54 protein-coding genes and 1 pseudogene (1 of these 55 running past the window's edge) are annotated in these 54,194 nt (G+C 63.7%); 34 read left to right on the top strand and 21 right to left on the bottom strand.

Features of this window, described 5'->3' with window-relative positions; genetic code table 11:
- A protein-coding gene (gene argA / locus F2P46_RS24475; protein WP_166895112.1) for an amino-acid N-acetyltransferase crosses the window boundary here: on the bottom strand, positions 1 to 1,206 show its 5' portion. The gene continues 105 nt to the left of window position 1, outside the view; only the first 1,206 of its 1,311 coding nucleotides appear in the window; the start codon lies at positions 1,204 to 1,206; the stop codon falls past the left edge of the window.
- A gap of 53 nt (positions 1,207 to 1,259) precedes the next feature.
- On the opposite strand from argA, the gene hrpA reads away from it, so the two are divergent.
- Complete coding sequence (gene hrpA / locus F2P46_RS24470) at positions 1,260 to 5,744, top strand: ATP-dependent RNA helicase HrpA (RefSeq protein ID WP_208296757.1); 4,485 nt, start codon at positions 1,260 to 1,262, stop codon at positions 5,742 to 5,744.
- Positions 5,745 to 5,947: 203 nt separating this feature from the next.
- Here the strand turns inward: hrpA and F2P46_RS24465 are convergent, their stop codons facing one another.
- Positions 5,948 to 6,442, bottom strand: coding sequence for a PRC-barrel domain-containing protein (locus tag F2P46_RS24465; protein ID WP_166895110.1), 495 nt, complete (start codon positions 6,440 to 6,442; stop codon positions 5,948 to 5,950).
- A 224-nt stretch (positions 6,443 to 6,666) separates the two neighbouring features.
- On the opposite strand from F2P46_RS24465, the gene F2P46_RS38315 reads away from it, so the two are divergent.
- From F2P46_RS38315 to F2P46_RS24455, 3 genes are read left to right on the top strand one after another with little or no spacing between them, the layout of a single operon-like run.
- Positions 6,667 to 6,789, top strand: a complete 123-nt coding sequence (locus F2P46_RS38315) for a hypothetical protein (protein WP_267875881.1) — start codon at positions 6,667 to 6,669, stop codon at positions 6,787 to 6,789.
- Positions 6,783 to 7,931, top strand: coding sequence for a PHB depolymerase family esterase (locus F2P46_RS24460; RefSeq protein WP_166895108.1), 1,149 nt, complete (start codon positions 6,783 to 6,785; stop codon positions 7,929 to 7,931). Before F2P46_RS38315 ends, F2P46_RS24460 begins: the two co-directional genes overlap by 7 nt.
- Positions 7,928 to 8,197 carry a hypothetical protein gene (locus F2P46_RS24455; protein WP_166895106.1) on the top strand — a complete coding sequence of 90 codons (270 nt, stop codon included), beginning with the start codon at positions 7,928 to 7,930 and terminating at the stop codon, positions 8,195 to 8,197. Before F2P46_RS24460 ends, F2P46_RS24455 begins: the two co-directional genes overlap by 4 nt.
- 271 nt (positions 8,198 to 8,468) lie before the next feature.
- Here F2P46_RS24455 and F2P46_RS24450 read toward each other — a convergent pair whose 3' ends face one another.
- Entirely contained in the window at positions 8,469 to 8,681 is a 213-nt protein-coding gene (locus tag F2P46_RS24450) for a hypothetical protein (RefSeq protein WP_166895104.1), read from the bottom strand.
- Positions 8,674 to 9,066, bottom strand: a complete 393-nt coding sequence (locus F2P46_RS24445; RefSeq protein WP_208296756.1) for a hypothetical protein — start codon at positions 9,064 to 9,066, stop codon at positions 8,674 to 8,676. Before F2P46_RS24445 ends, F2P46_RS24450 begins: the two co-directional genes overlap by 8 nt.
- Before the next feature lie 690 nt (positions 9,067 to 9,756).
- On the opposite strand from F2P46_RS24445, the gene F2P46_RS24440 reads away from it, so the two are divergent.
- The 7 genes from F2P46_RS24440 (at position 9,757) to F2P46_RS24410 (ending at position 15,329) form a co-directional block, all read left to right on the top strand.
- On the top strand, positions 9,757 to 10,404 hold the full coding sequence (locus F2P46_RS24440) for a PHB depolymerase family esterase (RefSeq protein ID WP_166895100.1): 648 nt from the start codon (positions 9,757 to 9,759) through the stop codon (positions 10,402 to 10,404).
- A 58-nt stretch (positions 10,405 to 10,462) separates the two neighbouring features.
- On the top strand, positions 10,463 to 11,500 hold the full coding sequence (locus F2P46_RS37100; protein WP_208296755.1) for a hypothetical protein: 1,038 nt from the start codon (positions 10,463 to 10,465) through the stop codon (positions 11,498 to 11,500).
- Between the two features lie 55 nt (positions 11,501 to 11,555).
- Complete coding sequence (locus F2P46_RS24430; RefSeq protein ID WP_166895098.1) at positions 11,556 to 11,963, top strand: hypothetical protein; 408 nt, start codon at positions 11,556 to 11,558, stop codon at positions 11,961 to 11,963.
- Positions 11,964 to 12,164: a hypothetical protein gene (locus F2P46_RS24425; RefSeq protein WP_166895097.1), complete on the top strand. Its 201-nt coding sequence runs from the start codon at positions 11,964 to 11,966 to the stop codon at positions 12,162 to 12,164. It begins immediately after the preceding gene.
- Between the two features lie 152 nt (positions 12,165 to 12,316).
- Positions 12,317 to 13,024, top strand: a complete 708-nt coding sequence (gene imuA / locus F2P46_RS24420; RefSeq protein ID WP_166895095.1) for a translesion DNA synthesis-associated protein ImuA — start codon at positions 12,317 to 12,319, stop codon at positions 13,022 to 13,024.
- Complete coding sequence (locus tag F2P46_RS24415) at positions 12,954 to 14,438, top strand: DNA polymerase Y family protein (protein WP_166895093.1); 1,485 nt, start codon at positions 12,954 to 12,956, stop codon at positions 14,436 to 14,438. The genes imuA and F2P46_RS24415 overlap by 71 nt, the downstream gene beginning before the upstream one ends.
- Before the next feature lie 129 nt (positions 14,439 to 14,567).
- Positions 14,568 to 15,329 (top strand): S9 family peptidase, encoded by a 762-nt coding sequence (locus F2P46_RS24410; RefSeq protein ID WP_166895091.1) that lies wholly within the window; start codon positions 14,568 to 14,570, stop codon positions 15,327 to 15,329.
- Between the two features lie 91 nt (positions 15,330 to 15,420).
- Here F2P46_RS24410 and F2P46_RS24405 read toward each other — a convergent pair whose 3' ends face one another.
- Positions 15,421 to 15,771 (bottom strand): hypothetical protein, encoded by a 351-nt coding sequence (locus F2P46_RS24405; RefSeq protein ID WP_166882241.1) that lies wholly within the window; start codon positions 15,769 to 15,771, stop codon positions 15,421 to 15,423.
- Between the two features lie 104 nt (positions 15,772 to 15,875).
- Positions 15,876 to 17,798, bottom strand: coding sequence for a M61 family metallopeptidase (locus tag F2P46_RS24400; protein ID WP_166895089.1), 1,923 nt, complete (start codon positions 17,796 to 17,798; stop codon positions 15,876 to 15,878).
- Between the two features lie 486 nt (positions 17,799 to 18,284).
- Between F2P46_RS24400 and F2P46_RS24395 the strand changes: the two genes are divergently transcribed.
- From F2P46_RS24395 to F2P46_RS24375, 5 genes are all read left to right on the top strand, one after another.
- Complete coding sequence (locus tag F2P46_RS24395; protein ID WP_166895087.1) at positions 18,285 to 18,845, top strand: hypothetical protein; 561 nt, start codon at positions 18,285 to 18,287, stop codon at positions 18,843 to 18,845.
- Positions 18,846 to 19,195: 350 nt separating this feature from the next.
- Positions 19,196 to 19,651 carry an Hsp20 family protein gene (locus F2P46_RS24390; protein ID WP_166895085.1) on the top strand — a complete coding sequence of 152 codons (456 nt, stop codon included), beginning with the start codon at positions 19,196 to 19,198 and terminating at the stop codon, positions 19,649 to 19,651.
- A 318-nt stretch (positions 19,652 to 19,969) separates the two neighbouring features.
- On the top strand, positions 19,970 to 21,535 hold the full coding sequence (locus tag F2P46_RS24385; protein ID WP_166895083.1) for a DegQ family serine endoprotease: 1,566 nt from the start codon (positions 19,970 to 19,972) through the stop codon (positions 21,533 to 21,535).
- Between the two features lie 41 nt (positions 21,536 to 21,576).
- Positions 21,577 to 22,239 carry a response regulator transcription factor gene (locus F2P46_RS24380; protein ID WP_166895180.1) on the top strand — a complete coding sequence of 221 codons (663 nt, stop codon included), beginning with the start codon at positions 21,577 to 21,579 and terminating at the stop codon, positions 22,237 to 22,239.
- Positions 22,236 to 23,582 (top strand): ATP-binding protein, encoded by a 1,347-nt coding sequence (locus F2P46_RS24375; protein WP_166895081.1) that lies wholly within the window; start codon positions 22,236 to 22,238, stop codon positions 23,580 to 23,582. Before F2P46_RS24380 ends, F2P46_RS24375 begins: the two co-directional genes overlap by 4 nt.
- Before the next feature lie 117 nt (positions 23,583 to 23,699).
- Here F2P46_RS24375 and F2P46_RS24370 read toward each other — a convergent pair whose 3' ends face one another.
- From F2P46_RS24370 to F2P46_RS24360, 3 genes are all read right to left on the bottom strand, one after another.
- A complete protein-coding gene (locus F2P46_RS24370; protein WP_166895079.1) occupies positions 23,700 to 24,251 on the bottom strand; it encodes a hypothetical protein in 552 nt (183 codons plus the stop codon).
- A gap of 123 nt (positions 24,252 to 24,374) precedes the next feature.
- A complete protein-coding gene (locus F2P46_RS24365; RefSeq protein WP_166895077.1) occupies positions 24,375 to 26,759 on the bottom strand; it encodes a TonB-dependent receptor in 2,385 nt (794 codons plus the stop codon).
- A 94-nt stretch (positions 26,760 to 26,853) separates the two neighbouring features.
- The gene (locus F2P46_RS24360) at positions 26,854 to 27,672 is read right to left on the bottom strand and encodes a PhzF family phenazine biosynthesis protein (RefSeq protein ID WP_166895075.1); all 819 of its coding nucleotides are present in this window, start codon (positions 27,670 to 27,672) and stop codon (positions 26,854 to 26,856) included.
- Between the two features lie 91 nt (positions 27,673 to 27,763).
- On the opposite strand from F2P46_RS24360, the gene F2P46_RS24355 reads away from it, so the two are divergent.
- Positions 27,764 to 30,928, top strand: coding sequence for an error-prone DNA polymerase (locus F2P46_RS24355; protein ID WP_166895073.1), 3,165 nt, complete (start codon positions 27,764 to 27,766; stop codon positions 30,926 to 30,928).
- A 270-nt stretch (positions 30,929 to 31,198) separates the two neighbouring features.
- Here the strand turns inward: F2P46_RS24355 and F2P46_RS24350 are convergent, their stop codons facing one another.
- Positions 31,199 to 31,600, bottom strand: coding sequence for a PRC-barrel domain-containing protein (locus tag F2P46_RS24350; protein ID WP_166895071.1), 402 nt, complete (start codon positions 31,598 to 31,600; stop codon positions 31,199 to 31,201).
- A gap of 230 nt (positions 31,601 to 31,830) precedes the next feature.
- On the opposite strand from F2P46_RS24350, the gene F2P46_RS24345 reads away from it, so the two are divergent.
- The 9 genes from F2P46_RS24345 to F2P46_RS24310 all read left to right on the top strand — a co-directional run bounded on the left by F2P46_RS24345 (position 31,831) and on the right by F2P46_RS24310 (position 40,042).
- Positions 31,831 to 33,510 carry a CTP synthase gene (locus tag F2P46_RS24345; RefSeq protein WP_166895069.1) on the top strand — a complete coding sequence of 560 codons (1,680 nt, stop codon included), beginning with the start codon at positions 31,831 to 31,833 and terminating at the stop codon, positions 33,508 to 33,510.
- On the top strand, positions 33,507 to 34,361 hold the full coding sequence (gene kdsA, locus F2P46_RS24340; protein ID WP_166895067.1) for a 3-deoxy-8-phosphooctulonate synthase: 855 nt from the start codon (positions 33,507 to 33,509) through the stop codon (positions 34,359 to 34,361). Before F2P46_RS24345 ends, kdsA begins: the two co-directional genes overlap by 4 nt.
- Positions 34,362 to 34,464: 103 nt before the next feature.
- Positions 34,465 to 35,748, top strand: a complete 1,284-nt coding sequence (gene eno / locus F2P46_RS24335; RefSeq protein WP_166895066.1) for a phosphopyruvate hydratase — start codon at positions 34,465 to 34,467, stop codon at positions 35,746 to 35,748.
- Between the two features lie 49 nt (positions 35,749 to 35,797).
- The gene (gene ftsB / locus F2P46_RS24330; RefSeq protein ID WP_166895064.1) at positions 35,798 to 36,136 is read left to right on the top strand and encodes a cell division protein FtsB; all 339 of its coding nucleotides are present in this window, start codon (positions 35,798 to 35,800) and stop codon (positions 36,134 to 36,136) included.
- 430 nt (positions 36,137 to 36,566) lie between these two features.
- The gene (locus tag F2P46_RS24325) at positions 36,567 to 37,109 is read left to right on the top strand and encodes a GbsR/MarR family transcriptional regulator (protein WP_166895178.1); all 543 of its coding nucleotides are present in this window, start codon (positions 36,567 to 36,569) and stop codon (positions 37,107 to 37,109) included.
- On the top strand, positions 37,106 to 37,525 hold the full coding sequence (locus tag F2P46_RS37910) for a DUF393 domain-containing protein (RefSeq protein ID WP_229509442.1): 420 nt from the start codon (positions 37,106 to 37,108) through the stop codon (positions 37,523 to 37,525). The genes F2P46_RS24325 and F2P46_RS37910 overlap by 4 nt, the downstream gene beginning before the upstream one ends.
- 8 nt (positions 37,526 to 37,533) lie before the next feature.
- Positions 37,534 to 37,986: a cell division protein gene (locus tag F2P46_RS37905; RefSeq protein ID WP_229509441.1), complete on the top strand. Its 453-nt coding sequence runs from the start codon at positions 37,534 to 37,536 to the stop codon at positions 37,984 to 37,986.
- Positions 37,983 to 38,600: a DUF4166 domain-containing protein gene (locus F2P46_RS24315; RefSeq protein ID WP_166895060.1), complete on the top strand. Its 618-nt coding sequence runs from the start codon at positions 37,983 to 37,985 to the stop codon at positions 38,598 to 38,600. The genes F2P46_RS37905 and F2P46_RS24315 overlap by 4 nt, the downstream gene beginning before the upstream one ends.
- Complete coding sequence (locus tag F2P46_RS24310) at positions 38,597 to 40,042, top strand: TIGR01777 family oxidoreductase (RefSeq protein ID WP_166895058.1); 1,446 nt, start codon at positions 38,597 to 38,599, stop codon at positions 40,040 to 40,042. The genes F2P46_RS24315 and F2P46_RS24310 overlap by 4 nt, the downstream gene beginning before the upstream one ends.
- Before the next feature lie 12 nt (positions 40,043 to 40,054).
- Here the strand turns inward: F2P46_RS24310 and F2P46_RS24305 are convergent, their stop codons facing one another.
- From F2P46_RS24305 to F2P46_RS24290, 4 genes are all read right to left on the bottom strand, one after another.
- Entirely contained in the window at positions 40,055 to 40,270 is a 216-nt protein-coding gene (locus tag F2P46_RS24305; protein ID WP_166895056.1) for a hypothetical protein, read from the bottom strand.
- Between the two features lie 19 nt (positions 40,271 to 40,289).
- Positions 40,290 to 41,003 (bottom strand): LytTR family transcriptional regulator DNA-binding domain-containing protein, encoded by a 714-nt coding sequence (locus F2P46_RS24300; RefSeq protein ID WP_166895054.1) that lies wholly within the window; start codon positions 41,001 to 41,003, stop codon positions 40,290 to 40,292.
- Positions 41,000 to 42,094, bottom strand: coding sequence for a sensor histidine kinase (locus F2P46_RS24295; protein WP_166895052.1), 1,095 nt, complete (start codon positions 42,092 to 42,094; stop codon positions 41,000 to 41,002). The genes F2P46_RS24300 and F2P46_RS24295 overlap by 4 nt, the downstream gene beginning before the upstream one ends.
- A gap of 94 nt (positions 42,095 to 42,188) precedes the next feature.
- The gene (locus tag F2P46_RS24290; RefSeq protein ID WP_166895050.1) at positions 42,189 to 43,196 is read right to left on the bottom strand and encodes a formylglycine-generating enzyme family protein; all 1,008 of its coding nucleotides are present in this window, start codon (positions 43,194 to 43,196) and stop codon (positions 42,189 to 42,191) included.
- Positions 43,197 to 43,478: 282 nt separating this feature from the next.
- Between F2P46_RS24290 and F2P46_RS24285 the strand changes: the two genes are divergently transcribed.
- The 3 genes from F2P46_RS24285 to F2P46_RS24275 all read left to right on the top strand — a co-directional run bounded on the left by F2P46_RS24285 (position 43,479) and on the right by F2P46_RS24275 (position 45,094).
- Positions 43,479 to 43,907 carry an RcnB family protein gene (locus F2P46_RS24285; protein ID WP_166895048.1) on the top strand — a complete coding sequence of 143 codons (429 nt, stop codon included), beginning with the start codon at positions 43,479 to 43,481 and terminating at the stop codon, positions 43,905 to 43,907.
- 62 nt (positions 43,908 to 43,969) lie between these two features.
- On the top strand, positions 43,970 to 44,500 hold the full coding sequence (locus tag F2P46_RS24280; protein ID WP_166895046.1) for a MepB family protein: 531 nt from the start codon (positions 43,970 to 43,972) through the stop codon (positions 44,498 to 44,500).
- A gap of 81 nt (positions 44,501 to 44,581) precedes the next feature.
- Positions 44,582 to 45,094: an RQC-minor-1 family DNA-binding protein gene (locus tag F2P46_RS24275; protein WP_166895044.1), complete on the top strand. Its 513-nt coding sequence runs from the start codon at positions 44,582 to 44,584 to the stop codon at positions 45,092 to 45,094.
- A gap of 37 nt (positions 45,095 to 45,131) precedes the next feature.
- Here the strand turns inward: F2P46_RS24275 and F2P46_RS24270 are convergent, their stop codons facing one another.
- The gene (locus tag F2P46_RS24270) at positions 45,132 to 45,977 is read right to left on the bottom strand and encodes a helix-turn-helix domain-containing protein (RefSeq protein WP_229509440.1); all 846 of its coding nucleotides are present in this window, start codon (positions 45,975 to 45,977) and stop codon (positions 45,132 to 45,134) included.
- A gap of 93 nt (positions 45,978 to 46,070) precedes the next feature.
- On the opposite strand from F2P46_RS24270, the gene F2P46_RS24265 reads away from it, so the two are divergent.
- Entirely contained in the window at positions 46,071 to 46,547 is a 477-nt protein-coding gene (locus F2P46_RS24265) for a DUF3224 domain-containing protein (RefSeq protein WP_166895042.1), read from the top strand.
- 6 nt (positions 46,548 to 46,553) lie between these two features.
- Here F2P46_RS24265 and F2P46_RS24260 read toward each other — a convergent pair whose 3' ends face one another.
- Complete coding sequence (locus F2P46_RS24260; RefSeq protein ID WP_166895040.1) at positions 46,554 to 47,432, bottom strand: LysR family transcriptional regulator; 879 nt, start codon at positions 47,430 to 47,432, stop codon at positions 46,554 to 46,556.
- Positions 47,433 to 47,540: 108 nt separating this feature from the next.
- On the opposite strand from F2P46_RS24260, the gene F2P46_RS24255 reads away from it, so the two are divergent.
- A complete protein-coding gene (locus F2P46_RS24255) occupies positions 47,541 to 48,539 on the top strand; it encodes an aldo/keto reductase (protein WP_166895038.1) in 999 nt (332 codons plus the stop codon).
- Between the two features lie 48 nt (positions 48,540 to 48,587).
- On the opposite strand, the gene F2P46_RS24250 is transcribed toward F2P46_RS24255, so the two are convergent.
- The 4 genes from F2P46_RS24250 to F2P46_RS24235 are packed head-to-tail and all read right to left on the bottom strand — an operon-like array spanning position 48,588 to position 51,041.
- The gene (locus F2P46_RS24250; protein ID WP_166895036.1) at positions 48,588 to 49,121 is read right to left on the bottom strand and encodes a GNAT family N-acetyltransferase; all 534 of its coding nucleotides are present in this window, start codon (positions 49,119 to 49,121) and stop codon (positions 48,588 to 48,590) included.
- Entirely contained in the window at positions 49,118 to 49,555 is a 438-nt protein-coding gene (locus F2P46_RS24245; RefSeq protein WP_166895034.1) for a thioesterase family protein, read from the bottom strand. Before F2P46_RS24245 ends, F2P46_RS24250 begins: the two co-directional genes overlap by 4 nt.
- 1 nt (position 49,556) lies before the next feature.
- The gene (gene hslO, locus F2P46_RS24240) at positions 49,557 to 50,513 is read right to left on the bottom strand and encodes an Hsp33 family molecular chaperone HslO (protein ID WP_166895032.1); all 957 of its coding nucleotides are present in this window, start codon (positions 50,511 to 50,513) and stop codon (positions 49,557 to 49,559) included.
- A 3-nt stretch (positions 50,514 to 50,516) separates the two neighbouring features.
- Positions 50,517 to 51,041, bottom strand: a complete 525-nt coding sequence (locus F2P46_RS24235) for a gamma carbonic anhydrase family protein (RefSeq protein ID WP_166895030.1) — start codon at positions 51,039 to 51,041, stop codon at positions 50,517 to 50,519.
- Between the two features lie 192 nt (positions 51,042 to 51,233).
- Between F2P46_RS24235 and F2P46_RS24230 the strand changes: the two genes are divergently transcribed.
- Positions 51,234 to 52,367, top strand: coding sequence for a hypothetical protein (locus tag F2P46_RS24230; RefSeq protein WP_166895028.1), 1,134 nt, complete (start codon positions 51,234 to 51,236; stop codon positions 52,365 to 52,367).
- Here the strand turns inward: F2P46_RS24230 and F2P46_RS24225 are convergent.
- Positions 52,364 to 52,564: a hypothetical protein gene (locus F2P46_RS24225; RefSeq protein WP_166895026.1), complete on the bottom strand. Its 201-nt coding sequence runs from the start codon at positions 52,562 to 52,564 to the stop codon at positions 52,364 to 52,366. The genes F2P46_RS24230 and F2P46_RS24225 overlap by 4 nt on opposite strands.
- 69 nt (positions 52,565 to 52,633) lie before the next feature.
- Between F2P46_RS24225 and F2P46_RS24220 the strand changes: the two are divergent.
- Together F2P46_RS24220 and F2P46_RS24215 are read left to right on the top strand one after the other, a co-directional pair.
- Positions 52,634 to 52,884: pseudogene (locus F2P46_RS24220) on the top strand (AbrB/MazE/SpoVT family DNA-binding domain-containing protein).
- 311 nt (positions 52,885 to 53,195) lie between these two features.
- Entirely contained in the window at positions 53,196 to 54,071 is an 876-nt protein-coding gene (locus F2P46_RS24215) for an alpha/beta fold hydrolase (RefSeq protein WP_166895024.1), read from the top strand.
- Positions 54,072 to 54,194: the final 123 nt, after the last annotated feature.

The raw sequence follows: 54,194 nt of genomic DNA, 5'->3' as shown, positions 1-54,194 counted from the left end.
GAACCAGTGCGAGGTGCGCGTGGTGAGCACGAACAGTTGTTTCAGGCCGGCCGCGCGGGCGCGGTTTTCCACGTGCTTGAGAATGCGCTCGCCGTCGCCCTGGGTTTGCACGTCCGGGTTGACCGTCAGGCAGGCCATCTCGCCCATTTTCGATTCCGGGAACGGGTACAGGGCGGCGCAGCCGAAGATCACGCCATCGTGCTCGATGACCGAGAACTGGTCGATTTCGCGTTCGATCAGTTCGCGCCCGCGCTTGACCAGGGTGCCGTCCGCTTCCAGGGGCTCGATCAGCTTGATGATGCCGCCCACGTCTTCGATGGTGGCGCGGCGCAGGCTTTCCAGGTTCTCGTGACTGATCATGGTGCCCACGCCATCGTGGGTGAACAGTTCGAGCAGGGCCGAGCCGTCCATCTCGAACGGCACGATGTGGGCGCGCGGCACGCCGCTGTTGCAGGCCTTGATGGCGTGCTGCAGGTAGAACGCGGCGTCGGCCGGCAAAAAGCCCGCCTGCAGCACGGCTTCGGCCTGGTGCGACGACAGTTCGCGGATTTCGGCGCCGCCTTCATCTAACATCATCGGCGTTTCGGTGATGAACACCAGTTTGTCGGCGTGCAGGGCGATCGCGGCCGACACGGCCACGTCTTCCATGGTCAGGTTGAACGCTTCGCCGGTCGGCGAAAAACCCAGCGGCGAGAGCAGCACCGGGCTGTCGGTGGCCAGGATCGCGTGGATGGTCTCGGCGGCGATCTTGCGCGGCATGCCGGTCAGTTCGAGGTCGACGCCGTCGATCACGCCAAGCGGGCGCGCCGTGACGAAGTTACCTGAGATGATGCGGATCGCGGCGTGCGCCATCGGCGTGTTGGGCAAACCCTGGCTGAAGGCGGCTTCGATATCGAGCCGCAGTTCGCCGGCCGCTTCTTTGGCGCATTCGAGGGCGGCGGTGTCGGTGATGCGGATGCCGTTGTGAAAACGGCCTTCCACGTTCCTCAGCGCGAGCTGCTCGGCGACCTGGGGACGCGAGCCGTGCACGATCACCACCCGGATATCGAGGGCGACCAGCAGCGACAGGTCCTGGGCCAGCACCGGCAGCGCGCCAGCGGTGACGAGTTCACCTGGAAAGGCGACCACGAAGGTCTTGCCACGGAACGCGTGGATGTACGGCGCGACTGAGCGCAGCCATTGGACGAATTGGTTAGGGGTTTCCATTTGGCGCATTATAATTCGCTGCGCGACTTGCGCGCTAAATTCATGTAAAAACAATGTCAGAACAGAGTAACAAGCCTTCCACACCGCCGTCGCCATCCGTCGCCACGCCCCGCAATGCCAGTGAGGCGGGTCCATCCGCCGCGCGTGCGGACCAACCGCGCACGCCGCGCCCGCCACGGGAAGGGCAGGCGGACGGCGTTCGTGCCCCGCGCGAGGGGCAGCCGGCCGGTGAACGACCGGCGCGCGCGCCACGTCCGCCGCGCGAAGGTCAGCCAGCCGCTGAACGCCCGGCGCGTACGCCGCGTCCACCACGGGACGGCCAGCCAGCCGGCGTTCGTGCCCCGGGTGAACGTGCGCCGCGTGAGGGGCAGCCAGCCGGCGAACGTCCGGCGCGCTCTCCCCGTCCCCCGCGCGAAGGCCAGCCAGCCGGCGTTCGTGCCCCGGGCGAACGTGCCCCGGGCGAACGTGCCCCGGGTGAACGTGCGCCGCGTGAGGGGCAGCCAGCCGGCGAACGTCCGGCGCGCGCTCCCCGTCCCCCGCGCGAAGGCGAGCCAGCCGGCGAACGTGCCCCGGGCGTTCGTGCCCCGGGCGAACGTGCCCCGGGCGTTCGTGCCCCGGGCGAACGTCCCGCACGCGCGCCGCGCGAAGTATTCCGCACGCCGCTGCCGCCGATTACCTTTCCCGAGGATTTGCCGGTCTCCGGACGCCGCCAGGATATCGCCAAGGCGCTGCTGGAAAACCAGGTCATCATCGTTTCCGGCGAAACCGGCTCCGGCAAGACTACCCAGCTGCCCAAGATTTGCCTGGAGCTGGGACGCGGCCAGAAAGGCCTGATCGGCCACACCCAGCCGCGCCGGATCGCCGCCTCGTCCACCGCCAAGCGCATCGCGCAGGAACTGGGCACGCCGCTGGGCGTGCACGTGGGCTTCAAGGTGCGCTTTACCGACACCCTGCAACCGGGCGCCTCGGTCAAGCTGATGACGGACGGGATCCTGCTGGCCGAAACCCAGACCGATCCGCTGCTCAAAAACTACGACACCATCATCATCGATGAAGCGCACGAGCGCAGCCTGAACATCGATTTCCTGCTCGGTTACCTGAAGCAGTTGCTGCCGCGCCGTCCGGACCTGAAAGTGATCATCACGTCGGCCACCATCGACGCCGACCGCTTCGCGCGCCACTTCGCCAACGGCGACAAGCTCGCGCCGGTGATCGAGGTCTCGGGCCGCCTGTACAAGGTGGAGGTGCGCTATCGCCCGGTCGACCGCGATCTGGTGGCGACGCCGACGCCGCCCGCGGCGGGCAAGCCGATACCCAAGGCGCAGGCCGCGCGCGACAAGCGCGACCTGATGGATGCGGTGGTCGACGGCGTCGACGAATTGTGCCGCCTCGGTTCGGGCGACGTGCTGGTGTTCCTGCCGGGCGAGCGCGAAATCCGCGATTGCGCCGAGGCCCTGCGCAAGCACCATCCGCCGCACGTCGAGATCCTGCCGCTGTTCGCCCGCCTGTCGGTCGAAGAGCAGGAGAAGGTCTTCAAGATCACCAATGCGCGCCGCATCGTGTTGGCCACCAACGTGGCCGAAACGTCGCTGACGGTGCCGGGCATCCGCTACGTGGTCGACGCGGGCCTGGCGCGCGTGAAGCGCTACAGCTTCCGCAACAAGGTCGAGCAGTTGCAGGTCGAGCCGATCGCGCAGTCGGCCGCCAACCAGCGCGCCGGCCGCTGCGGCCGCGTGGCCGACGGCGTCTGCATTCGCCTGTACGAAGAAAACGATTACCTGCAGCGGCCCAAGTTCACCGAGCCGGAAATTCTGCGCTCGTCGCTGGCGGCGGTCATCCTGCGCATGAAGTCCCTGCACCTGACCGATGTGGAGACGTTCCCGTTCATCGAGCCGCCGCAGGGCCGCGCCATCGCCGACGGTTACCAGCTGCTGCAGGAAGTTGGCGCGGTCGACGAGTCGAACGACCTGACCCCGTTGGGCCACAAGCTGGCCAAGCTGCCGCTCGATCCGAGGGTCGGGCGCATGATCCTGGCCGCGCTGGAAAACGCGTGCCTGACCGAGATGCTGATTATCGCTTCCGCGCTGTCGGTGCAGGACCCGCGCGACCGGCCGATGGAGCACCAGCAGGCGGCCGACGAGGCGCACAAGAAGTTCGCCGACGAGAAGTCCGAATTCCTCACGTATATCAAGATCTGGACGTGGTTCGAGGCGGCCATCGAGCACAAGAAAACCAACCGCCAGCTGATGGAAACCTGCCGCACCAATTTCCTGTCGCAGGTGCGCCTGCGCGAATGGCGCGACGTGCATTCGCAGTTGCTCACCATCGTCAAGGAGCAGGGCTGGCGCATGAACGAGCTGCCGGCCACGTACGAAAACCTGCATACGGCGCTGCTCACTGGCCTGTTGGGGAACATCGGCTTCAAGTCCGAGGACGAACCGGGCGCCGGCTACCTGGGTGCGCGCGGCATCAAGTATCACGTGTGGCCGGGTTCTTCGCTGCTCAAAAAACCGGGCAAGTGGATCATGGCGGCCGAACTGGTGGAGACCACGCGCCTGTACGCGCGCTGCGTGGCCAACATCGCGCCGGAGTGGATCGAGCGGGTGGGCAGCCACCTGCTGAAAAAATCCTGGGGCGAGCCGCGCTGGGAAAAGCGCGCCGCGCAGGTCACCGCATCCGAACGCGCGACCTTGCACGGGCTGGTGATCTACAGCCAGCGCCGTATCAACTACGGCCAGTTCAACCCGGCCGAAGCGCGCGAGATTTTTATCCGCGATGCGCTGGTGGCGGGCGACTACGACACACGCGCGCCGTTTTTCGCGCATAACCACAAGCTGGTGAAAGAGATCGAAAACCTCGAGCACAAGTCGCGCCGTCTCGACGTGCTGGTGGACGATCACCTGATCGCCGCCTTCTACGACAAGCTCATTCCGACGGATGTGGTCAACGGCGCCGGTTTCGAAAAGTGGCACAAGGACGCCACCTTCAAGGAACCGAAACTGCTGTTCCTGAACCGCGACGAGTTGATGCGGCACGAGGCGGCCGGCGTGACCACTGAGTTGTTCCCGAAGGCGATGTCGGTGACCGGCATCGAGATGCAACTGACCTACCACTTCGAGCCGGGCAGCCTGCGCGATGGGGTTACCCTGGCGGTGCCGCTGTTCGCGCTCAACCAGTTGCCGCGCGAGCGGGCCGACTGGCTGGTGCCGGGCATGCTGAAGGAAAAAGTGCATCTGCTTCTCAAATCGCTGCCGCAGAAGTTGCGCCGCCATTGCGTACCGCTGCCCGATTTCGCGGCGCGCTTTTGCGAGCGCGTGCACGAGGCGGGCAAGTTCGGGCGTGGTGACCTGATCGACGCGATCATCGCGGACATCCGTTCGCAAACGAGCCTGATGGTGATGAGCACCGACTTCAAGCCCGAAACCTTGCCGGCGCATCACTTCATGAACTTCAAGGTGATCGACGAGCACGGACGCCAGCTCGACATGGGACGCAACCTGGCCACCCTGCAGGCCGAATTCGGCGGGCAGGCGCGCCAGAGCTTCCAGAAGCTGGCGGAAGTGTCGATTCCGGCCGCGCCGGGCAAGGTGCAGGCGACGGCGACGAGCTCGGCATCGTCAGCATCATCGGCGGCGTCATCGAAGAGCGCGGACCCGGGCACGCAGCCGAACGCGCCCAAGGTCAGCCAGCATACCGGCCTGACCTCGTGGACCTTCGGCGAACTGCCGGAGCTGCTCGAAATCGTGCAGGGCAAGCTGACCCTGATCGGCTTTCCGGCCCTGGTCGACAAGCAGACCCACTGCGACCTGGAAGTGTTCGACGACCCGACCGTGGCCACGGCCACCCACCGCGTGGGCCTGCGTCGCCTGTTTGCGCTGCAGTTCAAGGAGCAGATCAAGTTCATCGAGAAGAATATTCCCGGATTGCAGCAGATGGGCATGCAGTTCATGGCCATGGGTTCGCAGGAAGAGTTGCGCGACCAGATCATCCAGAAGGCGATCGATATCGCCTGCCTGCAAGATCCGCTGCCGACCGACGCGGCCTCGTTCAACAAGCGCAAGGATGAAGGTAAATCGCGCCTGACCTTGCTGGTGAACGAGATTGCACGGCTGGTGTCGCAGGTGCTGACCGAGTTCCATGGCTTGCCCAAGAAGCTGCAGGGCGTGCAGGCGCAGGCCGCGGCCGACATGCAGTCGCAGTTGCAGGGGCTGGTGCACAAGCGCTTCCTGATCGACAACGATTACACGCAGCTGGCGCATTTTCCGCGCTACCTGAAGGCGATCAATGTGCGGCTGGAGAAGCTGCGCGCCGATCCCGCGCGCGACGCCAAGCTGATGGCCGAGTGGACCCAGTCCGCCAGCCACTTCATGCGCGCCGCACGCGACCGCTTGGCGGGGAAGAACACCGATCCGAAGATGGTGGAATTCCGCTGGATGCTCGAAGAACTGCGCGTGTCGCTGTATGCCCAGGAATTGCGCACGCCAATGCCGGTCTCGGCCAAGCGCCTGCAGAAGGTGTGGGAGTCGATGCAGCGCTGATGCCGCTAACTTAAGCTCCGTCATTCCCGCCTGCGCGCTAACCTAGGCCACATTTTTGAAATTCGCTTTTAAATCAAGCACTTAGTATGCAGTTGCATTGTTGAAAGCTGCTGTAAGTGTTTGATTTTATTGAATGTTTCAAATATGTGGGCATTGTGTAGCGCCTGCGCGGGAATGACGGAGTGTGGTTTTTGGGCGGATGCTTAACTCAGCGCAGTGCCGCCACTCATGCCGCTGCTGCCCATGCCGCCAGTCGCTGCGCCGCTGCCGCCCATGCCCGCTTGCGCCCCCGCACCCATGCCGCCGCTGGCGTCGGTGCCGTAGAACCCGTGCACCTGGTTGGCCCAGCCGATGTCGCTCATGTCCGGCCAGGCGTCCGGGTCGAAGCCGGGGGCGTTTTTCAGGCGCTCTTTTTCCACATTGAGTACGAAACGCTTGTTGACCGTATCGAGGTGCAGTGCCTGCCACGGCACCGCGAACAGTTTTTCGCCCAGTCCCAGCATGCCGCCGAAGGCCAGCACCGCGTAGGCGACTTGCCCGCTGCGCATGTCGAGCATGATTTCCTTGATTTCGCCCAGGTCGTCCTGCTGGGAATTGACCACGTTGTCGCCGATCAGGGTGTCGGCGCCCATCAGGGCCGGGCCGGGGCCGGCGCTGCCTTTGTACATGCCGTATTTGTCGCGCTCTGTGTAGTTCATGTCGTTCTCCTGGGGTTGTTGGGTGTGCGGACCGCGCCGATTGCGGACCTTATGCAAACAGACTAGGTTTTCGCGCAAGCCGTTCTTTGATCTGGCTCAATGGTGCCCGGGCGCGCGCCACGTCCGCCAATGTTGCTTTTTTGTTCATCGGGCCGGCTAAGCGGCGCAACGCACGGAGCGGTGCCGCGCGCGCACGCTATGCTGGTTGAAAGGAGACTTTCGCCATGGATCTCAACGCACGCTGCACCCCCGCCGGCCCGCCCGGCCAGCCGATTCCCACGCCTTCGCTCGGCGCGTTCCTGTGGGCCCGCCTGCACCGGCGCGTGATGGTGCGCTTGCGATGGTAAAGTCGAGCGCCCCCTTGCTGCGCAGCTTGATGCGCGTGGGCAAAAAGCAGCAACGTTCGGCGGCACGCCTGCTCACGGCCTTGTTTGCGCCGCCCAAGCCGGCGCCCAAGGTGCGCGCCAAGCCCAAGCCAAAACCGGCGGCCACGGCCACGCCCAAGCCGGCGCCGAAACCCCGAAGCGCTTGCGCACCCAAACCCAAGCCGGCAGCGCGCGCCGCACCGGCAAGCCTGGCCAAGGATGCGCCGGCGCCTGGCAAATGGCTCACCGCGCGCTACGCCGGCCAGGCCGGGCACGTGTTGCGACAGATGAGTTACTGGCTGTATCTGCCCGATGGCGCGGCGCCGCCCTCGGGCTGGCCGCTGATCGTCATGCTGCACGGCTGCGAGCAAAGCGCCACCCAGTTCGCCCAGGGCACGCGCATGAACCAGACGGCGCAGAAGGCCGGCTATGCCGTGCTGTATCCGCAGCAATCACTGGGCGCCCATCCACATCGTTGCTGGAAGTGGTACGACCGCGCCACCCAGCAGGGCGGCGGCGATGTGCCGGTGATTGTGGGCATGATCAGCCAGGTGCTGGCCGCCTACGGCCTCGACCGCTCGCGGGTGTTTATCGGCGGTATGTCGGCCGGGGCGGGCATGGCCAACATCGTCGCGCTCAATCATCCGGAACTGTTTGCCGGGCTGGGGCTGCATTCGGGGCCGCTGTACGGAGCGGGGCACAGCACGGTCGGGGCGCTTGGGGTTATGCAACATGGCAACGGCGCGCGGGTCGACAGCGCGATTGCCGAGGTGCTCGAACGGCGTCCGGGGTTTCCGTCGATGCCGACCATCCTGATCCAGGGCGAGGACGATCGCGTGGTGCGTCTGGTCAACCAGGCGCACTTGCGGCGCCAGGCGATGCTGGTCAATGACTTGCCGCCGGCCACGCCGGTGCGGGTGGCGCAGAAGGCCGGGGGGCGCAGTGGCTTGCCGTACCAGCTGCATGACGTGTACCGGGGCCGCAAGCTGATCCTGCGGGTGGCCCAGATCGCCCAGCTGCAACATGCCTGGAGCGGGGGCGACGCGCGCCTGTCGTTCAACTCGGCGGCGGGGCCGGACGCGAGCAAGATGCTGGTCGATTTCTTCGGAAAACACCGGCGTTGACGCTGGTTTCTTTCTGGGCAATGATGCGCACAAGTCATTCATGCGCCCAGGAGCTTGCATGTTGTTCGATAAGAAAAAGTTGGAAAGACATTTGCCAAGGCTTCATGGTGCGCGACTGTACCATTGGCTTTGCCGATGGACGCATCGGCCTGATGCTGGTGGAAATGTCGGACGAGCTGCTTCGGCGTCTGCACGATGCTCGCGTCGACCATCTGACCGCCACGCGCAACTACAGAGATGCATCAATTCAACCAAGCCGGCCATAAAACTACACCTTGGGGCCTTGCCCCAAACCCCACTAAGCGCTTGGTCGTCAGGGGGCAGGATTAAAAACCATATCCTGCCCCGTGACGACCAGTTTTCTTATTCATTCGGCATCAGGCAATCGCTACGGTGAACATACTCACCCGTTCGTTTTTGAAGATAAATCTGTTAACATACGCTGCGGTTTCCGTTTTTCCTTGACACTGCAACGTCTCTTGCAGTTTTATATCAATAAAAATATAAAATTAATCAATGCAATAATAAAAATAATTATTATATTGTTTTATTAATACTTTCTTCAAATTGGCTCTTGAAATCGGGTATCATGCGCTGTAGCCGTTCAAGGTCATCATACATCTCGCATTGTTGGTCTTCATCTTCAATTGTTTTGACCACTGCAGTCAGGTGCTTCATATGTTCTTCTAAAGCAGTAAGCACTACTCGCCATTCTCCTACCGTTGCTTTAATACTCGTTAGATCAGCCATTTTTAATCTCCAATGGATTAAGTTTTACAGATTTATTTGGATCGATTCCGAATTCTTCAAGAAGGCCAATATACTTCAGAAATGGCATATCTCGCTCAGGCGCCAACATAAAATGACCTTTATGATTCGGGCGCATATCCTTGACTACACGAATGCCGTCCGGCAGTATTGCGTTCTTCTTAATTTTCCATATATTTTTACCCTTTTCTTTCATGAGCGGCGTTATGCTATCAAAAGCAGAGAAGCCGTTTCCATTAGCACGTATTACAAGGATTCCATTCACTTCCACAACTAAACAATCCTTTAAACCTCGCGTCTCAGAAAAAGATGGCGACTCAGAATTTCCCATTCTAAACAAATTTAGGTGGAGGGATGCGAGATCCATGATGAATAAGTTTTCAAGAGTTACCAATTTTTTTCTCCAAAATTAACACAGGAAAAAATATAGTAAAAACTTAACTGCAAAAGGTCATGCGAAATAGCAGGCACTGAACCAATAAATCATTCAGTAAGTAGGCTGGAACGGCAATCAAGCAAAGCCCCAGGGTAGTCAATCATAGAAACCCCGTTTGAGCAGTATTAAAACTGTGAATTCTCAAAGCGGAAAGCTTAATAAATTTCCGATTGGCGTTATGTTATTAGCCTGACAGTAAAGACCTAAGTTTGAAATTTAATAAATTTGTTTTCAGGATATGTTTTTGATGGAACCGTGTGGTAGCATGATAAACAGCTAAGTTAAAAAAACCACAAGGTTTGTATACAAAGATTTTAATGCGTTATCATCTATTATTATGAGTAAGTTAGCACATTTCAAAGATAATCATGCAGTGAAAGAGTGTTCATAAAGTAAATATAATTGAAAGCCAGGAAATTGCTCTTTTTGTTGATTTTTTAACATTATCTGAAAATTTACCATGTTTTTTCGGTTCTGTCGCGTTGGCGAACTTCGGCGTGGCAATCATGTAAACTGCGGCGCCCGAACCCACGACGAATCGACATGCTTAACTTCAAAGCACTTCGTTATACATAAGGGCACCTCGAATTACCGGCAAATTTCGCGTGACCGCCGGTCGCGATGCCGGCAGTTGCTTTTTTTGATGTCAGGCCGAGCTGCTTCCCGCCCGTTTCATGGGCGCTGAACCTCGTTTTGTGCAGTCCGGACGGACTGCGGGCGTCAGAACGCCTCGACCCTGGCCTCCTTCAAGTGGGGGCGGGCATGGCCAATATCGTGGCGCTCAACCATCCCGAGCTGTTCGCCGGGCTGGGCCTGCATTCGGGGCCGCTGTACGGAGCCGGGCCCAGCACGGTCGGCGCACTGGGCGTCATGCAGCACCGTAACGGCGCCCGGGTCGACAGCTCGATTGCCGAGGTGCTCGAGCGGCGTCCGGGGTTTCCGTCGCTGCCGACCATCCTGATCCAGGGTGACGATGACCGGGTGGTGCGTCCGGTCAACCAAGTGCATCTGCGGCGCCAGGCGATGCTGGTCAATGATTTGCCGGCGGCCACGCCGGTGCGGGTGGCGCACAAGGCCGCTGGACGAGGCGGCTTGCCGTATCAGCTGCACGACGTGTACCGGGGCCGCACATTGATACTACGGGTGGCCCAGATCGCCCAGTTGCAGCATGCCTGGAGCGGGGGCGACGCGCGCCTGTCGTTCAACTCGGCGGCGGGGCCGGATGCGAGCAAGATGCTGGTCGATTTTTTCGGAAAACACCGGCGTTGACGCTGGTTTCTTTCTGGGCAATGATGCACACAAGTCATCCATGCGCCCAGGAGCTTGCATGTTGTTCGATAAGAAAAGTTGGAAAGACATTTGCCAGGGCTTCATGGTGCGCGACTGCACCATTGGCTTTGCCGATGGACGCATCGGCCTGATGCTGGTGGAAATGTCGGACGGGCGCGACGTCGGCTGGCGAACACGTTTCGTGAGCGTGCGCATGGATGCGCCGATGAGCGAGCGTTTTTTCGTTCTTGAAACCAGCGATTTGTCCTTTGCCAGCCTGGCGTCGGCCTGGGCGCCATCGCAGGAGGAATTCCTGGTGGTCGACCTGGCCCGCCAGGTCTGGGCGTACAAGCCGAAAACCTATCGCGATTTTGAAGAGGCGATTGCTTTCGATGGCCGTGGCTACGGTTATGCTGCGGCCGGTAAGGTGGGGTCGGCAATCAATAAACTGGTGCGGGTGCACAGTAAATTGTATGCGCTCGGAAGCCCGCTGCGCATCTTTGAACGCCTTCCCCGGCAAACCTGGACGGAGCACGCCGGCATCCCCATTCCCTCCGAATTAAAGAGCAGGAGCGATAAGCTTATCACCAAGGCCATTGGCAATAGCGGATTCAATGATCTGAGCGGCTTTTCCGAGAATGACTTGTATGTCGTCGGCGACGCGGGGGCGGTATGGCATTTCAACGGGACCGCGTGGGAGAAATTGCCGTTCCCCTCGGACCGGAAGCTGTACACAGTCACCTGCGGTGGCGACGACTGCGTGTATATCACCGATATCACGGGCACGGTATGGGAAGGGCGCAATGGCGCCTGGGAATTGATCGAGCAAGGCCATCAAACCCTTCCGTACGCCGATGCGGCCTGGTTCCAGGGCACGCTGTGGTGCGCCAACGATGACGGCATGCGCGCCCTTGAAAATAATCGGATGGTGGCTGCGCATCTATTGGGAAAACATGCGGTTCCCGATGCGGTGGCGCGCATCAGCCACTGTATCGATGTCTCGCCGGATGGCCAGAAAATGCTCGTGTGCGGCGGGCAGGGCGCCGCCTTGCATGATAGCGTTGCGTGGCAATTGCTCTTTTCCGGCGACCAGTGAGCTCCCTTTCTCGGCTCCGCTCTGGGCAGGGAAGGAATATGATTCAAAGTAATCTTTGAGCGATTTCAAGATGACACTGCGCGCGGTGCGCCAGGATCGGCTGGATAGGGCACTGCGGCCCTTCCATCCTCATCCGCCACGAGTGACATCGATGCCCTCTCTTTCTTCCCATGAAGCTATTTCAGCGCTCACTTACCCACAGCCGGTCTGGCGGTATCTGCTGCTGTTTCAATCCTGGTCGCAACTGGGATCATGGTTGATCATCGTGCTGGCGAGTACCTTGCCGCTGCACGCGTTCCTGATGGGGCAGGAAGGGGCGCCGCCACTTGCCGGGCTTCTGTGCGGCACGGCGTTGGGATCGCTGGTGTCGGTATGCATGGTCCTGCCGGTGCAGTTTTCCGTGGCGCCCGTTGGCGCGGCAAGCATGCGCAATCTGCTCGATACGCTTGAACGTTTGGGATAGGTGCAAAACCAGCTCACTGGTACCAGCATTGTTTACCGCCAAAAACTGCCGCGTATCTTGCGCTGGAACGAGGGCGCCGTAATGATCGCACAGCTTCACGGCACGATCTTGGTCAGCGGCCCGCGCTTTATTGTCGGATGGCTGCGCAAGGACTTGGTGAAGGCCGCGCCCACATGCGTTATTGAAAATGTTTCTAGTTAAAGCTCTGACCCCGGTTGTAGGAAATTGCTGCAGTTTTGCGTCGGAATGTCAGTCTTCCATAGGGTGAGGGGGAGAGGCTGCGCACGATAGACCTTGCCAAATTGGCAGCCAGCGAGTACTGTATAAACATACAGTACTTTGTTGATTCCATCATGAACTCCCCAGATCTTCTTGCCGCGCCCGAGACTTTGCATCCCGCCTTGTGGCGCGCTTCCCAGCTGGCCCACGCGGGTACGCGCTGCGTCGACAGCGGCCATCCCACGCTCTCGCCCCAGTTGCCCGGCGGCGGCTGGCCCAGCGGCTGCCTGGTCGAGTTGCTGCTGCAACAAAGTGGCATCGGCGAATTGCGCCTGCTGCGCCCGGCCCTGGCCAAGGTGGCCGAACGCCGCATCGTGCTGCTGCAGCCGCCCCATCCACCGCAGGCGCTGGCGCTGGCCGCGCTCGGCTTGTCTCCCTCCCAGCTGATCTGGGTGCGCAGCGCGCGCAATGCCGATGCCTTGTGGGCGGCCGAACAGGTGTTGCGCAGCGGTAGTTGTGGCGCGCTGCTGTTCTGGGCCAGCCATGCACGGCCCGAGTCCCTGCGCCGCCTGCATCTGGCGGCGCAAGGCGGCGAAGCCCTGTTCTTCCTGCTGCGCCCGCTCGCGGCGGCCCAGGATGCCTCGCCCGCGCCGCTGCGCCTGAGCTTGCGTCCGGCCCTCGGCGGGCTCGACATCGGTTTCGTCAAACGCCGGGGGCCGCAGCGCGACGCGCCCCTGTTTCTTCCCCTGACTCCTTGTTTACTTCAACGCCATGCGACTCTGGATCGGCCTCTACTTGCCCCGGCTACCGCTCGACGTGTTCAGCCCGCACTGGTCGGCTGAGGCCGCCATCGTCGTACTCGAGAGCGAGCGCGTGCTGGCCGCGTCGGCGCTGGCGCTGGCGGGCGGGGTGCGCGCGGGCATGCGCCGCGGCGGCGTGCTCATGCTGCTGCCCGCCGCCCGCCTGCACGAGCGCGCGCCGGCGCGCGAGGCCGCCGCCCTGCAGGCGGTGGCCATGGCGCTGCTGCAGTACACGCCGCAGGTCACCCTGGCCGAAGAAGCGAGCTTGCTGATGGACGTGGGCGCCAGCCTGCGCCTGTTCGGCGGGGTGCGCGCACTGTGCCGGCGCATTCGCGCCAGCCTGCGCGCGCTCGGGTTCGTGGTTCAGCTGAGCTGCGCGCCGACCGCGCGCGGCGCCTGGCTGCTGGCGCGCGGCGGGGCCGGGCACGCGCTCGGCATGGCGTCACTCAAGCGCCGCCTCGACCGCCTGCCGGCTGCCTTGCCGCTGCCGGCGCGTCCGTTTGCCACCTGGTTCGACGGCATTGGCTGCGTGTCGCTGGGCCAGTTGCGGCGGCTGCCGCGTCCGGGCTTGCAGCGCCGTTGCGGCGCCGCCTTGCTGGCCGTGCTCGATGCGGCCTACGGCATGACGGCCGAGCTGTTCGACTGGATCGCCGCGCCCACCACTTTCCAGGCCCGGCTGGAATTGTTCGACCGGGTCGAACAGGCCGACGCCCTGCTGGCCGGCGCCCACAGCCTGCTGCTGCAAATGACGGGCTGGCTGTGCGCGCACCAACTGGCGGTGGGGCGCATCGTGCTGCTGCTCGAACACGAGCGCGGGCGGGTGGCGCGCGCGCCCACCGTGCTCGACATCATCCTGGCCGAGCCCACCTGGCGCGACGAGCATCTGGTGCGCCTGCTGCGCGAGCGCCTGGGCAGCCTGACGCTGGAGGCGCACGTGATCGGCCTGGTGCTCGAAGCGCCCGAGGTGCAGGCCATGGCCATGCCGAGCGAGTCGCTGTTTCCCGAGCCCGGCGGCAACGAGCAAGACCAGTGGCGCATGCTCGAACTGCTGGTGGCGCGCCTGGGTCCCGACAATGTGCTGCAGGCGGCCCCGCGCGCCGATTACCGGCCCGAGCTGGCCAACCGCTGGGTGCCGGTGCGGCGGGCGCGCGGCAAGGCGCAGCAGGCGCAGATGCAGTTGCCGCCGGACGTGCTCAGCTTGCCGCGCCCGGCCTGGTTGCTGGCCAAGCCGGTGGCGCTGCTGATGCGCGATCACCGGCCGTTTTACGGCTCGCCGCTGCGCATGGCGTCCACCCCCGAGCGGATCGAGGCCGGCTGGTGGAGCCAGGCGCAGACGCGCGATTACTTCATCGCACAGGGGCAGGACCATGCCCATTACTGGGTCTATCGCGAACGCATCGCCGGGGCCGATGGCGATAGCGCGCCGCGCTGGTTTCTGCATGGCTTGTTTGGTTAGGGAATCGGCAGCGGCTCCTGGTAGCGGCGCCCGGTAACGGCGCCCGGTAACGGCGTCCGGTAACGGCGCCCGGTAACGGCGTCCATCCCGGGTTAAGATGCTCGGATTCATTATTCACCAGGAGCAGGGATGCACAGCGAAAAACAAGAGTTTCCCGGCGCTGATGGCCACAAGCTGGCGGCCCGTCTCGATGCCCCCGACGGGCCGGCGCGCGCGTATGCGCTGTTTGCCCATTGTTTTACCTGTGGCAAAGACGTGTTCGCCGCCAGCCGCATCGCCCAGGCCCTGACCGAGCATGGCATCGCCGTGCTGCGCTTCGATTTCACGGGGTTGGGCGCGAGCGAAGGCGATTTTGCGAACACCAATTTTTCATCGAATGTGCAGGACCTGGTGGCCGCCGCCGCCTTCATGCGCACCTCGCTGAAGGCGCCCGAGATCCTGATCGGACACAGCCTGGGCGGGGCCGCCGTGCTGGCCGCCGCCGCCGGCATTGACGAGGTGCGCGCGGTCGTGACCGTGGGCGCGCCGAGCGATCCATCGCATGTCAACAACCTGTTCGGCGAGCAGCTCGGCGTGATCGAAGCCGAGGGCGAGGCGCTGGTGCAACTGGCCGGGCGGCCGTTCACCATCAAGCGCCAGTTTTTGCTCGATGCCGCCGAGCAGAACTTGAACGTCAGCACGGCCGCGCTCAAGCGCCCTTTGATGGTTATGCACTCGCCGCACGACCGCACCGTGGGGATCGATAATGCGCTGCATATTTTCCAGGCGGCCAAGCATCCGAAGAGTTTTGTGTCGCTCGATGATGCGGATCATTTGCTCACGCGCAGGGAAGATGCGGTGTGGGTGGCCGGCATGATTGCGGCATGGAGCGCGCGCTATGTGAGCGCTTGAGGAGGCGGAACGAGAAGGCGGTACGAGGAGGCAGGCTGCCGCTGTTAAAAAGCGGCAGTAAAACGTTGCTGCATGAAAGGAAGGACGCGGTTTATTCGTCGTCGAATTCTTCGGCCAGGTTCTTCCAGCCCTTGAGCTTGGCGAAGGCGCTGAATTCCTCGGGCGCTTCGAGCACGATCAGCTTGCGGTCTTGCAGGCCAGGGTCGCTGTGCGAAAAATTCGGCCCTACGTAGCCCAGCGCGCGCAGGCGGTCGATGATGTTGCCGACGAGGACTTTGTCCTTGTACAGCCCACCCTCGATCGGTGCGGCGAAGTCCACGTACACGTCAATAATCCCGTAACCCTCGTCGAAAATGCGGATCGCCTTGACGTCGTGGGAACGGCTGCTGCTGTCGCTGGCCTTGAACGGGCCGCTCAGCTGGATGTCGGTATCGGTAGTCATAAACGCAGCATAGCACCATCGGCGTGAACCGGTAGTGCGTCGCCGCGGATCGTCACGCGCCGCCGGCATCAGGCGTTGGCCTCAGCGCCGGTGGCGGGCCTTGCTCAGTGGCGCGGCTGCAGGATCGCGTCGAGCCGGTCCTTGCTGCCGGGAATGCGTTCCAGGCGCGGATAGCGCAAGCCGCCATGGTAATCGAGCGCCACCGTGCGGAAATTGCCGCCTTTGCGCACCAGCAGTTCGATCGGCGCCTTGCCGTCGCGCGCCGCCTTCACGGCCGCTTTCAGCACCTCGGGTTTGTAGGCGCGGTTGTGGACGGCCACGATGCTGCTGTTGCCCGACAAGCCGGCGCGAAAGCCAATGCCATCCCATTCGATCGCCTCGATCGCGCCATCGTTCTTGACGGAAAAACCAAGCGAATAACTGAAGTCGCTCATCTTGTTGCGCTCTTCCTGGCCTTTGATCACCTCGGTCGGCGTGTCCGTGTAGACCAGCTTCCAGCCGGCGCGCGCCAGACCGTCGAGCGGTGCGCCGGGGGCATTGCCGTCCAGCTTGGCGCGCAGGAAAGGCGCCCAGTCGAACGCCTGCACCGATGCCAGGGTGCGCACCACGTCGTCGAACTGGTAGTAGACCGGGCCGATGCTGCCATTGTCGACGCCATAAAAGGTGCGCGCGAAATCATCGAGCGAACGCTTCTCGCCGGACAGTTCGCGGATGCGGGTATCGACGTCCAGCCAGATCAGCATGCCTTCTACATAATAATCTTCGCTGCGCTGCCAGTTGCTCCAGCCCAGCGCGCGGCGGGCTTGCACGATCGGATCGTTGACCGTGTCCTGCAAGGCACGCCAAGAGCGGCCCTGCACGTGGTCGTAGCGCGCGGCATAGGCGGCGATGGCGTCGCGGATGCCGCCGGCCGACACCAGCCCCGAGCGCGCCGCCAGCACATTGCCCCAGTACTGGGTCTGGCCTTCGTACACCCACAGCAGGCTGTTCTGCAACGGCACGTTGAAGTTCGGCACATCCTGGTCGGCCGGGCGGCGGAACTTACCGTTCCACGAGTGCGTGTATTCGTGCGGCAGCAGGTCGCGCCCGAGTTCGGTCTTGGCCCAGTCGGTAAAGTAACCGGGCTTGACGCCGTTCTCGCTCGACTGGTGATGTTCGCGCCCGATGCCGCCGAATTCGTCCGACAGCGAAAACAGGAAATCGTAATGCTTGTAATGATGCGAGGCGAACAGCTTGCCGGCCTGCTGCACCAGCGCGCGGTGCAGGGCGATCTGTTCCGGCTTCGCTTCCAGGCTCTCCGGATTGTCGGCCACCATGTTCAGGTGCACCGGCACCTTGGCGCCGGGATCGAGGTCGATGCGGCGGAAGTGGCGGCCCGCGAATACGGGCGAATCGATCAGCGTTTCCAGGTCGAGCGGCTTGAAGCGGATGTCGTTGCCCTGGCGCGCGGCCGTTTCCAGCGCGGTGCCGTACTGCCAGCCATCGGGCAGGGTGAGCGAGGCCTGGACCGGGATGCGGCGGCTGAAGTAGCCGGCCGGATACAGGGTCATCGCTTGCCATTGCACGCCGACAATTTCGCTGGTCATCGTGATGCGGCCCTGGGCCGGCTCGACTGGCGAGAGGAACTGGTATTCGGCCTCGACCGAGGTGGCGCCCTCGGGCACGGTGAGGTGGAAGGCATGCACGTGGACCGGGTCGCGCGTCCACGCCAGCGCCTTGCCACCGGCCGACAGGCGCAGGCCGGCCAGCTGGTTCAGCGGTCCGCTGGGGCCGTGGTTGCCGGGCACCCACTGCGGATAGAGCAGGGTCAGCGGGCCTGGCGCGGCCGGGATGGTGGCGCGGACGCGGAAAATCTGCTGTCCCACGTTGGTGGCGTCGACCTTGAGCACGATGGTGCCTGGGTAGGGCAGGTCGCGCGGCGCGGGCACGTCGGCGCGGGCGGGCAGGGCCAGCGTGGCGAGCAGGGCCAGGGAGCAAAGGGATGAGCAGGCGGACGGAAGAGGGCGACGGCGAAGCGGAAGGGGCATGGGATTGTCAATACGGTAAAGATCAGCAATGTCTGCGGGTATTCGCAGGGGAACACGATTCTACCGAAAAGCCTTGCGTACACGGGGCCTGGCGCGTCTGCCAGGAAAGGAATCGCATTCCGGCGCCTGCGGCCCCGACCGCGAAAGCGAAAGCGGCGAAGGGCCCGAGACTTTCCAGGGGCGCTGGAAAGCCGGCATTGTGTACCTGCTGCAAGAGCCCGCGCTGCGCAGACAAGCTGTGAACAGCAAGTCATGACGCACACGGGGGAGGGTTGTGTGTGTTGCTGGCCAGCCTCCTGCGGCAAAGTGTCTTGTTTCGCTGTCTCGTTTTGTCTCATTTTGTCTCGTTTGAACGAAGACGCGGGACCGCTGTCCAAATGAGACAGAATGAGACAAAACGGGACAAAAATGGACACGCAAACGAGACACTTTGCCGCAGGAGGCTCGCCGGCAACAGGTACAACACTGGCGCGTTTGGTTGCCCACTTGCATGCACGCGGCGACCAGTTGTCGATCGATGACGCCCTGGGCATGGCCATTGATGCCTGGCTGGCCGCCGACACCTTGCGTGCTGCAGGCGGTGAAGCGAACGGTTATCAGTGGAAATGCCTGCTGTTGCCGGACGGGACCCATATCCGCATGACCGTGGACGGGCGCACCGAGTATGCCAGCGTCGTGGGCGACGCCATCATGTATCAAGGGCGCAGCGTGTCGCCGCGCGGCATGACGCTTGCCATTGCGGGCGAGGGGCGCAACGCGTGGCGCGAACTGGTGATTCGACGCCCGGGTGACGCAGGGTGGGTGCGCGCGTCGGTCTTGCGCAGCCGCATCGAGCGCGCCGCCCGCCAGCCGCAGCCGCAGCCGCAGCCAACGACGCCCGCCGACAGCATGGCCGCCGCCGCACGTTGCATGTCGGATGCCTTGCGCAGCGCGATGGTGCTTGTGGAACACGTCAACGCGCAGACGGCGCGGCAGCAGGAGGAGCGGCGGCGCGGAGCTTGCCGCCGCGAGACCGACAAGCTGGGTGACGATTGCGCCTTCGAATGATGTTGCCGGCGCGCGGGCTGGCGGCGACGAGCGCATCGGCCAGTTGCTTGCGCTTGCCGCAGCGATAAGTGTGGGCGCCGTCCGCACTTGTCGATCACCTTCCGCCGTTCGCCGTTCGCCGATTGCAGCTTGCGCTTGCCGCCCGCGCCTGCGTCGCTTCACGGCACCGATCTGTCGCTGAATTGTCTTTGCTCCAGCCAATTTTTTTCAAAATATTTTTCGGTGCATTGGGCAAAAAATCGTCTTTTTCAAGGCCTTGAAAACTGTCGCATCCGCCTTTAGATTGGATTCAACGGATGCTCCACGGAGGTCCGTCAACCTATCGCTTAACTTCTAAAAGGATACTTATCATGCGCACATTCGACCTTGCTCCTCTCTATCGTTCCGCTATCGGCTTCGACCGCCTGGCCAACCTGCTGGAATCGCAGCGCACTGAAGCGCAGCCCAGCTATCCACCGTATAACATCGAACTGGTCAGCGAAGACAAGTACCGCATCGTGATGGCGCTGGCCGGCTTCGACCGTTCGGAAGTGGAAATTATCACCGAACGCGACAGCCTGCACATCACCGGTCGCAAGCAGAAAGAGGACACCCAGCGCACCTACCTGCACCGCGGCATTGCGGCACGTGACTTCGAGCAGCGCTTCCAGCTGGCGAACCACGTCAAGGTCACCACGGCCTCGTTCGACAACGGCATGCTGACCATCGAGCTGGTGCGTGAAGTGCCCGAGGCTCTCAAGCCGCGCCGCATCGTCATCGACGGTGGCGAGAACGTGCAGGCGCTTGAGCAGCGCCAGGCTGCCTGACCAGGACCAGCCGGCACGCGATCCGCAGCAAGCTGAGATAGCGAGCTGAGCTGAAACACCGGGGCGCCCGCAGCAAGGGGCGCCCCGTTCCACGTGCTGGCCGGCTTGTCGTTAGCGCCGGCAAGGCCATTACCGGCAAGGCCATTAAGACAACCCTAAGTATGATGCCGCATCATTCCACCATCGGCCAGGCGTCAAGTGGTCACGATGCTGCAAAACCAAAGAAGCAAACAAGAAGCAAACAAGAAGCACAGCAACACAGCAAACAACAACAAGCGTGCCTTACAGAACATATCCTTTCAAACCAGGAGTACGTCCATGCATAACGAAGGTGCCATCACTGTCATCACCGCTAAGCGTCTCACGCTAGCCCTTGCCGCCGCGGGCGCCATTGGCGGAGCGGTTGGTGCGATCGCGGTCAACCATAACAACGCAGTCGCCTCCGCTCCTGTTGCGCTCGCCGCGCAGACACCGTCCGCCGCGCCATCGGCCGCACCGGCGGCCGCCCCCGTCAATCCAGGCGCCCCCGCGCCGCTGGCGGCCGGCGTGGTGCTGCCCGATTTCACCCAGATTGTTTCGCGCAACGGCCCGGCCGTGGTCAATATCCGCGTCATGGGCAGCACCAAGACGGCCATGGGCCAGCAGCGCGGCCGCGGCATGCCTCCGCAGTTCGACGAGGACGACCCGTTTTTCGAATTTTTCCGTCGCTTCCAGGGGCCGCAGATGCCCCGTGGACAACAACGCGACACGCCCGTTTTTGGCGCCGGTTCCGGGTTCATTATCAGCCCGGACGGTGTCATCCTGACCAATGCGCACGTGGTGCGCGACGCCAAGGAAGTCACGGTCAAGCTCAACGACCGGCGCGAATTCCGCGCCAAGGTGCTCGGCTCCGACCCCAAGACCGATGTGGCGGTGCTCAAGATTGACGCCAAGAACCTGCCGGTGGTGCCAATCGGCAAATCTAATGATCTCAAGGTCGGTGAATGGGTGCTGGCGATCGGCTCGCCGTTCGGACTGGAAAGCACGGTCACGGCCGGCGTGGTCAGCGCCAAGGGGCGCACGCTGCAGGACGACAGCCAGGTGCCGTTCATCCAGACCGACGTGGCGGTCAATCCCGGCAACTCGGGCGGCCCGCTGTTCAATACCAAGGGCGAAGTGATCGGCATCAATTCGCAGATCTACAGCCAGACCGGCGGCTACATGGGCTTGTCGTTCGCCATTCCAATCGATGTGGCTTACCGCATCAAGGATCAGATTGTGACCACCGGCAAGGTGCAGCATGCCAAGCTGGGCGTGTCGATCCAGGAAGTGAACCAGGGTTTCGCCGATTCCTTCAAGCTCGACTCGCCCGAGGGCGCGCTGGTGTCGAACGTGGAAAAAGGCGGCGCGGCCGACAAGGCGGGCCTCAAGTCCGGCGACGTCATCCGCAAGCTGAACGGCCAGCCGATCGTGGCCTCGGGCGACTTGCCGGCCATGCTCAGCGTGGCCCAGCCGGGCGACAAGGTCAGTCTCGACGTCTGGCGCGACGGCAAGATCGTGCGCATCGACGCGCGCCTGGCCAACGCCAGCGACAAGGTGGCGCAGGACGAGCGCGAACCGGCCGCCGGCGCCGACCAGGGTGCGAAACTGGGCCTGGCCCTGCGTCCGCTCGACCCCAACGAGAAGCGCCAGTCGGGCATCGCCTCGGGCCTGGTGATCGAAGATGCGGCCGGGGCGGCGTCCACGGCCGGGGTCCAGCCGGGTGACGTTTTGCTGTCCGTCAATGGCCGCCCTGTCAATTCGGTCGAGCAGGTGCGCGATGTGGTGGGCAAGGCCAGCAAGTCGGTGGCCTTGCTGATTCAGCGCGGTAATGACAGAATCTTCATTCCGGTGCGGATCGGGTAATCCTGCCCTTCCGCCCGCAGGGTACGAGAAAGTAGGATGTGATGCGCTTGCTGCTGGTGGAAGACGATACGATGATCGGCGAAGTGGTGCTCGACCTGCTCAGGGCCGAACACTACGCGGTCGATTGGGTCAAGGATGGCGAAATGGCCGACACGGCCCTGCGCCAGTCGCAAAGCTACGACCTGGTCCTGCTCGACCTGGGCTTGCCGCGCAAGGATGGCCTGGAAGTGCTGCGCGCCATGCGCACGCGCAAGGACCGCACCCCGGTGCTGGTGGCGACCGCGCGCGACGCGGTCGAGCAGCGCATCGCCGGGCTCGACGCCGGGGCCGACGATTATGTCCTCAAACCCTACGACCTCGACGAGCTGCTGGCGCGCATCCGCGCCTTGCTGCGGCGCGCCGCCGGGCGCGGCGAACCGATCTTCGAATACAATGCCATCAGCATCAATCCGGCCACCCGCGAAGTGCAGGTCGACGGCGTTCCGGTCACCCTGTCGGCGCGCGAATGGGCCGTGCTCGAAGCCTTGATCGCCCGTCCCGGCGTGGTGCTCTCTCGCGCCCAGCTGGAAGAAAAGCTCTACAGCTGGCGCGATGAAGTGAGCAGCAACGCGGTGGAAGTGTATATCCACGGCTTGCGCAAGAAACTCGGCAGCGATCTGATCCAGAACGTGCGCGGGGTCGGTTACATGGTGCCCAAACTATGAACCTGGCGCACTCGCTGCGCGGCCGTCTGTTGTGGTTTTTGCTCGCGGCCATCAGTATCGCCGCCGTGGCGCAAGCGTCGATCGCCTATCGCACGGCGCTGTCCGACGCCGACCAGATTTTCGATTACCACATGCAACAAATGGCGCTGTCGCTGCGTTCCAGCGCGCCGCTGTCGAACAACACCGACACCGCAGCGAGCGTGGAAGCGGACGCCGAAAACAACGAGTTGATGGTGCAGGTCTGGACCCCGGACGGGGTGCGCGTGTTCCGCACCGTCTCGCGCACCACCCTGCCGCAGCACGCGGTGCTGGGCTTTTCCAACATCAAGGCCAACAACACCACCTACCGCGTGTTCTCGGTGCAAAGCAGCACCCAGACCCTGCAGATTGCCCAGGACATGGCGGTGCGGCGCAATATGGCCGGCAACCTGGCCTTGCGCACGGTCGGTCCGATTGCGGTGATGATGCCGATCCTGATGCTGGTCGTGTGGTGGGTCGTGAGCGGTTCGCTGCAACCGGTCTCGCGCGTGCGCACCCAGGTGGCGGCGCGCCAGGCCGACGACCTCTCGCCCGTGTCGGAAGCGGACTTGCCGGACGAAGTATTGCCGCTGGTGCAGGAATTGAATCTCTTGTTCGGCAGGGTGAAGACCGCCTTCGACGCCCAGCAGCATTTCGTGGCCGACGCCGCGCATGAACTGCGCACGCCGCTGCAAGCGCTGAAACTGCAGGTGCTGAGCCTGGAGCGGGCCGACAGCCCGGAAGCGCGCGGGGTGGCGGTGGGACGGTTGACGGCCGGCATCGAGCGTGCCACCAGGCTGGTGGAGCAATTGCTGGTGCTGGCCCGCCAGGAAGCGAGCGCGGCGGGCGGAGTAAAAACCCAGCCGGTCGAGTTGGCCGACCTGGCCAAGCGGGCGCTGGCCGACCTGGCGGGTGCGGCGCAGGCGCGCGGCATCGACCTGGGCCTCACGCGTGCCGATCCGGTGCAGGTGGCGGGCCAGCCGGACGCCCTGATGATCATGCTGCGCAACCTGATCGACAACGCCTTGAAATATACCCCGGCCGGCGGCACGGTGGACCTGAGCGTGACGGAAGAAGGCAAGGGTACGGCGCTGGTGGTGGAGGATAGCGGGCCGGGCATACCGGCGGAGGAAAGGGAGCGGGTATTCAACCGTTTCTACCGCATCGCCGGCAGCGAGGCCAGCGGCAGCGGACTGGGGCTGGCGATCATCAAAGCGATCGCCGAGCGGCACGGAGCCAAGTTAAGTCTGGGCGAATCGGCCAAGCTGGGTGGTTTAAGCGTGCGCATCGACTTCCCTGCGGCAAGCAAAGCCGACCTCGCATAGGGGTCAGACCCCGGTTTTTCAGTTGGGGGGTCTGACCCCGGTGTTACCGGAGTCGATAGGGGGCTGACCCCGGAGTCGATAGGGGTCTGACCCCGGTGTTACCGGGCCTAGAACGGCCTACTTCTTAATAATCGCCTGCAACAGCGCAAACGCCTCATGCCGGATCGTGGCATCGGCGGCGGCCAGTTCCTTACGCGCCTGCACCAGCGCCGGTTTCTTGAGCATCTTCTTCTCGGCCGCGTTCGGCACCGGCGGTTCCGGCGGGAACATGCTGGCCCGGCTGTTATAAGTCTGCTGCAACAAGCGCTTGCCATAATCGGACGCATAAAACGCGCTCAGCTCATTGGCCGCCTCGACCCCGATCACGCGCGCCACCGGCAGCGCCAGGCGCTTGTAGATTTCCTGCGGCGGCACCTTGTCGAGCTTGGCGAACACGCTGGCGCGCTGTTCCTCATTCACATACCGGCTCGCACCGGCCACCGAGCGCATCATTTTTTCCGACTGCATGGCTTCGAGCATGGCTTGCACCGCCTGGACCCGGGCGGCATCGGGCGTGGCCACCGTGGTGGACGCTGCCACCGTGGCGGCGGGCGCGGCGGCGGGCGCTGCCTGCGTCAACGGCGCGCCGGCCAGCAGTGCGGCCATTGTCAGCGCGTAAATTGGTTTCATTCTTCATCCTTTTTCAACAGTCACAGGGCTGCCCATCAACGGGCCAGCCGACACAATAATGCAAAAGGGCAGGCCAGGTCTACGCGACCCGGCCTGCCCCCTACCAGCTAGCGTCCCCCGCGCTTAAAACTTATGCCACAGGCGGGCGAAATACGATGCGCCGTTCATGCCGAACTGCACCGACTCATACTTGAAGCCGTTGTCGGTCTGGTCCGGATCCTGCTCGGTCGGCTTGACATTGAAAATATTCGCGCCGCCCACGGTCAGCTTGGTCTTGTCGCTGAAATTATACGTAAAACTCAGGTCGGCCGAGGTTTTTGGCTTGTACACCTGGTTCGGGGTTGGCGCGCCGGACCAGGTACCCAGGGTTTGCTTGCCGAAGTGGATCACCTTGAAGTCGGTGCCGATCTTGCCCAGCGCGTATTCGAAGCCCAAAGTCGCCTTGCGCCGCGGTCCACCCTGTTCCAGGAACAGGCGCTCGCGCTGGGACAGCAGCACGTCTTCATAGCCCTTGAACGCGGCCGGCGCATTCACCCCGGTCACTTCGGTCTTGCTGATGTTCATGGCCAGGAAGGTATTGAGCTTGCCGCCGGCCAGTTCGCTGCGGTTCGACACCGTCAGGTCCAGGCCCTGCGTCTTGGTATCGATCGAATTGACGAAGAACTGGGCGGCGCCCACGCCCAGGGTGCTCAGCAGCGGCACGATGGGCGCGTAGTTGCTGGCGTCGAAACGGCCCGAAAACACGATACGGTCGTCGATCGCGATGCGGTACAGGTCGGCCGTGATCGAGGTGGTCGGGGTCGGCGTCCAGGTGCCGCCCAGGGTGAAGCTGACCGACTCTTCTTCCTTCAACTTCGGAATGCCGATCGCATTGGCCACATTGCCGCCGTTCGGCGCGAACACCGAATCGACCGGATTGCCGTTGACGAACTCGGTGAAGGTCGACGAAAAGAACGCTTGCTGCAGCGACGGCGCGCGGAAACCCGTGCTGGCCGAACCGCGCAGCAGGAACGCATCGCTGATCTTGTAGGCTGCGGCCAGTTTGCCGGTCACGCTGTTGCCGAAGTCGCTGAATTTTTCGTAACGCACGGCCGACAGCACTTTCAGGCGCTCGGTGACGTCGGTCTCGACATCGATGTAGGCCGCCACGCTATGGCGGCTGTTGTCGGTCGCGTCGCCCGGGCGAAAGCCCGGAAAACCCTGGCTGCCCGGGTCGCCGCCGAAGCCGGGACCGTCGACATCATTGTAGGAGCCGGCTTCGCCGGCGAAGATTTCGTAGTTTTCCTTGCGGAACTCGGCGCCGAAGGCCAGGTTCAAGCCGCTTAAGATGTTCGGAAAGAAACGGCTGGCGTCGGCGTTGGTGGTCAGCTGCATGGCGGCAAAACCGCCGGCGTCGAATTGCGAGGCCGACACACCCCTGCCGCCCTTGAGCAGGTCGGCGTTGGCGATCGAGGCATTGAGCGTATTGCTGATGTTGTAAAGCATCTTGTTGTAGCCGTAGGTCTGCGAAAAGTCCGCATTCCACTCGCCCAGCTTGGCGCGATAGCCGACCGTGCCGTAATGATCGTCGATGTCGGCATTGATGTACGGCGCAAAACCGTTCGGATACATGGCTTGCGCATTGCGTACCGGAATCTGGTCCGCACCGCGGCCGAACGCGGCCGAGGAAGCATCGCGCTTCTGGGTGCCGGCCGTGAAATACAGCTTGCCGTCGACCATGGGAATCTCGCCGTTCAGGTACAGGGTCTGGTTGTTCACCTTGCTGTCGCCGATGGTGCGCAGGCTGCCCGCGTCGGCCCGGTTTGAGCGGCCACGGTCCAGATATTCAGCGGTGATGCCGACCGCGCCGCCGGCCACTGCCACGCCGCAATAGGCCGAGGCCAGGTAGTTCTCGCCGTCGCCGGCCGAATACTGGCCCGCGCCGAGCACGCTCTCGCAGCCGAGCGTTTTTTTCAGGTCGATATTGATGACGCCGGCGATCGCATCCGAGCCGTACTGGGCGGCGGCGCCATCGCGCAGCACCTGGATGTTCTTCACCGCCAGCAGCGGAATCGCATTCATGTCGGTGCCGGTGTTGCCGCGGTTGCGCGCGCCGAAAATGTTCACCAGCGAAGTGCTGTGCCGGCGCTTGCCGTTCATCAACACCAGGGTTTGATCCGAGCCCAGGCCGCGCAGGGCGGCCGAGTCGACCAGGTCGGCGCCGTCGGCCCCGCTCTGGCGCGTCGAATTGAACGATGGCGAAATGTAGGTGAGCGTCTGGGCCAGGTCGAACTGGCCGCCCTGCTCGGCCAGGCGGGTCATGGGAATCAGGTCGACCGGGACCGCCGTATCGGTGGCGGAGTTGGCCGAGACGCGGCGTGAACCAACCACGCTGACGCTGGGAATGACTTCTTCCTTGGCGGCTGGCTGGCCCGACTGGGCGAAACTGGCGGGGGCATACACGGCGAGAGCGGCACTGCCGTACAAAGCGAGCAAGACGGACCTACGTAAAGTGGTGGGGGTGAACACGCGACGGTCTCCGGGTTTTTATTAGAAAGGAGATTGATTCTAATGTAATTTCCATGGCCGCCGTCCAGCACGTTGTGGCGCAATGACAACGTTGTCAATACTCGTTGACGGCCTCGGCCCGTCCGCCCACCAGGATCAGATTTCCTTCGAAGCGGATGCGGATCAGGCAGGGCGCGCCCAGTGCAGCACCCTGATGCACCGTGATGGTGCAGCCCAGATGGGCCGCCAGCGCGCCCGCCGCCACGCCGGTGGCGCGGTCTTCCATGGCCGGATCGAGATGGTTGAAGTTGCGCCCTTCGTACGTGCGCGCGCCGCTGCGCCACAGCACGTAGCAGCCGTTGACCCCGTGTTCGCGGCCCCAGTCGACGATGCGCTCCAGCGGCGGACGCAGGGCGTGCAGGGTGGCGCGCTCAGGCACCTCGATCAGCAGCTTGGGACTGCCGACCGAGGCCAGCACCGGCGCGCTGGCCAGGGTCAAACCGGGCTGGCCCAGCAGCCAGGCGGCCAGCGCGGTATCGACCTCGACCGCGACCGCGACGGCGGGGACAGGCTGGGCTTGCAGCGCGACAAAATAGTCCTCTCCCTCGCGCCTCAGGAGCAGGGCTTGCGCATGCATCGCCGTGCTCAGCACAATATCCGACGGCGCCTGCAGCGCCTGCCCGGCGCGCCCGAACAGCACCTGCGCCGCGCCCAGGGTAGCGTGCAGGCACAGGGGACTCCTGGCATGCGGGTAGTAATAGTCGGCGATGACACCCTGGTCAGGGCCGGCGTCGAGAAACACGCAGGCCGGATGCAGCTGCGCGCGCGCGAACGCCTGGCGCGCGTCGGGCGTGGCCGGACCGCCCTCGATCACCATCGCCATGTTGCCGTGACCGGGCAATGCACCAAAACAGCGCACCAGATGAGTCTGCATAGTTATTCCCAATTGGTAAGAAAATGGCGGGAGGTATACTGTGTTTCCATACAGTAGTTTCTTTCATACATTTGATTGTAATATTTTTTCCATGAGTACCGCCGCTGCCGCCCCCCGCCTGCCCGATTACGCCGAGTTGTATTGTTTGACCAACTTTTCCTTCCTTCACGGCGCTTCCCACGCAGAAGAACTGGTGGCCCGCGCCGTCCAGCTCGGTTACTCGGCGCTGGCGATTACCGACGAATGTTCGCTGGCGGGGGTGGTGCGGGCCCACGCCGAAGCCAAAAAGGCGGCGCTGCCCCTGATCATCGGCGCCCACTTTCACCTGTGCAACGCTGATGGCAGCGCGGCCCTGTCGCTGATCCTGCTGGCGCAGAACCGCAATGGCTACGGCAACCTGGCCGAGCTGATCACCCTGGCGCGCACGCGCAGCGCCAAGGGGACTTATCTGCTCACACCCACCGACCTGGCCGCGCCCGCCGCCGCCTACGCCCACCTGGCCGGCATGCCCGACTGCCTGGCGATCTTGCTGCCCGCCTATCCCGGCCACGATGCGGCCGACCTCGACCGCCTGCACCCCCAGGCCGCCTGGATCGCCGCCACCTTTCCCGCGCGCGCCTGGCTGGGCCTGAACCTGCTGCACCGCGCCTTTGACGAAGCGCACCGCGCCACGGTTGACGAAGTGGCCTGGCAGCATGGCCTGGCCGTGGTCGCGCTGGGCCACGTCTGCATGCACGTGCGCTCGCGCAAACCGCTGCACGACACCCTGTGCGCGATCCGCCTCAACACGCCCGTGGCCGAGTGCGGCTACGAACTGGCGCAAAACGCCGAACAGCACCTGCGCGCGCGCCTGCGCCTGGCCAACCTGTACAGCCCCGAGGCGCTGGCCGAAACGCTGCGTATCGCGCGCCTGTGCACGTTTTCGCTCGACCAGCTGCGCTACGAATACCCGGACGAACTGGTGCCGCCCGGACAAACGGCAGCGGGCTACCTGCGCGCCGAAACCTACATTGGCGCGCACCACCGCTTTCCGCTCGGCATACCGGCCAAGGTGCAGGAACAGCTCGAAACCGAGCTCGGGCTGATCGGCGAACTGCGCTACGAACCCTATTTTTTGACCGTGTACGACATCGTGCGCCATGCGCGCTCGATCGGCATCCTGTGCCAGGGGCGCGGCTCGGCCGCCAACTCGGCCGTGTGCTACTGCCTGGGGATTACCGAAGTCGACCCCGCGCGCGGCAATCTGCTGTTCGGACGCTTCATTTCCAAGGAGCGCGACGAGCCGCCCGACATCGACGTCGACTTCGAACACCAGCGGCGCGAAGAAGTGATCCAGTACATTTACAACAAGTACGGGCGCGCGCGCGCCGCCCTGGCCGCCGTGGTGATCAGCTACCGCCCCAAGAGCGCCCTGCGCGACAGCGGCAAAGCGCTCGGGGTCGACGTGGCCATCGTCGAAAAAGTCGCCAAGACGCACCATTGGTTCGACAGCAAGGACGACCTGGTCCAGCGCCTGGCCGAATGCGGGCTCGACCCGGATTCCCCGCTGGCCCAGCAATGGGCCACCCTGGCCCAGCGCCTGCTTGGCTTTCCGCGCCACCTGTCGCAGCACCCGGGCGGTTTTGTCATCGCCGCCGGCAAGCTCTCGCGCCTGGTGCCGATCGAAAACGCCAGCATGGCGGACCGCAGCGTGATCCAGTGGGACAAGGACGACCTGGAAGAACTGGGTTTGCTGAAAGTCGATGTGCTGGCGCTCGGCATGCTCACGGCGCTGCGGCGCGCGCTCGAGCTGGTGGGCGAGCTGCGCGGCACGGTGTTTTCCCTGCAAGACATCCCGGCCGAGGACCGCGCGACCTACGACATGATTTGCGCGGCCGACACGGTGGGCGTGTTCCAGATCGAATCGCGCGCGCAGATGAGCATGCTCCCGCGCATGCTGCCGCGCACCTTTTACGATCTGGTGATCGAAGTGGCGGTGGTGCGGCCGGGGCCGATCCAGGGCGGCATGGTCCATCCCTATTTGCGCCGGCGCCAGGGGCTGGAAAAGCCCGACTACCCCAAGGAAGAATTGAAGGAAGCGCTGGAACGCACCCTGGGCGTGCCGATTTTCCAGGAGCAGGTGATGCAGGTGGCCATGATCGCGGCCGATTTCACGGCGGGCGAGGCCGACCAGTTGCGCCGTGCCATGGCCGCCTGGAAACGCAAGGGGGGACTGGAAAAATACTACGGCAAGATCGTCGACGGCATGCTGAAGAAAGGCTACACGCTCGACTTTGCCGAATCGATCTTCAAGCAGATCAAGGGCTTCGGCGAATACGGCTTTCCCGAATCGCACGCCGCCAGTTTCGCGCTGCTGGCCTACGCCAGTTCCTGGCTCAAGTGCCACGAACCGGCGGCTTTCCTGTGCGCCTTGCTCAACAGCCAGCCGATGGGCTTCTACAGCCCCTCGCAACTGGTGCAGGACGCGCGCCGCCACGGCATCGAGGTGCGCGCGGTGGACGTGGCCATCAGCGGCTGGGATTGCAGCCTGGAGGTGGGGGAGGGCAGCCAGCCCGCGGTGCGGCTGGGTTTGTCGCTGCAGCGCGGCATGCGGCCCGAGGCGGCGGCGCGGATCGAAGAAGCGCGCGCCGTGAAGGCCTTCGGGAGCGTGGCCGACCTCGCGCGCCGGGCCGCGCTGGACCGGCATGACCTGCAGGTGCTGGCTGGCGCCAATGCGCTGGCCGGCTTGTCCGGCAACCGGCGCCAGGCCTTGTGGCAAGCGCTGGGCGCGGTGCCCGACAAGGACTTGCTGCGCCCCACCACGCCGCAGGAAGAGGTCCCGTTGCTGGAGGCTCCGAGCGAAGGCGAAGACATTGTCGGCGACTACCGCGCGCAGGGCTTGACCCTGGGACGGCACCCGCTGGCGCTGCTGCGCGCGCGCCTGCTCGCGCAGCGTTTTTTACCGGCGTCGCAACTGAACGGGTTCAAGCAGGGACAACTGGCGCGCGCCTGCGGCATCGTCACGGTGCGGCAACGTCCGGCGACGGCCAAGGGCGTCCTGTTCGTCACCATCGAAGACGAGACGGGCAATGTGAACGTGATTGTCTGGCCGAGTCTGGTGGAACAACAGCGGCGCGAAGTGCTGGGAGCGAGTTTGCTGGGGGTGTACGGGGTGTGGCAGCGGGAGGGGGAAGTGCGGCACCTGGTGGCCAAGCGGCTGGTCGACATGAGTCACCTGATGGGCCGGCTCGACACCAACAGCCGTGATTTTTGCTAGTCCTGCAACCGGGGTCAGAGCTTTAACTTGAAACATTTCATAACCGGGGGGGGGAGAGCCCGATGCTCCGATGCTCCGATGCTCCGACGTCCCGACGCCCACTAAAGCCTATGAACACGCAGGACCGTTAACCTCAAAACCGTCATTCCCGCGAAGGCGGGAATGACGGTCTTGAGGGTAGCGGAAGGGGCAGCGTCTGCCGAGAGTCAGCATCCGCCGAGAGTCAGCGTCCGCCGTCGAGAGTCAGCATCCGCCGCTTTTCCGCGCAACTTACTGCGTGTTGGTGCCGTAATAGCTGTGAATCTGGCTCGACCATTGCTGGTTGGCCATGTCCGGCCAGTGATCGGTGTCGAAACCTGGCGCATTGTCGATGCGCTCTTTCTCGATATCGAGCGTGAAACGCTTGTTGGCGGTGTCGAGCGTCAAGGCAGCCCAAGGCACCGCAAACAATTTCTCGCCAATGGTCAGCACGCCGCCGCTCGACATGACTGCATACGCAATCTTGCCAGTACGCATGTCCAGCATGATTTCCTTGATTTCACCAAGGTGCTCGTTTCTCAGGTTATGCACATGGTCGCCGATCAGCGTATCGGCGCCCATCAGTTCCGGACCCGGGCCTTTCGAGCCCTTGTCGACATACATGCCATAAGCATCGCGTTCTTCGTAGGACATTTTGACCTCCTGTGGTAAAAGTTCAATCCTGAGGCTTGAGCAAGATCACGTCTGTTCGCTGGCGCACACCAAATGAATAATTGGCAATCTTTCAAATTGATTAATAAGGCATCCCCGACGTAGCCGTCGGCTCGGCCGTCGTTGCTGTTTTTTACCTTGTTTTGCGGAAGCATTGGCCGGTTTAAGGTATAATTTCAATTTCCCGCACGTGCCGTTCGGCACCATCTGCAATGACCAAATTTGTCTTCGTCACCGGTGGCGTTGTGTCTTCCCTTGGAAAAGGGATTGCCGCCGCCTCCCTCGCCGCGATCCTCGAATCGCGCGGCCTTAAAGTCACCATGCTCAAGCTCGACCCGTACATCAACGTCGATCCCGGCACGATGAGCCCGATGCAGCATGGTGAAGTCTTCGTCACCGACGACGGCGCCGAAACCGACCTCGACCTGGGCCACTACGAGCGCTTCATCAGCACCCGCATGCGCAAGGTGAACAACTTCACCACCGGCCAGATCTACGAATCGGTGATCCGCAAGGAACGCCGCGGCGAATACCTCGGCAAGACCGTGCAGGTGATCCCGCACATCACCAACGAGATCCAGGATTACATCTACCGCGGCGCCGAAGGCGTGGACGTGGCGCTGGTCGAAATCGGCGGCACCGTGGGCGACATCGAATCGCTGCCCTTCCTCGAAGCGGCGCGCCAGCTGTCGCTGCGCGCCGGGCGCAAGTCGGCCGCGTTTGTCCACCTGACCCTGGTGCCGTACATCGCTTCGGCGGGCGAACTGAAAACCAAACCGACCCAGCACAGCGTGCAAAAGCTGCGTGAAATCGGCATCACCCCGACCGCGCTGCTGTGCCGCGCCGACCGCCCGATTCCCGACGACGAACGCGCCAAGATCTCGCTGTTCTCGAACGTCGAAGAGCAGGCCGTCATCTCCGTGTGGGACGCCGACACCATTTACAAAGTACCGCAGATGCTGCACGACCAGGGCCTCGACGCCATTATCCTCGAAGCCCTCGGCCTGGAAGCGCCGCCGGCCGACCTGTCGATGTGGACCAAGCTGATCCACGCGCTGGAAAACCCGAAAGCGGACGTCACCATCGGCATGGTCGGCAAATACGTCGACCTGACCGAGTCCTACAAGTCGCTCACCGAAGCGCTGCGCCACGCCGGCATCCACACCGAAAGCCGGGTCAACATCGAATACCTGGACTCGGAAGACATCGAGACCAAGGGTTGCGAACACCTGGCCAAGTACGACGCCATCCTGGTGCCGGGCGGCTTCGGCAAGCGCGGCGTGGAAGGCAAGATCATGGCGGCGCGCTACGCCCGCGAAAACCAGATTCCCTACCTCGGCATCTGCCTCGGCATGCAAGTGGCCCTGATCGAATACGCGCGCCACAAGGCCGGCCTGGTCAACGCCAACTCGACCGAATTCGACACCGACACCGACCAGCCGGTGGTGGCCCTCATCAACGAGTGGCAAAACCATGACGGCAAGGTCGAAAAGCGCGACGAAAAATCCGACCTGGGCGGCACCATGCGCCTCGGCGCGCAAACCTGCGCGGTCAATCCGGGCACCCTGGCCTTCGACATCTACGGCAGCGTCGTCACCGAGCGCCACCGCCACCGCTATGAGGCGAACAATCACTACCTGGCGCGCGTCGAAGCGGCCGGCATGATCGTCTCGGCGCGCACCCCGACCGAAGACTTGTGCGAGATCATGGAACTGCCGCGCACCGGAGAAAATGCGCACCCGTGGTACATGGGCGTGCAGTACCATCCCGAGTTCAAGTCGACCCCGCGTACCGGCCACCCGCTGTTTACGTCGTTCATCAAGGCCGCGCTGGCGCACAAGGCAGCCAACGGCCAGGCAGCGCCGGTCGCACCAACAGGAGAAGCAGCATGAAGCTTTGCGGTTTTGACGTCGGCCTCGAGCACCCGATTTTTCTCATCGCCGGCACCTGCGTGATCGAATCGCGCCAGATGGCGATGGACACCGCCGGTACCTTGAAAGAGATCACCTCGGCGCTTGGCATCCCGTTCATCTACAAGTCTTCTTTTGATAAGGCCAACCGCTCCTCGGGCACCTCGTTCCGTGGTCCCGGCATGGACAAGGGCCTCGAGATCCTGGCCGACGTGCGCCGCGAAATCGGCGTGCCGGTCCTCACCGACATCCACACGATCGAAGAAATCGCCGCCGTCTCAAGCGTGGTCGACGTGCTGCAAACGCCGGCCTTTTTGTGCCGCCAGACCGACTTCATCATCGCCTGCGCCCAGTCGGGCAAACCGGTCAACATCAAGAAGGGCCAGTTCCTCGCGCCCGGCGACATGAAGAACGTGATCGACAAGGCGCGCCTTGCGGCCAAAGAAGCGGGCCTCAATGAAGACAACTTCATGGCCTGCGAACGCGGCGCCTCGTTCGGCTACAACAACCTCGTCTCCGACATGCGCTCGCTGGCGATCATGCGCGAATCGAACTGCCCGGTCGTATTCGACGCGACCCACTCGGTACAACTGCCGGGCGGACAGGGCACCTCATCCGGTGGCCAGCGCGAGCACATTCCCGTGCTCTCGCGCGCAGCCGTGGCGGCCGGTATCGCCGGCCTGTTCATGGAAACGCACCCGAATCCCGCCCAGGCGCTGTCGGACGGCCCCAACGCCGTGCCGCTCGGCCGCATGAAGGAACTGCTCACGACCCTCGTCGAACTCGACCGCGTGGTCAAGAAAGCCGGCTTCCTCGAATCGCACTTTGCGTAAGTTTGTGTAGTGCGGCACTTGCTGCCATCCCGATCGCCCTGACAGATGCAGGCGGACCGCCAACGGTCCGCCCACCTTTTTCTTACCCTTTGGAGATTGAAATATGAGTGCTATCGTTGACATTATCGGCCGCGAAATTATCGATTCACGCGGCAATCCGACCGTCGAATGCGACGTGCTGCTCGAGTCGGGCGTGATGGGCCGCGCGGCGGTGCCGTCGGGCGCGTCAACCGGTTCGCGCGAAGCGATCGAACTGCGCGACGGCGACATGAAGCGTTACTTCGGCAAAGGCGTGCTGCAAGCCTGCGAAAACATCAATACCGAAATCTCCGAAGCCATCATGGGCCTGGACGCGAACGAACAAGCCTTCCTCGACCGCACCCTGATCGACCTCGACGGCACCGAAAACAAGAGCCGCCTGGGCGCCAACGCCATGCTGGCCGTCTCGATGGCGGTCGCCAAGGCCGCCGCCGAAGAAGCCGGCCTGCCCCTGTACCGATATTTTGGCGGTTCGGGCGCGATGCAAATGCCGGTGCCGATGATGAACGTCATCAACGGCGGCGCGCACGCCGACAACAACCTGGACATCCAGGAATTCATGATCATCCCGGTGGGTGCACCGAGTTTCAAGGAAGCGATCCGCTACGGCGCCGAGATCTTCCACACGCTCAAAAAGATCCTGCACGAGAAAAAGCTGGCCACCTCGGTCGGCGACGAAGGCGGCTTCGCGCCGAACGTGGCCAACCACGAAGAAGCCATCAAGCTGATCATGCAAGCGATCGAGCAGGCTGGCTACGAGCCGGGCACGCAGATCTGCCTGGGCCTGGACTGCGCCGCGTCCGAATTCTACAAGGATGGCAAATACCACCTTGAAGGCGAAGGCATGCAGCTCACCGCCACCGAGTTCACCAACATGCTTGCGACCTGGTGCGACAAGTACCCGATCATCTCGATCGAAGACGCGATGGCGGAAAACGACTGGGAAGGCTGGAAGATCCTGACCGAAGCGCTGGGCAAGAAGGTACAACTGGTGGGCGACGACCTGTACGTCACCAACACCAAGATCCTGAAAGAAGGCATCGAAAAAGGCATCGCCAACTCGATCCTGATCAAGATCAACCAGATCGGCACCCTGACCGAAACGTTCGCGGCGATCGAAATGGCCAAGCGTGCCGGTTACACTGCCGTCATCTCGCACCGTTCGGGCGAGACCGAAGACTCGACGATCGCCGACATCGCCGTTGGCACGAATGCCTTGCAGATCAAGACCGGCTCGATGTCGCGTTCGGACCGCATGGCCAAGTACAACCAGCTGCTGCGCATCGAAGAAGACCTGGGCGACATTGCCAGCTATCCTGGCCGTAGCGCTTTTTACAACCTGAAGTAAGCTGACCGCACCGGCCGGCCACGCGTCGGCCGGTGCCACCCTCCCTTTCATGCGCCTCATTACGCTCGTTCTAGCGACCCTCCTGATCCTGATCCAACTGCCGCTGTGGCTGGGCAAGGGCGGCTGGCTGCGCGTGGGCGAACTGGAAAACCAGGTGATGGTTGCGCAGCGCAAGACGGTGGAACTAAAAGCGCGCAACGCCAAGCTCGACTCCGAAGTGCACGACCTGACGAATGGGACGGGCGCGGTGGAAGAGCGTGCGCGCTTCGAGCTCGGCATGATCAAGAAAAACGAAATCTTCATCCAGATTTTGGATGCCAACGGCCATCCGAAAGAATCGGCCACCCCGCTCCCGCCGCCCAAGCCCGACGCCAAGACCACCCCCTGAAGCAAACTCCTAGCACCGGGGTCAGAGCTCTAATTCGAAATAAGTTAGCCACTGGCACGGCTAGATCCAACCGGGGTCAGAGCTTTAAATTGAAATAGTTTTCTCTTAGGTAACTTATTCGATCTGAATTGCTTCCCACCATGCGCAAATTTCATCACTGCTAATCGATTCCTCCTATGGGACGATTGATTGCTCGTAGAACGTTGGGCGCATTCGTTTTTACAGTAAGTACCAACTCGCGTTGCCGGATAGGCCGAAATTGCTAATTAAAGCTCTGACCCCGGTTGTAGGTGGGCGGCTCGTCAGCTTATCGGCAGTGATACCTAATCATCGGAAAAATCCTCTGCCTTTTCTATCATTTGCGTTGACAAATACTTGCAATCGGTATTTAATTTCTGTAACGACAGAAGTGAATGAAATTGGAGAAAACATGGCGCTGGGACCGACCGAACAGAAATTCGTGCTGCATTGGGGCGAGATGGGCACGCGCTGGGGCGTGAACCGTACCGTGGCGCAGATTCACGCGCTGCTGTTCCTGGCCAACCGCCCGCTGGCGGCCGAGGATATCGCCGAGGCCTTGTCGGTCGCGCGCTCGAACGTGAGCAATAGCCTCAAGGAGCTGCAAAGCTGGAACCTGATCCGCGTCACCCACTTGATGGGCGACCGCCGCGATCATTTCGTCGCCCTCCAGGATGTGTGGGAGATCTTCCGCGTCATCGTCGAGGAGCGCAAACGGCGCGAGATCGATCCGACCCTGACCGTGCTGCGCGAATGCGCCATCGAGGGCAATACCGACAGCGCGCTCGAACCAGCCTCGCTGGCGCGCATGAACGAGGTGCTCGCTTTCCTGGACATGCTCGGCACCACCTACGACGACTACAAGCACCTGCCGCCGGCGACCCTGCAGCGCTTCCTGAAAATGGGCGGCAAGGTCGCGCGCTTCCTCGGACCGGACGACAAGGCCCCATCATGAGCGGCGCCGAACTGACTCTCTACTTCGACGGCAAATGCCCGTTCTGCCGCGCCGGCATGGACAAGCTGGCGCGCTGGGACCGCGCCGGGCGCCTGGCCTTTGTCGATATCGCCGCCCCCGGTTTCGATCCCGCCCACCTGGGCGTCGACATGGCCGCCCTGAACCGCGAGCTGCACAGCCAGGCGCGCGACGGCCGCGTGCTGGTCGGCGTGGACAGCTTGCTGCGCTCCTACACCCTGGCCGGCCAGGCCTGGCGCGTGCTGCCACTGCGCGTGCCCGGCCTGCGCGCCGTGTGCAGCTGGTCGTACCGCCTGTTCGCGCGTCACCGCTACCTGATGTCGCGCGTGCTCGGTTATCGCGCCCCCGGCTGCGTCGATGGCGTGTGCGAGCGTCCCAATCCCTTCTTCAAACAATGAAAGCGCGTATGCACTCACCATCCCTGCGCCAGTGGGCCATTGGCTGGATGTTCGCCACCATCGTCACGCACCTGGTGGTCGGCATGCTGCTGCCATGGTTCGCCGACGCCGCTGTTTTTCGCGATTACCATCGCGGTATCGAAACCGCCTTCTGGGGCGCCAGCGTGCCGGCCCAGGCCCACGCGCAGCAGATCTGGTGGATCTCGCTGTTCGGTCCCACCGTGCAAAGCGCGGCGCTGTGGATGGGCGCCCTGGCGTATATTGGCGCGCGCCAGCGCAGCGCCTTTGCCTGGGGCGCGCTGATCGCCGGCATGCTGTTGTGGGCGCCGCAGGACATGCTGGTGTCGCTGCGCGCCGGCTGCATGGACAATATCTGGATCGATACCTTCGCGCTGGTGACGATGCTGCCGCCGCTGGTGTACCTGTTCTGCGTCGACCGCAAGCAAACGGTGCGCACATGATCGCGTCCGAAGGCGAGTTATTCAAAAAGATCCTCGGTCCCGCGTGGCGCGGCCTGCATCCCGACATCCAGGCGCGCTTCGACCATAACCCCATGCCCGGCAAGCCGCTGCGCTACAAGGGCCAAATGACGGAGCTGACCTGCTCGAAAGTCGGCCGCTTGCTCGGCTACCTGACCATGCCGCTGATCCAGGGCGCGCTGATGCCGTATAACGATGCCGACTTCCCGGTCGATATCGAGGTGTATTCGAAAGAGGGCAGCGCGGCCATTTTCAAGCAGCGCATCTATCGCCTCAACGGGCGCAAGCCGGTGCAGTTCACGTCCTACATGTTGGAGAGCGCGCGCGGCGAAGTGCTCGAATACGTCGGCATGGGCATGGGGATGAAGCTGGTGCTGGCGGTGCGCGACGGGAACCTGCATTTCGAGAGCGACGGCTATTTCTGGCAAGTGATGGGTGTGCGCATTCCGATGCCGGCCTGGCTCACGCCGGGCAAGACCTATCTGTGTCACCGCAATAACGACAGCGCGCAGTTCGATATCCGAATCGAGATCCGCCACGCGCTGTTCGGTGCAACCTTCACGCAGGCGGGCGTGTTTCGCGAGGTGCGACCATGAATACCCACTTATTGGCATTACAGTTGATGGCGTGCCAAGGCTGCCTGGGCGCTTTCGACACGCTGTATCACCATGAACTGACCGAGGCGCTGCCCGGCCGCGCCAGCGCCAGGCTGGAACTGTCGATCCACGCGGTGCGCGCCCTCATTTACAGCGCCATGTTCATCGGCCTGTCGTACTGGCGTTTCAATGGATTGTGGGCGGTGCTGTTGCTGGTGGTGTTCGCGGTCGAAATCGTACTGACCTTGTGGGACTTCGTGGTCGAGGACCGTACCCGCCTGCTGCCGGCCACCGAACGCGTCACGCATACGGTGCTGGCGATGAACGGCGGCGCCTTCATCGCCTTGCTGGCCCTGAACGCGGGCGAAGCGCTGGCGCAGCCGACCGCGCTGGCGTGGGAGTCGCACGGCGCCTTGAGCGCCTTCCTGTTCCTCTGCGGCGTGGGCGTCGGCTTGTCCGGCCTGCGCGATGCGTTGGCGGCGCGCGCGCTTGCCCGCCAGGCGGCGCAGGAGCGCGCTCCCGCCTTGCGCTTCGGCGAGCGTGAGTGCGCGGTGCTGGTGACCGGCGCCACGGGCTTCATCGGCCAGAAACTGGTGCGCGCACTGCTCGCCGACGGCCATCGCGTCACCTTGCTCACGCGCCAGCCGCGCGCCGCGGCCTGGATGTTCGACGCCCGCGTGGAGTGCATCGCCGACATGGCAGCCTTGCCGCCGGCGCGCCGCATCGACGTGGTGGTCAACCTGGCCGGCGCCCGCATCCTGGGCTGGCGCTGGAGCGAAGCGCGCCGCGCGGCCTTGCGCGCCAGCCGCATCGGCACCACGCGCAAGGTGGTGGCCTGGATCGCGGCGGCCCATCACAAGCCGGCGTTGATGCTGTCGGCGTCCGCCATCGGTTACTACGGCATCCAGGCGCAGGGCGACAACACGGTGCTCACCGAGCGCGATGGACCGCAGGCGATGTTCATGTCGGACCTGTGCCGCGAGTGGGAAGAAGCGGCCGGCGCCGCCGCGGCGTATGGCGTGCGCGTGGCGTGCATGCGTTTCGGCCTGGTGCTCGGCACCCAGGGCGCACTGCCGATGATGCTGTTGCCGGTCAAGCTGGGCATGGGCGGCCCGCTCGGGGGCGGGCGCCAGTGGCTGTCGTGGATCCATGTGGATGACCTGATCGCCGGCATGTCCCACCTGTGGAGCGGGGACGAGGGCGGGGCCTTGAACTTCACCGCGCCCGAAGTGCTTTCGCAGGCGGACTTCAACAAGGTGGCGGCCAAGGTGTTGAAGCGCCCTTACTGGCTGCCGACGCCCGGCTGGCCGATGCGCCTGGCGCTGGGCGAACAGGCCGATTTGCTGCTCGAAGGCCAGCGCGTGGTGCCGGCCAGGTTGCAGGCCGGCGGTTTTGTCTTCCGCCATCCGACCCTGGCCGGCGCGTTGGCGAATCTGTCCTGAGGGCTTAGTCGATCACGACCTTGACGGCGACCTTGCCTTCGCCGCCGGGCCGTCCTGGCGTACCAGCAATCGATCATGCCGCCGGGACCTGCAACGCTGGCCGATCCGGTCGCCTTGAACAGCTTGCAGGGCGGCGCCCACGTCGACGCTGGTGGCGGCGGCGTAGCTGCGAGGGGCAAGGGCGCCCGTCATCGTCAAGGCGAGCAATGCAGGTCGGGGTGTACGCATATCGCATTGCTCCTGTGCGTCAAAAACTCAACAGGTCTTTCAATTCCTGGGCATTGCGGCGCGAGATTTCCAGTACTTTGCCGTCGCTCATGGTCACCTCGTAACCCATCGAGATCGATTCTTCGATGGCGCGGATTTCCTGCAGGTTGATGATGCACTGGCGGTTGGCGCGGAAGAAGAACTTGTCCGGCAAGCGCTCCTCGATGCTGTTCAACGATTTTTTGACGTAGGCTTTTTCGCTGCCAAAAAAGATGCGCACGTAGTTTTTGCAGCTCTCGATATAGCGGATCGTCTCCAGGCTCACCAGGTGGCAGCGCTCGCCGTCCTTGACGAAGATTTTGCTGTTGATGTCGAGCGGCGGCCTTGCTACCACTGCCGGTGCGGCGTCGGCGGCGGCCAGCTTGGCGATGGCGGTGGCCAGCCGTTCGTGACTGACCGGTTTGAGCAGGTAGTCGACGGTGTTGTAGTCGAACGAGCGGATCGCGTATTCGGAGTACGCCGTCGTGAAGACGATGCGCGGCAGGTAGTCGAGCATCTCCAGCAGGTCGAAGCCGCTGGCGCCGGGCATGTGGATGTCGAGGAACAGCACGTCCGGCCGCAGTTCGGCGATCAGCGGCGCGGCCGTTGCGGGATGGTCCGCCTGGCCGATTACCTCGACCCCGTCGAACTGGCCGAGCATGCGCACCAGGCCCTCGCGCGCCAGGCGCGAGTCTTCAATGACCATCACCCTCATGTTGGGCGCTCCAGCGGCAGCGTGATAGCGACCTTGAAGACGCCATCGGCGTGCGCCGCGTCCAAGGTGGCCAGCTCGCCATACAGCAGATGCAGGCGCTGTTCGATATTGAGCAGGCCGATGCCGGTGCAGCCGGGCGTTGCCACCTGCGCATCCGGGGCGTCGTTGCGCACTTCCAGTTGCAGGCATTGGCCCAGCTGGCGCGCGTCGACGTTGAGGGTGCCGCCGCCCTGGAGCTGGTCGAGGCCATGCTTGACGGCGTTCTCCACCAGCATCTGCAAGACCATCGGCGGCATCAGCGCGTCATCGAGGCCGGGCGCGATCCGAAGGGAGAAGTCGAGCCGTTCTTCCAGCTGCGTCTTGACGATGGCGAGGTACTTGGTAATGATGCCCACTTCATGATGCAGGCTGACTTTTTCGTGCCGGCTGCTTTCGAGCGAATAACGCAGGATGTCGGAAAACGAGGTAATCATGGCGTCGGCGCGCTGCGCATCTTCGTGGATCATGAAGCGGATGTTATTGAGTGAGTTGAACAGGAAGTGTGGATTGAGCTGGTTCGACAGGCTGCTCAATTGGGCTTCCTTGAGGTTGTTTTGCAGGCGCAGGTTGAACAGTTCGGCGTTCTTGATGCGCCGGCTGCTGCTCACGCTGATGTAGATGAAGCCCCATATTGCCACGAACAGCTGGCTCTTGGGCGCTTCGTCCATGAATTTGTTCATGATGAGTTCGGACGGGATCACCGGTATCTTGAGCGCTTTGTATTTGGCGCTGATGGTTTTCAAGAACATCGGCGTGACCACGGCGGTGACGCAGGCGCCGATCACCATGCCGGCCAATGCGCTGTAGATTACCACGATGGCAATGAGCCGGGCGATCGGCACGGCGTCGCCGCCGCGCCGCTTGTACAGCCAGCGCAGCAGCAGTACCGCCAGCGTATAGAACGGAATCCACACCAGGCTGGTGTAGACCTGCAACCTGACCATGAAGCCCCACACGACGGCGATGGCGATGCTGGCCATCAGGCCGACCGCCACCGCGCTGAAGTGGTAGAGCCAGAAGTCGCGCTCGCGCGGGAAGAAGTGAAGTGGCATGCGGTCGGCTTATCCAGTCGATGATCGGAGAGCGCATTCTAACAAGACGGCCGGTGCGCCTTGCTTGCCGCTTGGTTGCCCGCTTGGTTGCTGCTTACTTGCCCGCTTTGCGCCGTTCGCGTTCGGCCGCGCGCGCCGTCACCAGTTCCGCCTCGAAGCGGGCGGCCGATGCAGCTTGCGCCTGCACCGGTCCGCCCAGCGCCAGGCGGAAGCCCTCGCCGATGCTGCTCGGGTTATCGTCCCCCGCATGACCGCGCACCACCGTGCGCACGTCGCGCGACGAGAAGCTGCCGCCGCGGTGCATCATCATTGGCGACTCGCGCTTGCTGCAGTTGGTGGTCCATGCCGAGCCGTCCGCCGGCGCGCCATCGTAGTTCAGGTGTTCGCAATCGGCCACGTATTCACCCACATTGCCGATCATGTCGTACAGGCCGAAGGCGTTCGGCTCGTACATGCCGACCACGGTGGTAAACGCGGCGCCGTCTTCGCAGGTGGCGGGTTTGCCGCTGCGGCCGATGATGGCGGCGATCGCCTTGCTGCCGGTGAAATCGCGGATGTTCGCATGGCGGCACACCTGGGTGGCATCGTTGCCGAAGTAATAGTCGCCCTTGCTGCCGGCGCGCGCGGCGTATTCCCATTCGGCTTCCGACGGCAGGCGGTATGGCTTGCCGGTTTGGGCCGACAGCCAGGCGGCGTAGGCGGTGGCGTCTTTCCAGGTGACGCACATGACCGGATGGTAGTCACCCGGCGCGTAAGCGGGCGTGTTCCACGCGCCCGGGCCCATGTCCATGCCCCACTCGGTGCTGGCGAACTTCCAGCATTGGTTCTCGGTCTTGTGGCCGGTCGCTTCGACGAACTGGCGGAACTGGCCGACGGTCACTTCATATTTCGCCATCTGGAAGGCGGGCACGCGCACCTCGTGCACCGGCTGGTCGGTCGGATAGTCCTTGTTCGGGCCAGGCACCGGGCCGCCCATCGCGAACGTGCCGCCTTTGATGGCGGCCATCGGCGGTTCGGTGACGTTTCCAGTGCCACTGCCGGCGGCGGCTGCCGCGCCGTTTGACGCCATCAGGGCCAGTGAGAACAGGAGAGTGTTTTGCATGTCGTGCCTTCATCAAGTGGGGTGGTGAGAATGAAGCGCATTCTGGGCGAGCGTGCTGCCGTTTTGGCAAAAAGGTGCCGACCGGCGCTATGCGGGGATGAGCGGCGATGCGCTTCGACAGACACGTCCGGTAACACTTCTTACCGGTGCATGCTGGTTGCAAGGAGCCAATCGCGGTGTAATGGCTGCATGGACGACACGCAGTAGTCGCCCTGGTCCCCGAAGAGACGGTATTTTCAGGCGGCCCATTTGCTGCAGGCAGTATTGACGACAGGAGTTCATATGCATAAGAAAGCCCTCATCATCGCCCTCATGGCTGTTTGCATGGGCACCGGCAGCGCCGCCTTTGCTCAATCGCGCGACTACCGCGGCGAGCATGATCAGCGCAGCGAACGCAATGAACGTTACGAGCGCAGCGACCGCGATGGCCGCCGTGACAACGACCGTTACGATCATCGCCGCGGCGACCGTTACGACGGCCCGCGTGGCGGCTACCAGGGCCATGATCGTCGCCGGTCGGAGCGTCAGCACTACCGCCGGGGCGCGTACCTGGAGCACCAGCATCGCGGCAGCGGCTATGTGGTCAGCGACTGGCGCAGCCGCCGCCTGAGCGCGCCGCCGCGCGGTTCGCACTGGGTGCAGGCCAACGGCGACTATCTTCTGGTGGCGATCGCCACGGGACTGATCACGCAGGTGCTGTTGAATCAATAGCGGTCATGCCGGGGCGGCGGCTACAATGCCGCTTTTGCCCCGGCCGCGCCGCCCGACCCGCCATGACCCTGAACCACGACACGTTTCATCCCGACCTGCGCATGCTCCAGCGCGCGTACGACACGCACGGCCTGGCATGGAGCGCGCCACGGCATGAGGCGGAAAGCGCCGACTATGCGGCCGCCAGCTTCGAGGTCGACGCCCTGCGGGTGCGTTTTCGCGTCGCCAAAATCACGCCGACCAAGGTGGGGCAGTTCGTCACGCTGTGGAAGCGCATCGGCAACGGGCCGATCCAGCCGTTCGACGACACCGATGCGGTCGACCTGTTCGTGGTCAGCACCCGCGATGGCGAGCGGTTCGGACAGTTCGTCTTCCCGACAGCGGTGCTGGCCGCGCGCGATGTGGTGGCGCGCGGCGGGCAGGGCGGCAAGCGTGCGATCCGCGTGTATCCGCCATGGGTTGTCACGACCAGCAAACAGGCGCAGGCCACGCAGCGCTGGCAGCTTCCGTATTTTGTCGCCGCCGGCGCCGATGCCATCCGCATGGGCACGCTGTACGGCCGGGCCGCGTCACCAGGCGCACTCCAGGCGTGACACGCTTGCCATGTACCTGCCATCGGGTGCACAATCTGTCATTACCAAGCACCGCAGCCATTTTCATTCACGTGCACTGCCATGAGCCGCCGACAAAACCGAACCAGGCTGGTTTTTGATACATCCCTGAGTACATTGCCGGAGCCGGATATCCGCACCATCCTGCGTGCTGCCGACCCGCTGATCACCACTGCCGGACGCGCCATGCTGATCAAAGTCCTGCGGGGTTCGCGCGCGCAGGAGGTCCTCAAGCACGGGATGGATGACAATCCCTGCTACGGCGCTTATCAGGGCCGCAGCGAGGCCGAGGTCCTGACCATGGTCGACTGGATGATTCTGAACGATTACCTGGGCCTCGATTTTGACGGTGACTTGCCGCTGCTGTTCTATTCCCAACATGGATGGCGCATCGAACGCGAGATTGTCGCCAACGAGCTGATAGACGGCTTCGACAAGTTGCTGGCGCAGTCCGCGCCGCCGTATGACATGCTGTATCTGAAGGACCGCAGCCGTGACCTGATATTGCTGCTGCTCGGGATCCTGCATGAACGTTCCGATCCGAAGTATGTGCCCATCCTCGAGGCGTGGGCATAGGTCGACTATGCCAAGGTGCGCAAGGAGATCGCCCGCGTCATCGGGCATCTGAGCGCGTCGGCGTCTGCGTCCCATTCTGCTGCGACTTCCAGTACTCCAGCGGCGACGTCCCCACCAGTTTCGTGAAGTCGCGCGTGAAGTGGGCCTGGTCGAAAAAGCCCAGCTCACTTGCCAGGCCCGCCAGGTCCACCGGCCCCGGCCTGGCCAGGCGCCAGCTCGCTTCCTGCAACCGGTAGCGCTGGATCACCCACTTGGGCGACACGCCCACATAATTACTGAACAGCCTTTGCAGCGCGCGTTCTTCGATCCCCATTTGCGCGCACAGGGCGGCCACGCTGGCCGGGCCATCGACGGCGGCGGCGGCGGCCACCGCCTGTTCGGCGACCAGCGCGCGCGCGTCGGGCGCCGGCAGCACGGCGAGCAGCATCGCTTCGGCCGCGCCGACCATCTCGGCGTCGCCGGCGCCCCCTAACACGCGCTGTTCGGCCTCCATCGTCGGTACGCGCAGGACATCGTCGAATGACATGGTGCGGTCGGCCAGGCGCGCGACCGGATGGCCGATGAAGGGACGCAGCGCGCCCGGCCTGAAGCGCACCCCGAGCACCCGGCCCGCGCCGGCCACGCTGCGCTCGAACGCGCCGCGCACCACGCCGTGGATGGCGCTCTGGCCCCGGTCGAACACCAGGTGCGCGTTCGGATACGGCAGCACGCGCTGGATCTCGGGCGCGCGCTCGCCCATGTTCCATTCGACGATCCAGTAGTAATCGACAAAGCTCGCCAGCGGCGCCGCCGGCGGGTAGGTGGCCAGGCGAATGCGGCGCGCCATGCCGAGCGGATCGACGATGCCTTTCGGCGTTGCCGGGGTGGTGTCGGGTTTATCCAAGATGTTTGTCGTCCTTGCGCTTACTGTGGTGGTTTCCGCGAGCGAGCACGCGTTTGCATGCGGCGCCGCCCATCCTCTAGCCGAAAGCTTGCCATGTCCTTGTTCCGCTCCAGCGCAGCCGCGCTGTCCCTGTTGGCCGTCCTGCCACTCGCCAGCGCCCAGGCGGCGCCCGTCATTGCGCGCGCCAGCGGACCGTTCGAGATCACGATCATACCCGCCGGCGCCCCCGAAAAAGAAGGCCGCACCGCCACCGCCCGCATGGCGCTCGAGAAGCGCTACGCGGGCGCGCTGGCCGCCAGCGGCAAGGGCGCCATGCTCACGGCGGTGAGCGACACCAAGGGATCGGCGGCCTACGTCGCCATCGAGCGGGTCAGCGGGACGCTGGCGGGGCGCAAGGGCGGTTTCGTGCTCCAGCATGCGGGTACGATGCGCGCCGGGACGAGCCAGGCGACGATCACCATCGTTCCCGATTCGGGCACGGAGGAGTTAACTGGCATCAGCGGCGCCATGGCGCTCACCGTCGTCGACGGCAAGCACTTTTACGCGCTCGACTACGCGCTGCCCGACTAGCAGCCTCTAGCCGCGCACGGCGTCGACAAAGGCGCGCAGCGCGGGCGGCATCTGGCGGCGGCTGGGGTAGTAAAGGAAGTACTGGGACGGCGCGGGCTCGCACTCGGCCAGCAGCACCTGCAGCCGGCCGGCGGCGATGTGGGCCGCCGCATCGGCGTGATAGGCATAGGCGACGCCGGCGCCGTCGAGGGCCGCGCGGATAATCAGTTCGTCATCGTCGAACAGCAGCGCGCCGGTGACGGCGACCGAGAAGCTGCGCCCGCCCTGCGCGAACTCCCAGGCGTAGCGGCTGCCGCTGGGGAAGCGCCGGCCGATGCAGTTGTGCCGTTCCAGCTCGCGCGGCGTGCCTGGGATGCCATGTGCGGCCAGATAGGCGGGGGCGGCGACGACCACGAAGCGTTGCGGCGGGCCGAAGGGAATGGCGATCATGTCGGCGGCCAGCCGCTCGCCGAAGCGCACGCCGGCGTCGAAGCCGGCGCCGACGATGTCGAGCAGGCCGTCGTCGGTGACCGCCTCGAGCTGCACGCGCGGGTAAGCGGCTGCGAAGCGGCCCAGCATGGGGGCGAGCAGCAGGCGGGCGGCGGAGCGCGGCAGGTTGATGCGCAGGGCGCCGGCCGGCACGTCCTGCAGGCTGTCCAGTTCGACCAGGGCGTCGGCGATTTCGCCGAGCGCGGGCGCCAGCCGGGCCAGCAGGCGCGCGCCGGCCTCGGTCGGCGTCACGCTGCGCGTGGTGCGATTGAGCAGGCGCACGCCAAGGCGCTCCTCCAGCGCGCGCAGGCTGTGGCTCAGCGCCGAAGCGGACAAGCCGCGTTCGACGGCGGCCTGGCGGAAGCTGCGCAGGCGGGCCACGGCGGCAAAGGCGTCGAGTTCGTGCAGGTCGGTCATGGATTGATGAATCTCTCTCAGTAGTGCATGCGCAATAAGGCATCTTATCCGATCAAACGAGGCCGCGCATACTGGCCGCTCCATTCAATACACGAGGAGTTAGCTGTGATGAAAACGCGCACATTGGGTTCGACCGGTTTGTCGGTGTCGGCCATCGGCATCGGTTGCATGGGAATGAGCTTCGCCTACGGCGGCGCCGACGAGGCGGAATCGATCCGCACCTTGCACCGCGCCGTGGAACTGGGCGTGACGATGTTCGATACGGCGGAAGTCTACGGACCTTACGCCAACGAGGAGCTGCTGGCGCGCGCCTTGCGCGAGCTGCGCGGCAGGGTGACGATCGCCACCAAGTTTGGTTTCCGGATCGGTGAGCAGGGACAGGGCATGGGCCGGGTGACGGGGGTGGACAGCCGCCCGGAACATGTGCGCGCGGCGGTCGAGGGCTCGCTGGCGCGGCTCGGTGTGGAGACGATCGATCTGCTGTACCAGCATCGGGTCGATCCGGCGGTGCCGATCGAGGAGGTGGTTGGCGTGATGGCCGATCTGGTGCGCGAGGGCAAGGTGCTGCATCTGGGCTTGTCGGAGGCGTCGGCCGAGACCTTGCGGCGCGCCTGCGCGGTGCATCCGATCGCCGCGCTGCAGTCGGAGTATTCGCTGTGGAGCCGCGAGGTGGAGGACGAGGTGCTGCCGGCCTGCCGCGAACTGGGCGTGGGCTTCGTGCCATACAGCCCGCTGGGACGGGGCTTTCTTACCGGGCAGCTGGGGTCGACCGAGGGACTGGCGGCGGACGATTACCGGCGCGGCCTGCCGCGCTTCCAGGACGCGGCGCTGCGCGCCAATGCGGCGATGGTGGCGCGCTTGGAACAACTGGCCGCCGCGCGCGGGGCCAGCGCGGCCCAGCTGGCGCTGGCGTGGCTGCTGGCGCAGGGTGATCACATCGTGCCGATTCCGGGCGTGCGCCGGCTGGCCAACCTGGAGCAAAACGTGGCGGCTGCGGAACTGGTGCTGAGCGCGGCCGACGTGGCGGCGATTGGCGCCGCCGTGCCGCGCGGCGCGGTGCATGGCGCGCGCTACAACGAGAAGGAAATGGGCATGGTCGGGCTGTAAGGCGCGCCGGCTTGCGGCATGCTTGCCGGCGGCGCCCAGGCAAGGGCGTCAGGCCGGCGCCAGATCGAGCAAATACAGCGCGCCGTCCACCGGCGCGCCGTCAACAATGGCAAGCTGCGGCAAGTCGCGCGCGTGGACGAAGCCGCATTTGCGCAGCACCGCCGCCGAACCCTGGTTGGCCTGCGTGACTTCGGCCCGCAGTTCTTTCAGCTGCCAGCTGGCGCGCGCCAGCTTGACCAGGCTTTGCAGCGCGAACGTGGCCAGGCCCTTGCCGGTCTGGTCGTGCGCGATGCGGTAGCCCACTTCGGCCGAACCCTCGGCGCGGTCGATGCCCTTCAGGTTGGCGCGTCCGACGATGCGGCCTTCGCCATCGAGCAGCACGCAAGGATGCCAGGCGCCGGTCGCGTGCCCATCGAGGTACTGCGCGATGTGGCGCGCCACGCCTTCGGGCGAATAGAACGCCGGCTCGCGCGCTTGCACATGGCGTTCGAACCAGGCGCGGTTGGCCAGTTCGAACGCCAGCAGGGCGTCGGCGTCACCCTGCGCCAGGGTGCGCAGGGTATGCTTCGACAGCGCCGTCATGCCGGCTGCGCGCTGGCGATGCTGGCCAGCACGGCGCGCACGGGGTCCGGCACGCTCACCGAACGATTGGTTTCACGGTCGACGTAGACGTGCACGAAATGGCCCGCCGCAGCCGGCAGCGCTTCGTCGTTGCGGTACAGCGCCAGCTCGTAGCGCACGCTCGAGTTGCCCAGCTTGGCCACGCGCACGCCCACATGCACCGTGTCCGGAAAGGCGATCGAGCTAAAGTACGAGCAGCCCGTGTCGACCACCAGAGCGACCACGGTGTCGGCGTGGATATCGAGCACGCCGCGCGCGATCAGGAACTCGTTGACGGCGGTGTCGAAGAAGCTGTAGTAGACCACGTTGTTGACGTGCCGGTAGGCGTCGTTGTCCATCCAGCGCGTCGGAATCGCCAGAAAATGCGGGAACGCGGAGCGGGGCGAGTCGCGCATGTCAGTGCTTCACGTCGCTGGCGGGTATGAGCACTTCGACCGGCGTGTCACCGACGAACAGTTGCGTGCAATCGACCTTGTCGAACGAGTAGTGCTTGCCGCAGAAGTCGCAGTCGATCGCCAGCTGGCCGAGTTCCTCGAGGGCGCCGTCGACTTCGTCGCGTCCCAGCATCTTGAGCATGTTGCCGACTTTTTCGCGCGTGCAGCCGCAATGGAACTGGGGATGGGCCGGGTCGAACACGCGGATCGTCTCTTCCCAGAACAGGCGGTTCATCAGGGTCTGGATGTCGGTCGAGAGCAGTTCTTCCTGCTTCAGGGTCGAGGCCAGCATGACGGCGCGGTTCCAGGTTTCGAGTTCGTCGGCTTCGCTGCTTTGCTTGATCTGGTCTTCCTTGCCGCTGTGGCGCGGCAGCTTTTGCAGCAGCAGGCCGCGCGAGACGGTGTCGTCGGCCGCCAGCCACAGGCGCGTGTCGAGCTGCTCGGAACGCAGCATGTAGTTTTCGATGACGGTCGCCATGTCGTCGCCGTCGAGCGGCACGATGCCCTGGTAGGGCTGCTGCCCCGGCATCTTGTCGACCGGGTCGAGCGTGATGACGAAGCGCGCCTTGCCGCCCGGGTTGAGCAGCTCGGTCAGGCTGGCGTCGTCGGCCACGGTGGCGCCTTCGGTCACCTTGGCGGTGGCGCGCATGCGCAGATCGGAATCGCATTCGACCACCAGCAGGCGCACCGGCCCGTCGCCGTGGATCTGCATGATGATGGCGCCGTTGAACTTCAGGTTGGCCGACAGCAGGGCCGCCGCCGCGACCATTTCGCCTAGCACCGTCTTGACGGCCGGCGGGTAGCTGTGGCGCTGCAGGATCTCGCTCCAGGTGGCCGAAATGTCGACGAATTCGCCGCGTACGGCGGCGTTGTCGAAGATGAATTTTTGCAGGGTGTCGTTGTTATTGTTTGTAGTCATTGTTTATCCAATCTTTTTCAGTTGCGTCTTGAACAGCTGGGCGCGCGCCACGTAGCTGGCGGCGCTGCCTTCGAGGCGCGCGATGTCTTCTTCACTCAGGGTGCGCACGGCCTTGGCCGGGGCGCCGATGATGAGCGAGTAATCCGGAAATTCCTTGCCTTCGGTCACCAGCGCACCGGCGCCGACCAGGCAACCCTTGCCGATCTTCGCGCCATTGAGGATCACGGCCTGGATGCCGATCAGCGAGCCGTCGCCCACCGTGCAGCCGTGCAGCATGGCCTGGTGGCCGACGGTCACCTTGCTGCCGATGGTGAGCGGAAAGCCCATGTCGGTGTGCATGACCGTGCCTTCCTGCACATTGCTGTCGGCGCCGATCGTGATGCGCTCGTTGTCGCCGCGAAGCGTGACGCCGGACCAGACCGAGGTATTGGCCGCCAGCGTCACTTTGCCGATCAGGCTGGCCGAATCGGCAACGTAGGCGGACTCGTGAATCTCGGGCGCGTGCTCGCCCAGTTGGTAGATAGCCATGTTGGTGTCAGGAAGCGTTGGAATGGCGCTATTTTACGCCGCCCCCGCGCTTTCGACGCGGCATGGCCGTTTCTTGCCGTATCGAGAGGAGGATGTTGGGCGTTTTCTTCTAATCACAAGACGGGACGGTACAAGCACGTTTGTTTCGCGTAGGATAGATTTATTTTCTGACACGATTATCTTGGAGGTATCATGCGATTGTTCCCTGTTGCGCTGGCGCTGTGCGGCGCCCTGGTGGTCCCGGCGGCGGGAGCGGCCGATTTCACCACGACCGCCGGCTACGCCGAAGCGTGCCGTGACCCAGCGCGCAGCGGCGCGCCGCGCGACGACGATGCGCGGGTGGCGGCTGTCATCTGCCGCGATACGGCGCTGGTGCGCCAGATCGTCACCTGGGGCACGCAGGGCTTCGCGCGGATGGAGACGCAACGCATGCCGCGCGAGGCGATCGTGGTCGAGGTGCGCAAGGAAATCGACTACGTGATCGGCGAACTCGGCGCCACCCGCAAGCTGCTGGCCCAGGTCAAGCTCGGCAAGCGCAAGTCGCTGCGGCTCGCGCCCGCGCAATGGGAACTCGACATCGACGGCGATGGCGCCGTCAAGCCGTGGGAGAAATACCTGTTCGCCCTGCCAAAACGCGGGCACCAGGCGTTCCGCTTCAGCGGCCCGAGCGACGACCTGGCCTATTACGAGCGCGAATACAATCTGGGCGCCGTGATCCACGTCGACCAGAGCGATATTTTATGGTCGCTCGCGTACCATCATTTCATCGAAGGCTTGCTGACCAATCTGCGCGCGTTCGAGCTGACCGACAAATTCGATGGCGTGATCCTGGCGCGGCCAGCCTTGATGAAAGCGGCGCACCAGTTGATCGGCAATGGCTTTGTGATTTCGGGCAAGATGCGCCAGGAAGTCTTGGCCGAGACCGATGACGATGAGGAATGGATCGGCCATCCAGGGCAGGTCAACAGCGTGTTCCCGGTGCCGCTCGACACGGCCGATTTTGCCAGTTGGGGGATGATGGTCAAGGAAATGTCGGCGCTGTGGCAGGGGCGCACCTTGTTGCCCACGACGCAGGGCGGGGGCGGGATGCTGGCGGCGATGGCGCCTTTGTGTCCGCAGGGGAGCGGGTTGAATGTGGCCAGCCTGTATCTGAAGCCGCCGGCGGCCGGGACGGTGTACGCGTTTCGCAATACCAAGTTGCCGACCAACAGTTGCCAGCGCATCGACAAGGCGCACCGGCTGTCGCCGTTGTCGCAGATGGCCGAGCAGGCGCAGAAATCCGATACGGGCATGGGCTTCTTGCGATATCTGTACTGGACAAACTAAGAGACGACGAAACGGGCCTCGCGCTCATCCTGATCGACGGCGTTGACATAGCGGCCATGAATTGTCTTTGGCATGGGAGCGCTGGCGGCGCAGGCCGCGCCATCGGATCGGCGTTCGAGCCGCGTTTTTCCTGCTTGTTCGATGACGGCGAGTATGTCGAACGGGAATCGGATATTCAATGCTGTTGCTTGCAGCATGCGCGCATGCGTCGGCCTTGGCTATTCCAATTTGGTATCTACAATGTAGATACAACTTGGGAGTCGAAGATGGAACTGTCCGTTCAAAAATGGGGCAATAGCGCGGCAGTGCGTTTGCCCACCGAGTTCTGAGCATGCTCAAGGCCACGCTGGGTGACAAGCTGATCGTTAAAGTGCAAGACAATGGTGTGTTGCTGACAGTGAAACGTCCGGTCTATGCCTTGGCCGACCTGGTGGCGCAATGCCACCCCTGCGCCCCCAAGCCGGTCGATCTTGCCGCATGGGGCAAGATGACGCCAGCAGGGCGCGAGATGTGGTAAGGCGCGTCAAATTCGAGCGCGGCGGCGGCGTTGTCATTGTTAATCTCAACCGACCGAAGGCCATGATCAAAAAGGGAAGCGACCTGCGCTTGTGCTGTCGGCCATCAGGTGCGCATGCTCGATCTGAGGCGCACGGCGCCAAACGGGGCGAAACAGCGCCGGAGTGCGTTGTTGAAGATGCCCTGGCACGCCTGCGGGCGATCACCGACTGACGCCCACCATCAACCCGGACTGATCCTGCGGTAACGGCAACGCATAAAACTTCTCCGGTATAATTCGAACGGTCGTTCTTTTTTATTGCCGAGTCTCTCATGAAACCTTCCCGTTCCGAATTTTTGACCGTGCGCGGCTTGCGCACCCATGTGCGCCACTGGGGCAGGGAGGGCGCGCCCAAGCTGTTCATGGTGCATGGCTGGATGGATGTGTCGGCCTCGTTCCAGTTTGTGGTCGATTGCCTTGAGCAAGACTGGCACGTGATCTCGCCCGACTGGCGCGGCTTCGGGCTGACCGAGCGCAGCCACTCGGACACGTACTGGTTCCCCGACTACGTGGCCGATCTCGACGCCATGCTCGACCATTACGCGCCGGGCGAGGCGGTCAACCTGCTCGGCCACAGCATGGGCGGCAACGTGGTCGGTATTTACGCCGGCGCCCGGCCCGACCGGGTGCGCCGCCTGATCAACCTGGAAGGCTTCGGGATGCCCGCGTCCAACCCGGAAAAGGCGCCGCGGCGCTATGCCAAGTGGCTCGACGAGATGCGCACGCCGCCCGCGCTGCGCACTTATCCGAGCCAGGCGGCGGTGGTGGCGCGCCTGCAAAAGACCAATCCGCGCCTGATTGATACGCGCGCGCAGTTCCTGGCGCAGCACTGGTCGGCGCAGAACGACGCCGGCGAATGGGAAATTTTGGGCGACCCGAACCACAAGAAGCCGACCCCGCTCGGCTATCAGGTGGAAGAGGTGATGGCGTGCTGGTCGGCCATTACCGCGCCGGTGCTGTGGGTCGAGGCCGAGGATACCAATATGTGGCAGTGGATGGGGCCGCGCGAGGAAGCGCGCATCGAGGTCGACCGCCGCCTGGGGCATCTGAAGACGGTCACCTCGCGCATGATGGCCGATGCGGGGCATATGCTGCATCACGACCAGCCGGAGCAACTGGCCAGGATGGTGGAAGCGTTTTTGGCCTAGCAGCCTGTCGGACTTGGAGAGTCGAAGCGAAAAAATAGCTGGGCGAGGCCAGATTTTGACGATTTCGCAGTGCCAATAGCGAGCTATTGGCCGAGAAAGCGGCGAAATATGGGCCGTCCCAGG

The sequence above is a fragment of the Massilia sp. CCM 8734 genome, from assembly GCF_011682155.1.
Lineage (GTDB): Bacteria > Pseudomonadota > Gammaproteobacteria > Burkholderiales > Burkholderiaceae_D > Telluria_A > Telluria_A rubra.
The sequence above is the reverse complement of the archived record's forward strand: the minus strand, read 5'-3'. Positions and strand labels throughout refer to the sequence as shown.

What these genes read in the sequence shown, in the direction of transcription:
- hrpA (WP_208296757.1), top strand. Translation starts at nt 1,260, where the DNA reads ATGTCAGAACAGAGTAACAAGCCTTCCACACCGCCGTCGCCATCCGTC.
- F2P46_RS24465 (WP_166895110.1), bottom strand. Translation starts at nt 6,442, where the DNA reads ATGAACTACACAGAGCGCGACAAATACGGCATGTACAAAGGCAGCGCC.
- F2P46_RS38315 (WP_267875881.1), top strand. Translation starts at nt 6,667, where the DNA reads ATGGATCTCAACGCACGCTGCACCCCCGCCGGCCCGCCCGGCCAGCCG.
- F2P46_RS24460 (WP_166895108.1), top strand. Translation starts at nt 6,783, where the DNA reads ATGGTAAAGTCGAGCGCCCCCTTGCTGCGCAGCTTGATGCGCGTGGGC.
- F2P46_RS24450 (WP_166895104.1), bottom strand. Translation starts at nt 8,681, where the DNA reads ATGGCTGATCTAACGAGTATTAAAGCAACGGTAGGAGAATGGCGAGTA.
- F2P46_RS24445 (WP_208296756.1), bottom strand. Translation starts at nt 9,066, where the DNA reads ATGGATCTCGCATCCCTCCACCTAAATTTGTTTAGAATGGGAAATTCT.
- F2P46_RS24440 (WP_166895100.1), top strand. Translation starts at nt 9,757, where the DNA reads ATGCCGGCAGTTGCTTTTTTTGATGTCAGGCCGAGCTGCTTCCCGCCC.
- F2P46_RS37100 (WP_208296755.1), top strand. Translation starts at nt 10,463, where the DNA reads ATGTTGTTCGATAAGAAAAGTTGGAAAGACATTTGCCAGGGCTTCATG.
- imuA (WP_166895095.1), top strand. Translation starts at nt 12,317, where the DNA reads ATGAACTCCCCAGATCTTCTTGCCGCGCCCGAGACTTTGCATCCCGCC.
- F2P46_RS24415 (WP_166895093.1), top strand. Translation starts at nt 12,954, where the DNA reads ATGCGACTCTGGATCGGCCTCTACTTGCCCCGGCTACCGCTCGACGTG.
- F2P46_RS24410 (WP_166895091.1), top strand. Translation starts at nt 14,568, where the DNA reads ATGCACAGCGAAAAACAAGAGTTTCCCGGCGCTGATGGCCACAAGCTG.
- F2P46_RS24405 (WP_166882241.1), bottom strand. Translation starts at nt 15,771, where the DNA reads ATGACTACCGATACCGACATCCAGCTGAGCGGCCCGTTCAAGGCCAGC.
- F2P46_RS24400 (WP_166895089.1), bottom strand. Translation starts at nt 17,798, where the DNA reads ATGCCCCTTCCGCTTCGCCGTCGCCCTCTTCCGTCCGCCTGCTCATCC.
- F2P46_RS24390 (WP_166895085.1), top strand. Translation starts at nt 19,196, where the DNA reads ATGCGCACATTCGACCTTGCTCCTCTCTATCGTTCCGCTATCGGCTTC.
- F2P46_RS24385 (WP_166895083.1), top strand. Translation starts at nt 19,970, where the DNA reads ATGCATAACGAAGGTGCCATCACTGTCATCACCGCTAAGCGTCTCACG.
- F2P46_RS24380 (WP_166895180.1), top strand. Translation starts at nt 21,577, where the DNA reads ATGCGCTTGCTGCTGGTGGAAGACGATACGATGATCGGCGAAGTGGTG.
- F2P46_RS24375 (WP_166895081.1), top strand. Translation starts at nt 22,236, where the DNA reads ATGAACCTGGCGCACTCGCTGCGCGGCCGTCTGTTGTGGTTTTTGCTC.
- F2P46_RS24370 (WP_166895079.1), bottom strand. Translation starts at nt 24,251, where the DNA reads ATGAAACCAATTTACGCGCTGACAATGGCCGCACTGCTGGCCGGCGCG.
- F2P46_RS24360 (WP_166895075.1), bottom strand. Translation starts at nt 27,672, where the DNA reads ATGCAGACTCATCTGGTGCGCTGTTTTGGTGCATTGCCCGGTCACGGC.
- F2P46_RS24355 (WP_166895073.1), top strand. Translation starts at nt 27,764, where the DNA reads ATGAGTACCGCCGCTGCCGCCCCCCGCCTGCCCGATTACGCCGAGTTG.
- F2P46_RS24350 (WP_166895071.1), bottom strand. Translation starts at nt 31,600, where the DNA reads ATGTCCTACGAAGAACGCGATGCTTATGGCATGTATGTCGACAAGGGC.
- F2P46_RS24345 (WP_166895069.1), top strand. Translation starts at nt 31,831, where the DNA reads ATGACCAAATTTGTCTTCGTCACCGGTGGCGTTGTGTCTTCCCTTGGA.
- kdsA (WP_166895067.1), top strand. Translation starts at nt 33,507, where the DNA reads ATGAAGCTTTGCGGTTTTGACGTCGGCCTCGAGCACCCGATTTTTCTC.
- eno (WP_166895066.1), top strand. Translation starts at nt 34,465, where the DNA reads ATGAGTGCTATCGTTGACATTATCGGCCGCGAAATTATCGATTCACGC.
- ftsB (WP_166895064.1), top strand. Translation starts at nt 35,798, where the DNA reads ATGCGCCTCATTACGCTCGTTCTAGCGACCCTCCTGATCCTGATCCAA.
- F2P46_RS24325 (WP_166895178.1), top strand. Translation starts at nt 36,567, where the DNA reads ATGGCGCTGGGACCGACCGAACAGAAATTCGTGCTGCATTGGGGCGAG.
- F2P46_RS37910 (WP_229509442.1), top strand. Translation starts at nt 37,106, where the DNA reads ATGAGCGGCGCCGAACTGACTCTCTACTTCGACGGCAAATGCCCGTTC.
- F2P46_RS37905 (WP_229509441.1), top strand. Translation starts at nt 37,534, where the DNA reads ATGCACTCACCATCCCTGCGCCAGTGGGCCATTGGCTGGATGTTCGCC.
- F2P46_RS24315 (WP_166895060.1), top strand. Translation starts at nt 37,983, where the DNA reads ATGATCGCGTCCGAAGGCGAGTTATTCAAAAAGATCCTCGGTCCCGCG.
- F2P46_RS24310 (WP_166895058.1), top strand. Translation starts at nt 38,597, where the DNA reads ATGAATACCCACTTATTGGCATTACAGTTGATGGCGTGCCAAGGCTGC.
- F2P46_RS24305 (WP_166895056.1), bottom strand. Translation starts at nt 40,270, where the DNA reads ATGCGTACACCCCGACCTGCATTGCTCGCCTTGACGATGACGGGCGCC.
- F2P46_RS24300 (WP_166895054.1), bottom strand. Translation starts at nt 41,003, where the DNA reads ATGAGGGTGATGGTCATTGAAGACTCGCGCCTGGCGCGCGAGGGCCTG.
- F2P46_RS24295 (WP_166895052.1), bottom strand. Translation starts at nt 42,094, where the DNA reads ATGCCACTTCACTTCTTCCCGCGCGAGCGCGACTTCTGGCTCTACCAC.
- F2P46_RS24290 (WP_166895050.1), bottom strand. Translation starts at nt 43,196, where the DNA reads ATGCAAAACACTCTCCTGTTCTCACTGGCCCTGATGGCGTCAAACGGC.
- F2P46_RS24285 (WP_166895048.1), top strand. Translation starts at nt 43,479, where the DNA reads ATGCATAAGAAAGCCCTCATCATCGCCCTCATGGCTGTTTGCATGGGC.
- F2P46_RS24280 (WP_166895046.1), top strand. Translation starts at nt 43,970, where the DNA reads ATGACCCTGAACCACGACACGTTTCATCCCGACCTGCGCATGCTCCAG.
- F2P46_RS24275 (WP_166895044.1), top strand. Translation starts at nt 44,582, where the DNA reads ATGAGCCGCCGACAAAACCGAACCAGGCTGGTTTTTGATACATCCCTG.
- F2P46_RS24265 (WP_166895042.1), top strand. Translation starts at nt 46,071, where the DNA reads ATGTCCTTGTTCCGCTCCAGCGCAGCCGCGCTGTCCCTGTTGGCCGTC.
- F2P46_RS24260 (WP_166895040.1), bottom strand. Translation starts at nt 47,432, where the DNA reads ATGACCGACCTGCACGAACTCGACGCCTTTGCCGCCGTGGCCCGCCTG.
- F2P46_RS24255 (WP_166895038.1), top strand. Translation starts at nt 47,541, where the DNA reads ATGAAAACGCGCACATTGGGTTCGACCGGTTTGTCGGTGTCGGCCATC.
- F2P46_RS24250 (WP_166895036.1), bottom strand. Translation starts at nt 49,121, where the DNA reads ATGACGGCGCTGTCGAAGCATACCCTGCGCACCCTGGCGCAGGGTGAC.
- F2P46_RS24245 (WP_166895034.1), bottom strand. Translation starts at nt 49,555, where the DNA reads ATGCGCGACTCGCCCCGCTCCGCGTTCCCGCATTTTCTGGCGATTCCG.
- hslO (WP_166895032.1), bottom strand. Translation starts at nt 50,513, where the DNA reads ATGACTACAAACAATAACAACGACACCCTGCAAAAATTCATCTTCGAC.
- F2P46_RS24235 (WP_166895030.1), bottom strand. Translation starts at nt 51,041, where the DNA reads ATGGCTATCTACCAACTGGGCGAGCACGCGCCCGAGATTCACGAGTCC.
- F2P46_RS24230 (WP_166895028.1), top strand. Translation starts at nt 51,234, where the DNA reads ATGCGATTGTTCCCTGTTGCGCTGGCGCTGTGCGGCGCCCTGGTGGTC.
- F2P46_RS24225 (WP_166895026.1), bottom strand. Translation starts at nt 52,564, where the DNA reads ATGCTGCAAGCAACAGCATTGAATATCCGATTCCCGTTCGACATACTC.
- F2P46_RS24215 (WP_166895024.1), top strand. Translation starts at nt 53,196, where the DNA reads ATGAAACCTTCCCGTTCCGAATTTTTGACCGTGCGCGGCTTGCGCACC.